This window comes from Hoeflea sp. (genome assembly GCF_984452065.1).
Map to the genome: position 1 here is coordinate 1 of NZ_CFHWAF010000004.1, position 56,953 is coordinate 56,953.

General features: G+C 62.1%; 53 protein-coding genes and 1 pseudogene (1 of these 54 cut by a window edge). 18 read left to right on the plus strand and 36 right to left on the minus strand.

The features are described from left to right. The 3 genes from AC5E6N_RS01555 to AC5E6N_RS01565 all read left to right on the plus strand — a co-directional run. A partial coding sequence (locus tag AC5E6N_RS01555; RefSeq protein WP_491746150.1) for an ABC transporter substrate-binding protein occupies positions 1-1,170 on the plus strand: 1,170 nt, incomplete at its 5' end. 57 nt (positions 1,171-1,227) lie between these two features. Continuing rightward, positions 1,228-2,700, plus strand: a complete 1,473-nt coding sequence (locus AC5E6N_RS01560; protein WP_491746151.1) for an aldo/keto reductase — start codon at positions 1,228-1,230, stop codon at positions 2,698-2,700. 189 nt (positions 2,701-2,889) lie between these two features. Next, on the plus strand, positions 2,890-3,177 hold the full coding sequence (locus AC5E6N_RS01565; RefSeq protein WP_491689230.1) for a hypothetical protein: 288 nt from the start codon (positions 2,890-2,892) through the stop codon (positions 3,175-3,177). Positions 3,178-3,238: 61 nt separating this feature from the next. Here AC5E6N_RS01565 and AC5E6N_RS01570 read toward each other — a convergent pair whose 3' ends face one another. Further along, on the minus strand, positions 3,239-4,069 hold the full coding sequence (locus AC5E6N_RS01570) for a 3-keto-5-aminohexanoate cleavage protein (RefSeq protein WP_491746152.1): 831 nt from the start codon (positions 4,067-4,069) through the stop codon (positions 3,239-3,241). Positions 4,070-4,239: 170 nt separating this feature from the next. On the opposite strand from AC5E6N_RS01570, the gene AC5E6N_RS01575 reads away from it, so the two are divergent. From AC5E6N_RS01575 to AC5E6N_RS01585, 3 genes are read left to right on the plus strand one after another with little or no spacing between them, the layout of a single operon-like run. Next, complete coding sequence (locus AC5E6N_RS01575) at positions 4,240-4,530, plus strand: PqqD family protein (protein ID WP_491746153.1); 291 nt, start codon at positions 4,240-4,242, stop codon at positions 4,528-4,530. A 31-nt stretch (positions 4,531-4,561) separates the two neighbouring features. Further along, positions 4,562-4,969, plus strand: coding sequence for a lasso peptide biosynthesis B2 protein (locus tag AC5E6N_RS01580; RefSeq protein ID WP_491746154.1), 408 nt, complete (start codon positions 4,562-4,564; stop codon positions 4,967-4,969). Beyond that, positions 4,966-5,955 (plus strand): hypothetical protein, encoded by a 990-nt coding sequence (locus AC5E6N_RS01585; protein ID WP_491746155.1) that lies wholly within the window; start codon positions 4,966-4,968, stop codon positions 5,953-5,955. The genes AC5E6N_RS01580 and AC5E6N_RS01585 overlap by 4 nt, the downstream gene beginning before the upstream one ends. A 3-nt stretch (positions 5,956-5,958) precedes the next feature. Here AC5E6N_RS01585 and AC5E6N_RS01590 read toward each other — a convergent pair whose 3' ends face one another. The 4 genes from AC5E6N_RS01590 to AC5E6N_RS01605 are packed head-to-tail and all read right to left on the minus strand — an operon-like array spanning position 5,959 to position 8,637. Further along, a complete protein-coding gene (locus AC5E6N_RS01590; protein WP_491746156.1) occupies positions 5,959-6,978 on the minus strand; it encodes a nucleotidyltransferase family protein in 1,020 nt (339 codons plus the stop codon). Next, a complete protein-coding gene (locus tag AC5E6N_RS01595; protein WP_491746157.1) occupies positions 6,975-7,214 on the minus strand; it encodes an acyl carrier protein in 240 nt (79 codons plus the stop codon). The genes AC5E6N_RS01590 and AC5E6N_RS01595 overlap by 4 nt, the downstream gene beginning before the upstream one ends. Then, the gene (locus AC5E6N_RS01600; protein ID WP_491746158.1) at positions 7,211-7,798 is read right to left on the minus strand and encodes a GNAT family N-acetyltransferase; all 588 of its coding nucleotides are present in this window, start codon (positions 7,796-7,798) and stop codon (positions 7,211-7,213) included. Before AC5E6N_RS01600 ends, AC5E6N_RS01595 begins: the two co-directional genes overlap by 4 nt. Beyond that, the gene (locus AC5E6N_RS01605; protein ID WP_491746217.1) at positions 7,795-8,637 is read right to left on the minus strand and encodes a class I adenylate-forming enzyme family protein; all 843 of its coding nucleotides are present in this window, start codon (positions 8,635-8,637) and stop codon (positions 7,795-7,797) included. The genes AC5E6N_RS01600 and AC5E6N_RS01605 overlap by 4 nt, the downstream gene beginning before the upstream one ends. On the opposite strand from AC5E6N_RS01605, the gene AC5E6N_RS01610 reads away from it, so the two are divergent. Together AC5E6N_RS01610 and AC5E6N_RS01615 are read left to right on the plus strand one after the other, a co-directional pair. Beyond that, complete coding sequence (locus AC5E6N_RS01610; protein ID WP_491746218.1) at positions 8,525-8,941, plus strand: hypothetical protein; 417 nt, start codon at positions 8,525-8,527, stop codon at positions 8,939-8,941. The two genes, AC5E6N_RS01605 and AC5E6N_RS01610, sit on opposite strands and share 113 nt — an antisense overlap. A 448-nt stretch (positions 8,942-9,389) precedes the next feature. Beyond that, positions 9,390-9,884 (plus strand): MurR/RpiR family transcriptional regulator, encoded by a 495-nt coding sequence (locus AC5E6N_RS01615; protein ID WP_491746159.1) that lies wholly within the window; start codon positions 9,390-9,392, stop codon positions 9,882-9,884. On the opposite strand, the gene AC5E6N_RS01620 is transcribed toward AC5E6N_RS01615, so the two are convergent. The 3 genes from AC5E6N_RS01620 to AC5E6N_RS01630 form a co-directional block, all read right to left on the minus strand. Next, the gene (locus AC5E6N_RS01620; protein ID WP_491746160.1) at positions 9,881-11,227 is read right to left on the minus strand and encodes a serine hydrolase domain-containing protein; all 1,347 of its coding nucleotides are present in this window, start codon (positions 11,225-11,227) and stop codon (positions 9,881-9,883) included. The genes AC5E6N_RS01615 and AC5E6N_RS01620 overlap by 4 nt on opposite strands. A gap of 59 nt (positions 11,228-11,286) precedes the next feature. After that, positions 11,287-12,687: an alginate export family protein gene (locus tag AC5E6N_RS01625; RefSeq protein WP_491746161.1), complete on the minus strand. Its 1,401-nt coding sequence runs from the start codon at positions 12,685-12,687 to the stop codon at positions 11,287-11,289. 221 nt (positions 12,688-12,908) lie between these two features. Continuing rightward, positions 12,909-14,477, minus strand: a complete 1,569-nt coding sequence (locus tag AC5E6N_RS01630; RefSeq protein WP_491746162.1) for a GMC family oxidoreductase — start codon at positions 14,475-14,477, stop codon at positions 12,909-12,911. A 478-nt stretch (positions 14,478-14,955) separates the two neighbouring features. Here AC5E6N_RS01630 and AC5E6N_RS01635 point away from each other — a divergent pair, with 478 nt between their 5' ends. After that, positions 14,956-15,585 (plus strand): LysE family translocator, encoded by a 630-nt coding sequence (locus AC5E6N_RS01635; protein WP_491746163.1) that lies wholly within the window; start codon positions 14,956-14,958, stop codon positions 15,583-15,585. Positions 15,586-15,594: 9 nt separating this feature from the next. Here AC5E6N_RS01635 and AC5E6N_RS01640 read toward each other — a convergent pair whose 3' ends face one another. Genes AC5E6N_RS01640 through AC5E6N_RS01660 form a run of 5 tightly spaced genes read right to left on the minus strand, consistent with a single transcriptional unit; the run spans position 15,595 to position 21,920 of the window. Then, positions 15,595-17,016: a carnitine 3-dehydrogenase gene (locus tag AC5E6N_RS01640; protein ID WP_491746164.1), complete on the minus strand. Its 1,422-nt coding sequence runs from the start codon at positions 17,014-17,016 to the stop codon at positions 15,595-15,597. Beyond that, positions 17,013-17,942 carry a 3-dehydrocarnitine:acetyl-CoA trimethylamine transferase BcoG gene (gene bcoG, locus AC5E6N_RS01645; protein ID WP_491746165.1) on the minus strand — a complete coding sequence of 310 codons (930 nt, stop codon included), beginning with the start codon at positions 17,940-17,942 and terminating at the stop codon, positions 17,013-17,015. The genes AC5E6N_RS01640 and bcoG overlap by 4 nt, the downstream gene beginning before the upstream one ends. 3 nt (positions 17,943-17,945) lie before the next feature. After that, entirely contained in the window at positions 17,946-18,731 is a 786-nt protein-coding gene (locus tag AC5E6N_RS01650; RefSeq protein ID WP_491746166.1) for a carnitinyl-CoA dehydratase, read from the minus strand. Position 18,732: 1 nt separating this feature from the next. Continuing rightward, the gene (locus AC5E6N_RS01655) at positions 18,733-20,760 is read right to left on the minus strand and encodes an acetate--CoA ligase family protein (protein WP_491746167.1); all 2,028 of its coding nucleotides are present in this window, start codon (positions 20,758-20,760) and stop codon (positions 18,733-18,735) included. Beyond that, positions 20,760-21,920: an acyl-CoA dehydrogenase family protein gene (locus tag AC5E6N_RS01660; protein ID WP_491746168.1), complete on the minus strand. Its 1,161-nt coding sequence runs from the start codon at positions 21,918-21,920 to the stop codon at positions 20,760-20,762. The genes AC5E6N_RS01655 and AC5E6N_RS01660 overlap by 1 nt, the downstream gene beginning before the upstream one ends. 77 nt (positions 21,921-21,997) lie before the next feature. On the opposite strand from AC5E6N_RS01660, the gene AC5E6N_RS01665 reads away from it, so the two are divergent. Then, entirely contained in the window at positions 21,998-22,939 is a 942-nt protein-coding gene (locus AC5E6N_RS01665) for a GlxA family transcriptional regulator (RefSeq protein WP_491746169.1), read from the plus strand. Positions 22,940-22,955: 16 nt separating this feature from the next. On the opposite strand, the gene AC5E6N_RS01670 is transcribed toward AC5E6N_RS01665, so the two are convergent. The 10 genes from AC5E6N_RS01670 to AC5E6N_RS01715 form a co-directional block, all read right to left on the minus strand. Then, entirely contained in the window at positions 22,956-23,453 is a 498-nt protein-coding gene (locus tag AC5E6N_RS01670) for an OsmC-related (seleno)protein (protein ID WP_491746170.1), read from the minus strand. 5 nt (positions 23,454-23,458) lie between these two features. Next, a complete protein-coding gene (locus tag AC5E6N_RS01675) occupies positions 23,459-24,481 on the minus strand; it encodes an SMP-30/gluconolactonase/LRE family protein (RefSeq protein WP_491746171.1) in 1,023 nt (340 codons plus the stop codon). Continuing rightward, positions 24,481-25,407, minus strand: a complete 927-nt coding sequence (kce, locus tag AC5E6N_RS01680) for a 3,5-dioxohexanoate:acetyl-CoA acetone transferase (protein WP_491746172.1) — start codon at positions 25,405-25,407, stop codon at positions 24,481-24,483. Before kce ends, AC5E6N_RS01675 begins: the two co-directional genes overlap by 1 nt. A 26-nt stretch (positions 25,408-25,433) precedes the next feature. After that, positions 25,434-26,210 carry a cyclase family protein gene (locus AC5E6N_RS01685; protein WP_491746173.1) on the minus strand — a complete coding sequence of 259 codons (777 nt, stop codon included), beginning with the start codon at positions 26,208-26,210 and terminating at the stop codon, positions 25,434-25,436. 29 nt (positions 26,211-26,239) lie between these two features. After that, positions 26,240-27,553 (minus strand): TRAP transporter large permease, encoded by a 1,314-nt coding sequence (locus AC5E6N_RS01690; protein WP_491746174.1) that lies wholly within the window; start codon positions 27,551-27,553, stop codon positions 26,240-26,242. After that, positions 27,540-28,103: a TRAP transporter small permease subunit gene (locus AC5E6N_RS01695; RefSeq protein ID WP_491746175.1), complete on the minus strand. Its 564-nt coding sequence runs from the start codon at positions 28,101-28,103 to the stop codon at positions 27,540-27,542. The genes AC5E6N_RS01690 and AC5E6N_RS01695 overlap by 14 nt, the downstream gene beginning before the upstream one ends. Before the next feature lie 55 nt (positions 28,104-28,158). Further along, entirely contained in the window at positions 28,159-29,220 is a 1,062-nt protein-coding gene (locus AC5E6N_RS01700; protein WP_491746176.1) for a C4-dicarboxylate TRAP transporter substrate-binding protein, read from the minus strand. A 67-nt stretch (positions 29,221-29,287) separates the two neighbouring features. Continuing rightward, complete coding sequence (locus AC5E6N_RS01705; protein WP_491746177.1) at positions 29,288-29,956, minus strand: TetR/AcrR family transcriptional regulator; 669 nt, start codon at positions 29,954-29,956, stop codon at positions 29,288-29,290. 131 nt (positions 29,957-30,087) lie between these two features. Next, the gene (locus tag AC5E6N_RS01710) at positions 30,088-31,551 is read right to left on the minus strand and encodes a di-heme oxidoreductase family protein (RefSeq protein WP_491746178.1); all 1,464 of its coding nucleotides are present in this window, start codon (positions 31,549-31,551) and stop codon (positions 30,088-30,090) included. A gap of 24 nt (positions 31,552-31,575) precedes the next feature. Further along, positions 31,576-32,853: an imelysin family protein gene (locus AC5E6N_RS01715; protein ID WP_491746179.1), complete on the minus strand. Its 1,278-nt coding sequence runs from the start codon at positions 32,851-32,853 to the stop codon at positions 31,576-31,578. A gap of 387 nt (positions 32,854-33,240) precedes the next feature. Between AC5E6N_RS01715 and AC5E6N_RS01720 the strand changes: the two genes are divergently transcribed. Both AC5E6N_RS01720 and pgi read left to right on the plus strand, forming a co-directional pair. Further along, a complete protein-coding gene (locus AC5E6N_RS01720; protein ID WP_491746180.1) occupies positions 33,241-34,959 on the plus strand; it encodes a long-chain-fatty-acid--CoA ligase in 1,719 nt (572 codons plus the stop codon). 170 nt (positions 34,960-35,129) lie between these two features. Then, on the plus strand, positions 35,130-36,755 hold the full coding sequence (gene pgi, locus AC5E6N_RS01725) for a glucose-6-phosphate isomerase (RefSeq protein ID WP_491746181.1): 1,626 nt from the start codon (positions 35,130-35,132) through the stop codon (positions 36,753-36,755). A gap of 67 nt (positions 36,756-36,822) precedes the next feature. Here pgi and AC5E6N_RS01730 read toward each other — a convergent pair whose 3' ends face one another. Next, on the minus strand, positions 36,823-38,319 hold the full coding sequence (locus AC5E6N_RS01730; RefSeq protein WP_491746182.1) for a CoA-acylating methylmalonate-semialdehyde dehydrogenase: 1,497 nt from the start codon (positions 38,317-38,319) through the stop codon (positions 36,823-36,825). 128 nt (positions 38,320-38,447) lie between these two features. Between AC5E6N_RS01730 and AC5E6N_RS01735 the strand changes: the two genes are divergently transcribed. Next, a complete protein-coding gene (locus AC5E6N_RS01735; protein ID WP_491746183.1) occupies positions 38,448-39,329 on the plus strand; it encodes a LysR family transcriptional regulator in 882 nt (293 codons plus the stop codon). Positions 39,330-39,423: 94 nt separating this feature from the next. Here the strand turns inward: AC5E6N_RS01735 and AC5E6N_RS01740 are convergent, their stop codons facing one another. The 4 genes and pseudogenes from AC5E6N_RS01740 to pyrC form a co-directional block, all read right to left on the minus strand. Beyond that, positions 39,424-40,602, minus strand: a complete 1,179-nt coding sequence (locus tag AC5E6N_RS01740) for a carboxynorspermidine decarboxylase (protein WP_491746184.1) — start codon at positions 40,600-40,602, stop codon at positions 39,424-39,426. A 1-nt stretch (position 40,603) separates the two neighbouring features. Continuing rightward, on the minus strand, positions 40,604-41,854 hold the full coding sequence (locus tag AC5E6N_RS01745) for a saccharopine dehydrogenase family protein (protein WP_491746185.1): 1,251 nt from the start codon (positions 41,852-41,854) through the stop codon (positions 40,604-40,606). Between the two features lie 36 nt (positions 41,855-41,890). Then, positions 41,891-42,579, minus strand: a pseudogene (locus AC5E6N_RS01750) (orotate phosphoribosyltransferase). Between the two features lie 31 nt (positions 42,580-42,610). Beyond that, on the minus strand, positions 42,611-43,648 hold the full coding sequence (pyrC, locus tag AC5E6N_RS01755) for a dihydroorotase (protein ID WP_491746186.1): 1,038 nt from the start codon (positions 43,646-43,648) through the stop codon (positions 42,611-42,613). 221 nt (positions 43,649-43,869) lie between these two features. Between pyrC and AC5E6N_RS01760 the strand changes: the two genes are divergently transcribed. Then, positions 43,870-44,907, plus strand: coding sequence for a M42 family metallopeptidase (locus AC5E6N_RS01760; RefSeq protein ID WP_491746187.1), 1,038 nt, complete (start codon positions 43,870-43,872; stop codon positions 44,905-44,907). 13 nt (positions 44,908-44,920) lie between these two features. Here AC5E6N_RS01760 and AC5E6N_RS01765 read toward each other — a convergent pair whose 3' ends face one another. From AC5E6N_RS01765 to AC5E6N_RS01780, 4 genes are all read right to left on the minus strand, one after another. Continuing rightward, a complete protein-coding gene (locus AC5E6N_RS01765; RefSeq protein WP_491746188.1) occupies positions 44,921-45,976 on the minus strand; it encodes a dipeptidase in 1,056 nt (351 codons plus the stop codon). A gap of 84 nt (positions 45,977-46,060) precedes the next feature. After that, positions 46,061-47,482, minus strand: coding sequence for a cryptochrome/photolyase family protein (locus tag AC5E6N_RS01770; RefSeq protein WP_491746189.1), 1,422 nt, complete (start codon positions 47,480-47,482; stop codon positions 46,061-46,063). A gap of 45 nt (positions 47,483-47,527) precedes the next feature. After that, positions 47,528-48,259 carry an SDR family NAD(P)-dependent oxidoreductase gene (locus tag AC5E6N_RS01775; protein ID WP_491746190.1) on the minus strand — a complete coding sequence of 244 codons (732 nt, stop codon included), beginning with the start codon at positions 48,257-48,259 and terminating at the stop codon, positions 47,528-47,530. A gap of 48 nt (positions 48,260-48,307) precedes the next feature. Beyond that, positions 48,308-49,066 carry a DUF3750 domain-containing protein gene (locus AC5E6N_RS01780; RefSeq protein WP_491746191.1) on the minus strand — a complete coding sequence of 253 codons (759 nt, stop codon included), beginning with the start codon at positions 49,064-49,066 and terminating at the stop codon, positions 48,308-48,310. A gap of 121 nt (positions 49,067-49,187) precedes the next feature. On the opposite strand from AC5E6N_RS01780, the gene AC5E6N_RS01785 reads away from it, so the two are divergent. Next, positions 49,188-49,955: a DeoR/GlpR family DNA-binding transcription regulator gene (locus AC5E6N_RS01785; RefSeq protein WP_491746192.1), complete on the plus strand. Its 768-nt coding sequence runs from the start codon at positions 49,188-49,190 to the stop codon at positions 49,953-49,955. A 14-nt stretch (positions 49,956-49,969) separates the two neighbouring features. On the opposite strand, the gene AC5E6N_RS01790 is transcribed toward AC5E6N_RS01785, so the two are convergent. Continuing rightward, on the minus strand, positions 49,970-51,139 hold the full coding sequence (locus AC5E6N_RS01790; RefSeq protein WP_491746193.1) for a zinc ABC transporter substrate-binding protein: 1,170 nt from the start codon (positions 51,137-51,139) through the stop codon (positions 49,970-49,972). 131 nt (positions 51,140-51,270) lie between these two features. On the opposite strand from AC5E6N_RS01790, the gene AC5E6N_RS01795 reads away from it, so the two are divergent. The 3 genes from AC5E6N_RS01795 to AC5E6N_RS01805 are packed head-to-tail and all read left to right on the plus strand — an operon-like array spanning position 51,271 to position 53,345. Next, positions 51,271-52,110 carry an ATP-binding cassette domain-containing protein gene (locus AC5E6N_RS01795; RefSeq protein ID WP_491746194.1) on the plus strand — a complete coding sequence of 280 codons (840 nt, stop codon included), beginning with the start codon at positions 51,271-51,273 and terminating at the stop codon, positions 52,108-52,110. Continuing rightward, on the plus strand, positions 52,100-52,930 hold the full coding sequence (locus tag AC5E6N_RS01800; RefSeq protein WP_491746195.1) for a metal ABC transporter permease: 831 nt from the start codon (positions 52,100-52,102) through the stop codon (positions 52,928-52,930). Before AC5E6N_RS01795 ends, AC5E6N_RS01800 begins: the two co-directional genes overlap by 11 nt. A 4-nt stretch (positions 52,931-52,934) precedes the next feature. Beyond that, a complete protein-coding gene (locus tag AC5E6N_RS01805; protein ID WP_491746196.1) occupies positions 52,935-53,345 on the plus strand; it encodes a transcriptional repressor in 411 nt (136 codons plus the stop codon). Here AC5E6N_RS01805 and cueR read toward each other — a convergent pair. The 3 genes from cueR to AC5E6N_RS01820 form a co-directional block, all read right to left on the minus strand. Next, positions 53,339-53,740, minus strand: a complete 402-nt coding sequence (gene cueR / locus AC5E6N_RS01810) for a Cu(I)-responsive transcriptional regulator (protein ID WP_491746197.1) — start codon at positions 53,738-53,740, stop codon at positions 53,339-53,341. The genes AC5E6N_RS01805 and cueR overlap by 7 nt on opposite strands. Before the next feature lie 21 nt (positions 53,741-53,761). Beyond that, positions 53,762-56,137: a heavy metal translocating P-type ATPase gene (locus tag AC5E6N_RS01815; protein ID WP_491746198.1), complete on the minus strand. Its 2,376-nt coding sequence runs from the start codon at positions 56,135-56,137 to the stop codon at positions 53,762-53,764. Between the two features lie 116 nt (positions 56,138-56,253). Then, a protein-coding gene (locus AC5E6N_RS01820; RefSeq protein WP_491746199.1) for a TRAP transporter large permease crosses the window boundary here: on the minus strand, positions 56,254-56,953 show its 3' portion. It continues 638 nt past the right edge of the window; only the last 700 of its 1,338 coding nucleotides appear in the window; its start codon lies off the right edge, out of view; its stop codon occupies positions 56,254-56,256.

A 56,953-nucleotide genomic window follows, 5' to 3' on the forward strand; every position in this document is an offset into this window, starting at 1 on the left:
ACCATCGGCGCGGTCCTGCCGACATCCGTCGACTGGGGCAGACCGATCGCCGCCACCGCGCAATTCGCGGTCGATCTCTTCAACGAGGCCGGCGGCGTCAAGGGCTGCAAGGTCGAAATGACCCTGCGCGACACGCAAACCGACCCGAAGGTCGGCGTGGACGCCGCCAAGGCGCTTGTCGATCTCGAACAGGTTCCGGTCCTGCTCGGCGCGGTGTCGTCCGGCGTCTCCATGCCGATCCTGACCTCGGTCACCGTGCCCTCCAAGGTGATGCAGATGTCCTGCTGCTCGTCGTCGACCGCCTTCACTGCGATCGCCGAGGAAGGCAAGACCGACGGGCTGTGGTTCCGCACCTTCGCGACGACACGCAACCAGTCAGCCGTCGCGGCGCTGCTCGTCAAGGAACGCGGCTACAAGAATGTCGCCATCTTCTACAAGAACGACGACTGGGGGCAGGATATCGGCCGGCTGGTGAAAGCGGACCTTGAAAGCATGGGCATCACCGTGCCTGCTGTCATCGCCATCACCGACGGCCAGTCGTCCTATCGCTCGGAGGTCACCGAAGCGCTGAAGACGCAGCCGGACGCGATCTATCTGGCACTCTATCCGACGGAGGGAACGCTGGTCGCGCGCGAGTGGATATCACTCGGCGGCGCGCAGAAGATGGTGGTCGCCAACTCCTTGAAATCCGATGATTTCCGCGCGGGCGTCGGCATCCAGTATCTCGGCGACACGGTCGGCCACGACAGCGCGCAGCCACGCACCGAAAGCGCCCGCGGCTTTGTCGAGCTCTACAAGGAAAAGTTCGATGCCGAGCCGAACGGCCCGGGCCTGCCCAACAGTTTCGACGCCGCCATGATTGCCATGCTCGCCATGGAAGCGGCGGAAGAAAACACCGGCACGGCCATTGCCGCGTCCGTGGGCAGGGTAACGGACCCCGAGGGCGAGCCGATCTTCCCCAACAAGGAAGGCCTGATGAAGGCCAAGGAACTGCTCGGTGCCGGCAAGTCGATCTCCTACCAGGGCGGAACCGGCCCGGTGAAATTCGACGCCAATGGCGACGTATCGGCTCCGGCGGTTGCCTGGAAGTTCACCGACAGCGGCACGGAGGAGGTGCAGTATTTCACCCTCGACGAAGTGGATGCATTCATCGCATCGCTGAGCAATTGAACCCCCGTGCCCGGCGGCAACGCCGGGCGCATCGCCGTTGTTTGTCGTGGAGGGCTCATGGTGGGCAGAACACCTCGTCGTATTGAACTGGCGCCCGGGCTCGGCGTCAGCCGTATCATCACGGGGCTCTGGCAGGTGGCCGATCTCGAGCGGGACGGCAAGCTGCTTGATCGCGAACAGGCGGCCGGCGTGCTTGTCGATTACGCCGCCGACGGTTTCGACACGTTCGATATGGCGGACCACTACGGCTCGGCCGAGCTGATCAGCGGCGAGGCGCGACGCATGCTGTTGTCGCCAAAGGGCAAAACAGACGCCCGCTTCTTGACCAAATGGTGCCCCGAACCGGACCAGACATCGCCGGAGGCGGTGCGCGCCGGGATTGCCGAGCGGTGCGAGCGGCTCGGTGTCGAGACCATCGACCTGTTGCAACTGCACTGGTGGTCGTTCGACTATCCGGGCTATCTCGATGTGATGGACGCGCTGATGCGGCTCAAGCAGGACGGTGTGATCGGGCAGATCGGCCTGACCAATTTCGACACGGACCACCTTTATCTGCTGCTGCAGCAGGGCTACGAGATCGCAAGCAATCAGGTCTCATGCTCATTGCTTGACCGCCGCGCCCTCGGGCCGCTCAGCGCGCTCTGCCTCGAACGGAACGTCAAGCTGCTCGCCTATGGAACGCTTGCGGGCGGGTTCATCTCGGAGCACTGGCTGGCCAAGCCGGAACCCGGTTCCGTGCCCGACTGGAGCAAGATGAAATACAAGCGTTTCATTGACACGGTCGGCGGCTGGCAGGCGTTCCAGCGCCTGCTTGTGTGCCTTGAAGCCATCGCCGGGAAACACGGGGTGACGATCTCCAATGTCGCCACGCGCTGGATGCTCGACCAGCCCGCGGTCGCGGCCGTCATTATCGGCGCGCGGCTGACGCAATCCGAGCACCGTGCCTCGAATGCCGCCGTTTTCGGTTTCGCGCTTGACGATGCGGACCGGACGGCAATCGAGGAGGTGACACAGGCGATGGACGCGGTGCCGGGCGATTGCGGCGACGAATACCGGCGTCCGCCCTATCTCACAGCGTCCGGAGACCTCAGCCATCACCTCGACCAGCTGCCGCCCGCCTTCGAAACTATGGAAAGCAACGGCCGCATGCAGGCGCTTTCAGGCAGCGAATGGGAGCCGGTGGCAGGATATTGCCGGGCCGTGCGGCATGGCGAGCGGATCCTCGTCAGCGGAACGACAGCGACGCACGGAGAAAACCGTGTCGTCTGTCCCGGCGATGTGCGTGGTCAGACCATCTATATCATCGACAAGATCCTCGGCGCGGTCCGCGCGCTCGGCGGCAGACCCGAAGACATCATCCGCACGCGGATTTATCTGCGCAACGCCGATGACTGGGACGCCGCGTCACGGGTTCACGGCCGCTATTTCGGCGCCATCAGACCCGCCAATACGCTTGTCGAAATCAGCCGGCTGGTGGGCGATTACGATGTCGAGATCGAAGCCGAAGCGGTGGTCACGGACACGCCCTGATGCCGCATGATGCCCCATTTTGTTGAATGTGGTTCTCGCCACAGTCGGCCGCGCGATGCAGCACTAAGATCACGCAGACTTTACTGGACAAGCCTTTCCTCCGCCTGCGTAGGTGATTAACAGGCGAGCCTTTAAGGTCATAGCAAGGGGTAAGGGGTCTTTGCGGGGACAGGTAAAGAGGATTGTGACATGTTGCCCAGGTCGACTCCGCAAATCGCGCTCTTGATGTTCCACAATGCCATCGGACATGCCTATGGCGAGGTGACCAGTCTCGGCTGGCACGGCTGGCTTACCGAAGGCGATATAAGACGCATCGAGGAAGACGCGATCACATTGATACGAAAAGGCGAGGCGCTTCCCGAAACGCTCCACAAATGCGATCCGGGACCGGCCATTGACGATGCCGAGGAACTCGCCCGTGCCTTCTTCCGACACATGCGCGCGCACCGCGCGCGCCAGCCGGTGGTCTGCCAGTAGTCCGGCACGGGCATGACGGGCGGATCGGCGCTCCGGCGGGTGTAGCGGCGAGGTCGGACCGTCAGCCGATTGCCGCCACCAGTTCCCTCACCCGCTCGGCATTGTCGGCGGCAACCAGGCCGTCCCGGTTCAGGAGATTGTTCTCAAAGCCGATGCGCGCCTTGCCACCTCTCCTGATCGCCCCGACCAGGCAGTCGGTCTCGTTTTTTCCGAAGGCGCACAGGCCCCAGTCCACCTCGTCAACGCGGTCGCGCAGGGCAAGCCCGTTCAGGAACGGATCCATATCCGCGACGGCGCTTTGCCGACCCTCGGAATAGCGTCCCAGCACGAACAGGACCTGAAGACTGTCTGCGGGCACGACACCCTCGCCGATCAGCGCAAAGAGCAGCGACAGTTCGTCCGGCTGGTAGAGGATATGCTGCAAATTGACCCCGGCATCGGCGGTCCAGTGATAGAAATCCCCTGAAGCCGCGCGCTCGCCGTCATCCGGCAGCATCTCGCGCAACGCCACCGACACCGTCGCCGGCATGACGTCGCGAACGAGTTTACGCTGATCGGCCGGACTGTACCGGCCGACGGCCTCGGTGGTAATCTGCACCGCCATCTCCGGCACAGTCGCGCCCATTTCCGCTATGAGCTCGCGATAAAGGCCCGCATCCAGAACATGCAGACCGTCGGCATCGCGCACATGAGCATGAACGGCACCGGCGCCGGCCTCGAAACAGGCGGCGGCAGCCTGCACGATTTCAGGAATTGTCACCGGCAAGACCCGGTGATCGGTCCTGGTCCGGCGGGCGCCGTTCGGCGCCACCATAATACGGGGAAGCTTCATCACACGGCGGCCTCTTGATGTGCGGACGACGGGTTCGGTCACAGGGGCATTCGCCGTCATGATGCAAATGTTTCCGGCAAACCGTGTCTTCCATTGGAATTAACGCCAGCTTCAACAATTCACCAAATAGAAATTCCAGTATTAATTTGTCAATTGACAGAAAAATCCAAACAAAATTGGTTTAAATGAATAATTGGTGATAAATACACTGCTGGCGCCAAGGAAATAAAATGGTACTTGATCCGCAATCCAAGTTCAAGCTGTCAGATAAAGCCACTTTCCGCTCTATCGGAGACAATGGCGTTATTCTGAAGACCGATACCGGACAGATTTATTCCTGCAACAGCACGGCGGAAGCTTTTCTTCGGCACATGGACGGCAAACGCGATCTCGGCGAAACCGCGGATGCGGTTTGCGGCGAGTTCGACATAGAGCGCGATGCGCTTTTGAGCGACCTGGAGGAGTTGCTCACATATCTTCAATCCGAAGGAGTGCTCGATCATATCGACGCAAAGCGCTAACGCACAGAACGGCGCACAAACCAGGCAGACGGTGAAACGGCGGCTGTTCCGTCTCGAACTCTGGACGACGGCAAGGCTTTTGCCGCTGCTTGTTGTCGGCCGCGATCTGGCCGGCGCCATGCGGCTCGCGGATGGCGACGGATGGATCCGCTATACCGGTTTCGATCCCGAATTCATTGCCCGTGCCGTCATGCGGGTCACCAGACGGCCCTGGCTGATGCGCGAACGGCGCTGTTTTCGTCAGGGGATTTTGGGCTACCGGTTCCTCAAGAAGGCAGGCCACCGGCCGGAGCTGCATTTCGGCATAAAGGAAAACAGCATCGAACGCGACAAGATCGGCGCCCATTGCTGGGTCGTTGTGGATGGCCGCTCCCTGGTCAACGACATCATGGACGACATGATCCCCATCCATGTTCACAAAGCGGATCAGGGCCCTTGAGCTCCAGATATTTCGACCTTGCCGGTGTGCGTCTCGCACTCGACTGCGCGGACGAGACCCTGATCGCCCCGCTGATGAGCCTCATCGGTCCCTGGGAGTTGCGGGAGACGATATCCGGCGCGCCCGATTTCCACCTTTGCCTCAAGCCCGTCGACAGCATCGATGAACCGGGCGGCGAAACGGTGTTCTACCGGGGTCCGGTCGCAGACGAAGGTCTGTTTCACTTCTCAAGCGGCGCTTCGTCCTGGAGCATTTTTGCGCCGGACGAACTCCTCGCCCGATTTACCGTCGAACAAGGCGCGGCCGTGTTTCTTGTCGCGCCGGGCTGCCGGGCCGCAACGCTCAGCGTCGCCCAGAGCTTCGCACTCGATCAGGTGCTGACAGCCAACGGGCACGCAATGGTTCATGCCGCCTGCGTCGAAACGCCCAACAAGGCGGGCCGGGTGATCCTGCACGCGTCCAGCGGCACCGGCAAGACAACCACATCGCTGGCGCTCGTCGGCGCGGGTTGGAGATTGTGCACGGATGATGCGACCGTTCTTTCGCCGAACCCGCCTGGAAGCGTGATTGTCCGGGGCGTTCCGCGCGCGATCAAGATCCATCGCAACAGCGCCGGCATGCTGCCGTGGCTTTCGCAGATGGTCGACGGCCGGTGCTGGGACGAGAAGGACGAGCAATGGATGGAGCGGTCCACACTGCGCGATCGCGGTTACCTTGCGCAGGACGCGCCGGCCCCCCTGTTGGCGGTGATTGCCCTTCGTCGCACAAGCGGTCCGATGCGCCTTGTCGAACAGGACTGCGTCGACGCGTTCACATCCATCATGGATGACAATATCAGCCTCGGTTCCGCCGGGCTCTTTCCCGGCCACGAGCAGCGAATGGACGTCTACTCCAAAGCCCTCGGTCAGGCCGGCTGTTATCTGCTGGAAATCAATGGACGCCCGCAGGATGCGGCGGCGCTGATAAATTCGCGACTGGGCCGCTGAACGTCACCGCCGGCGCGAGACCAGATGCTGCGCCCAGCGAAAGGCGTGCCTGCGTATCCGCGACCGGTGGCCCGTGTCGTCCCATGTGGCGATCACGCTCGCCGGCGTAACAAGGCTTCGGCTCCGGCGATAGGTTTTGCCGCTTGCAAGGCTGTCGCGAATATGACCGGCCGCGTCGTCCTCGAAGAGCGCATACACCAGGTCAAGACAGACAAGAACCTCGAGCCGGGCCGGAATCGCGTCGAGCACGGAGCGAAGATAGTCGATATCACCCTCATCAAGCCGGCGCGCCGCCTGCAGGACGTCGACGAGCAATTGCAGGCGATGAAATTTGTGGCCGGCAGCCGCGTGAACGACGGCGGTCAGGAGGTTGCCGACGGCGGGATGTTCGCCGTCGGCACAGGCCAGCACATAGTCGTCATACCCGAAGGACAGGCGCCGCCTCAGGCTCGCATAGTGAACCAGGTTGCCATGCAGCTCGATGAGAACATTGTGGTCGTCGGAGCGCACCCATTTCTGCTCCATATTGCGTGCCGACCGGTCAAACCGCTCCTTTTGGTGCAGGATAAAACCGCATTCCCTCAGGATGTCGCCAATGGCGGGTGCGGCGGAGGGATCGGCGAGGAGATCGACATCGGTGAACGGCCGGTCGGACGCCCGGTCGTAAAGCGCCTTGGCGAAAACCTGACCCTTGACGATCCGGGCAGGCAGACCGGCGGCCTCGATGGCATTCATCACCTGCAGCGCCTGCGCCTCCAGAACCATCGCGTGCGCATTGGCAAGAAGCTGTCCCTCGCGGACTTCATCCAGCAACTGGGTATAGGGCGGCTCTTTCGGCACCAGCGCCGCCAGTTTCGGCAATGCGACCGGCTCGATGCCGTGATGGCGGAGCGCCGTGAAAAGCCGCTGTGCATCGACAGATGCGATGTGCCCGGCAGCCGGGCCTTTCGCCTGAGGATCGGCCAGCGCGCACAGCACGGCCGCAAGGGAACGCTGACCGTCCGCGGCGTCCCGTGCGCTCATTTCGGTTCGCTTTCCGTGCCCAGGATGTCGGCGATGGTGCGCACCGATACGATACTGACAATCGCCTCCGGCGTCAGTTGCTTCCCCGAGACTTGCTCGACCGCGAGGATAATATTGACATGGGCGATGCTGTCCCAGCCTTGCAGCGTGTCGATGCCGGCCTCATCGGACAATTGTTCAAGCGGCGTGCGGGTCGCTTCCGCGACGATCCGGCGGGCGTTCTCCATCGCGCTCATCTGTCCGCTCCGGAAATATATGCGGGGAAATCCTCCTGCAACAACTCAAACTGAAGATAGTCGACCGCCGCATTGCGGGTCGTGTCGAAGCTGCAGCGATGCAGCGTCCCGTTGTGATTGAAACCCAGCTTCCTGTAGTTGAGGACCGAGGCGAAGTTGCGCGCCTCGACCGAACCGGTGAAGCGTTCCACATCGGCATGCCGGACAAAATGCGCCATAACCGCCTTGCGCACCTCCAGCGGCACGGACTTGCCCCACCAGTCGCGGTCGAGGATGACGACGCCGAGCGATGCGGATTTGTAGGGCGTAAGGTAGATTTCGTGATAGCCGATGCTCAGTGTGCCGCCTTTCGGCACGATCGCATGGATGAAGCGGGAGCGGCGGTTCGGCAATTTGTATTTGCGCAGGATGCGCAGCCACCCGGCCTTCTTGTCCGAATGGGAAAGCTGGCGAAGGATTTCCGCATCCTCGTTCATCCGCCTGTAGAGTTTGAGCGCCTGCCACTTGCCGGCGACCTCCAGGGAAAAGCGCTCGGTTTCCAGTGTCCGGCTGAGGACCGAAATACGGCGACGGTGCCATTTCACGATGATTTGTCCTGCATCTGCGCCGCCTCGCGGACCCGGTCGCGGACGATCTTTCCGCGTTCGTTCCTGGGAATCTCCTCCAGAATGTAAAGAGCCGCCGGGACAGCTTCGGCCCGTGCCCGCGCCCGGCACCAGTCGCGCACCTCCTGCGTATCGACGGTCGCCCCGTCGGACGGCACGAGCGCGGCGGCAACCGCTTCGCCGCTGACCGGATCGGGGATGGCAAAGGCACAGGCCTCATCGATCTGCGGATGCCGCTCCAGCAGCATGTCGATCTCCTCGGCCTGGATCTTGATACCCGCCCGGTTGATCTCCGACTTGATGCGCCCGACCAGCGTCAGGCATCCGACTTCATCCAGTTCGCCTATGTCGCCGGTGCGGAACCAGCCCGCGACAAACGCCTCCTGCGTCTTGTCGGGCGCATTGAGGTCGTTCTGCATGATGGTCGGGGACTGCACCAGCACCTCGCCCCTGCCGACCGTTGCAATGGTGCGATCGTCCTTCAGAACCGCATAGGTCCCGCCCCATATGCGGCCGACAAAACCATCGCGTCCCTCCGCGTCCGCGAGCATGCCGCCGCCGATCCAGTTTGCGGTCTCGGTCATGCCGAACATGTTGAACACATTTCGGGTACCGATCCATTCGGCGATCGCCGACCACTGATCGGCTGACAGGGGCGCCGATCCGATATGAACCCGCGCCGGGGCCTTGTCGGGCGGCCGGGACATGCGCATCGCCAGCTTCCAGAAGGAAGGAACCGAACTGAGGAAAGAGATGGCGTGGCGATCCATGACCGTGCCGAACGAAGCGATTTCGGAAACGCCCGGGCTGCACCACAAATGGAGCGTGCCGCCCGCCGCCAGCGGGGTGAGGCAGTTCGGGCCCGGCGGCGCCCGGCCCCAGCCAGGCGGACGCGGCGGTGTGCAACATGACATTGCGCCGCTCTTCATCGCTGAGATGCGGATTGACAAGGACGGCACACCGCCCCGCCGCCCAGGCGCCGAACAGGGACATGAGCATGTCGGGGGCATCCGGCTCCGCTACCACAACCGGGCCCGGCCGGCCGGCGGCGCGTTCGTCGATCTCGGCAGCCTTCGCGCCAGCGGCGGCAAAGAGTTCATCCAGATCAAAAGACCGCTGTGAGCGCACATCGACGACACGCGCCGATGCCGGAAGTCCGCTTAAAAAAGGAAGGCCATCAATAGATTTCATCTTTTTCCGCCGTCCCCGTCCGGCAACGATTCACGCATCTGTGAAGACCGGCCGCACGCGTTCCGGTCCGCTTGTGCGCAACCCGGCCTTTCGGTTTCGTCGCATATGAGCCGCTGCAAACTACCGAGAACTTCATTTCAGTAAATACGCTGAATTTCTGATCTTTATGCAATATTAAATCCGGAATTACCGCACCATTATTGTGCATTATCTAGGATATACGTTGCGATTACGGAAAAAGAGAGGTTGGAAAAGCACAATCTCAACCATGGTCTGGCCGAATTTCCCGCAAATCCGTTACAAATGTTTCATGAATTGACAAGGTTGGATTTGTTTTGAAACAGTCGGCTCCTGCCCTTTCGACCGGTGGAGATAGAGGTTGGAACGCCGCGTAACGATCAATGATCTGATCGCCCTTCACTATGAAAACCTCAGTCCGCAACTGAGGTTGGCAGCCGACTATATCGCCGATCATCACCATGATGTGGCAAGCCGTTCGCTGCGGGCCGTCGCGGCAAGCAGCAGTCTCAATCCGCCGACTTTCTCGCGCCTTGCCAAGGCATTGGGCCTGCAATCGCACCAAGACATACGCGAGCTTTGCCGCAAGGAAATCAAATACCGCAGTCTCAGCTTCTCCGAAAAAGCATCGGCGCTGAGGATGGAAGAGACAAATGGCGATGACGCGGAGCAGACGCCCTTCGCACAGCGTCAAACGGCGTCGGCGGTGCGCAATATCAACCAGTTCGCAAACGAACTCGATGTGCCGCGCCTCAGACTTGTCGCGGACCGGCTGGTCCGTTCAAAACGCGTCCTGATCGCGGGCTCAATGGCAGCGGAAAATCAAATGCTTTCATTTAAACCAGACACGCGCTAAGGCCGCGTCAACAGATATTCGGCAACCGCCTGGTAGGCTGGAAGCGACGTCGGATCGATAAGCCCGTTCTGAGCTTGAGGAAACGACGCGAAGCGAACCAGCACCATCTCGGCCTTCGGATCGACATAAATCGTCTGGCCGTGCACGCCGCGTGCGGCATAAGCGCCGTGCTCATTGTGGAACACCCACCATTGGCTCGTGTAACTTCCGCCGGCCAGTGTCGGAAAACCGTCACCGAACCTGCTCCGGTCACCGCCGTTGCGGATATTTTCGACAACCTGCGCCGGAAAGAGGCGCTCGCCGTTGATCACGCCTTCGTTGAGCATCAGGAGCCCGATCCGGCCGAGATCCCTCAATCCCGCCGTCAGCCCGCCGCCGGCAAATGGAACGCCCAGGCCATCGACCGTCTGATAGGCATCCTGCTCGGCGCCCATTCGGCGCCACAGCCGTTCGGACGCCAACTGTGTCACCGGCTTGCCGTAAATCCGTGAAATGACCCAGCCGAGCATATCGGAATTGATCGTCTTGTAATGGAACTCCGAGCCGTGCTCGCCCTCGGGTTCGACTTGTTGAAGATATTCCCAGTAGCCGTTGGGGCCTTGATAATCTTCCGGTTTCGGGAGCGGACTTGCGGCGGCGGAATAGATCCAGATGTCGGCGTTGGGATCGGAATAATCCTCCGAATACCGTACTCCCGTCGTCATATCCATGACCTGCCGAATGGTCGCATTGCCGAAGGCGCTGTCGCCGGTTTCCGGGATCACGTCTGAAACAAGACGTGTTTCGTCGAGATCGCCTTCAACGACCATGATCTCGGCCAAGAGACCGGTAATCGACTTGGTCATCGACATGGCGGCGTGTTTGCCGTCCTCTTCAAGGCAGCCGAAATAGCGCTCATAGACGACGCGACCCCTGTGGATGATCAGGATGCCGTCGGTGTAGTTGGCATAAAGCGACTCCTCCCAGGTCATCGGTTCGCCGGTGTTCATCGGCGTGAATGTCAGGGCGTCGATCTTCTGGCGCTCCGTGGCAAAGTCATGCGGCCGGAGATAGTCCAGCGGCACCGGCGCACCGAGCCCGCGGCTGATTTGTTCGGTCGGAAGGAACTCGCGAAGATGGCACACCGACCAGCGCAGCTTGGGGAAGCTGAAATAGTTGGAATCCGGTTGTGTAATCAGCTTGTCGGGCGGCGGCGGAAAACCCTGCATCCATTCCATTTTATTCGGATCGGACGCCAGGGCATCCAATCGGTCGGACGATTGGGCCAGCGCTGGCCCGCACGTCGCCAGCATGATGGCGGCAAATCCAAACAGGTGCATCGGAACGGCTGCGTATCCAAGCATTTTCGGCTCCCTTGCATTCAGATGTCTATTCGCGAAGTTCCCTGGTTTTCGCGGCCGGTTCAATAATTGATCACGAGGTTCAAAAAGCCCCCATACCAGACCGGGAGGTCCTGGCCGGCTGCCTGGCTGAGTCCGTTGCCAGGCACCGAGGCGCTGACGCCCGCGGTCAGGAAGGTGTTCGGGTTGATGATCCGGCTGTACTCGACAAAAAAATCGTCGGCGAGATAAGGATCGGTGACACCGGTGACGACATTGTCGACACCGGCAATATCGAGGCGCGTCGCCTGGCCGAACTGCACCGGGCTGCGCAATTCATTGGCGCGGATATGCGCATAGCGGAAGGTTACTTTATCCTGTGGCGTCGGATTGACGCTCAATGCCAGCTCATGTGCCTGCACATTCGAATTGATGAAGGTCATGGAGGACTTTGAGCCCGTCGCCCATGTACTCGGATTGCCATCGTAGAAAAGCGGATCGAACCTTTCCTGGCGAGCCGTGTTGGGATCGTCTCCGGAGAATGTCTTGTACGTGTAGGTCAGCGATGGCGACCAGGGTGCGTCAGTCCAGACCTGGCCCGCCTGAAAACGGCCGCCCCAGGCGAGCATGTCGGTTCGGTCGTTCCATTCGACCGCGGCGTCCACGCCGATAAATGAAGACCCGAACCTGTTTTCAAGAGGATTTGTCCGGGCATAGAAGCCGAGCAAATTCAGATTTTCCCGCGCATTCTCAACGATCGTCGGAGCACCGCCTCCGCCCGGAACAACCTGCGGATAGGGGTTGTTTGACTCCAGGATATGGACATAGGTTCCGCCGATATAACCGCCGGCTGACCCGTCAAAGCGCAAATCGAAGCCTGCAAGTTGGTTTTTGTTGTCCGTCGACGGCATTTCGTTCGGGTCCAGGTAAAAAGCCGTTGCCTCGGCGCGGCCATGGGTCAGCCGGCCGATGGCCGCCATCTCCCAGGCTTTTCTCGGTCCAAACTTAAGCGCTCCGCGCTCAAAGCCGCTCGATCCCCCATTGGCGATGAGCATCCCTGTTCCAAGACGCAGTTCCCGGGGACCGACGGAAACATCAAGTTCGACGGAATCATCGAACGTCTTGCGCGCGCCGATATAGGCTTCTTCAACCGTAATCCGCCCGGTATTGCTGAAGTCATAGGCATCGGTTCCCTGGGTGTAGGAGGCGACGAAAGACGCCTTGCCATAGCCGGTAACGCCATCGGGGAAGGTCCTTGAAAAACTGACTCCGGGTTTCACATAGTATTCGATCCACTCCTTGTCCGGGTCGTATTCGAAGACCGGGGCGAATATGTCCGACAGGATCCAGAACAGATTGCCCTCCGCCACGGCGTTGACGCCTGCCTGAAAATGCATCCGCACCTTCAGATTGTCCTCGTCGACGATGAGCATCGGGTCCGCGCTTGCCGCTCGGGCGGCGCCGGCCAAAACCAATGGGGCCACGATGAAGAGGCCTGTCCGCCCAATAAAAGCGGTGTGGAGCAACCCAAAAACCATGCGTCATCCCGGACAATACACCTACGACGAGAGGTATCGCGGACTTGGGGCAATTCAAGGGCCGGGCATCCGGACCGAGGCCTATGGTTCCGGATGCCCGTGTGTATGAACCCGATCCCCCTGAAGCAGCCGCCGGTGTCGTCACAGCCGCCTCGCCCCGGATCAGGTCAGTGTCCGCGCATCATCGCCGCGCATTTCTCGCCGATCATGATCGACGGCGCGTTGGTGTTGGCGTTGATGATGGTCGGCATGATGGATGCATCGGCGACCCTCAGGCCGGATACGCCATGCACGCGCAGCGCGGCATCGACGACGGCCATCTCGTCCGATCCCATTTTGCAGGTGCCGACGGGGTGATAGATGGTCTGCGAATAGTTGCGCACGAACTCGGCCAGATCCTCGTCGCTCTCAACATCCGCGCCGGGCAGGTATTCATCGCCGCGGAATTCATCGAAGGCCTGCGAATTCAGGATCTTGCGCGCGATCTTCACGCCCTCGACCACCACATCGAGATCGCGGCTGTCGCTGTAGGTGCCGGGGTCGACGTTCAGATTGTCCGCCACATCCGAAGACGCCAGCGTCACCCGGCCCTTGCTGCGGGTGCCGACGATGCCGGGCAAAGCGGTCAGCCCGTGGCCCTCAGGGTTGCCCGCGCCGTCAAGAATGAACCAGCCCGGAGCAAAATGGAACTGCAGGTCCGGTGCCTCGGCGTCCTCATGAACGGTGAGAAAGCCGCCCGCTTCGCCGATATTGGACGTCAGCAGCCCCATGCCCTCGGCCAGTTTCTCGGCTTCGGCCGGATCGGTCGCGCCGGCGAGGCTGATCTCCTGCGTGCAATGATACGCCACCGGCGCCATGAAATGGTCCTGCAGGTTCTCGCCGACGCCCGGCAGATCCTTGACCACGGCGATGCCATGCTCCTGCAGTTGCGCCTTCGGGCCGATGCCCGACACCATCAGCAATTGCGGCGAACCGTAGGCGCCGGCGCTGACAACGACCTCCCTGTTGCAATGGGCGATCTGTGTTCCGTCGGGGGTTTCGAACTCGACCCCGATGCAGGTCTGCCCGTCCATCACCAACCGTTTGGTCATGGCCGAGGTGATCACCGTCAGATTGTCGCGTTCCAGCGCCGGATGCACATAGGATACGGCGGCCGATCCGCGCATGCCCTTGCGCTGGGTCACCTGATAAAGGCCGAACCCTTCCTGTTCGCCGTCATTGAAATCATCGTTGAGCGGATATCCCTGCTCTTCAGCCGCTTTCACGAATGCCACAGACAACGGGTTCGGGTCGCGAGGATCGGCCACGGTCAACGGGCCGCCCGAAGCGTGCAGCGGCATGTCCCCGCGCTCCTGATTTTGCCCTTTCAGGAAAAACGGCAGGATATCCTTCCAGCCCCAGCCGGTGATGTTTCCCCTGTTCCAGCTATCGTAATTGGCGGGCGCGCCGCGCTGATAGATCATCGCGTTGATCGATGAACATCCCCCAAGAACCTTGCCGCGCGGCGAATAGAGCTGACGTCCGTTCAGCCCCTCCTGCTCGCTTGACGAATAGTCCCAGTCGAGATCGGTCTTGAACAGGGTCGGAAACGCAACGGGCACGTGAACCGCCTCCTGATCGGCGTCGGTCGGTCCGGCTTCCAGCAGCAACACGCTGGTCTTGGGGTTTTCGGAAAGCCGGGCAGCCACTGCGCATCCCGCCGATCCCGCGCCCACGACAATATAGTCAAATTTCATGAATACCTCCCAGTTACTCATTGGCCGCCTGAACGCGACCTACCCAAAGAGGTATCCTCCGCGCCGGGCATAGCAACCCTTGGACAGTCATAATTGTGTCAGGGCGCGGGCCGGCGACACGCCTTGTAACGTGCACCCCCATCGGTCAGGGGTATCGTGCGCTTCGAGCCCGGAACACTGCCGGGCTTCAGATATCCTCGTCGAAATAGGGCAGGTCGGCGAGCGGGACATTCATGATAACGGCCATTGCGGGCGCTGACAGGTTGCCCGGCACCGCTTGTCCGCGTTCTCACGTCCTCATTCTCGCCCTGGCCGGTTTCGCCGTAGAATGGCGTCGCTTGAAGCACATGGCAAGTAATGCGGCCTTTGTCGATTGCCCCGCAGCATGACACTCAAAATGGACCTTTTGGAGTCAGCCGGCTACCGCAACGCCTTCACATGGTTTAAAAACACCCGCTGCCGCCGGGAGTAAAAAGCGATGAACTATGAAATCTGGCTTGTCTTCCTGATGACGGTTCTGGCGTTTATGGTGACGCCCGGGCCAAGCCATCTGCTGATGCTTTCCAACAGCATGACCCACGGGTTCCGGCCCTCACTGGCAACAGCGGTGGGAGACCTGACGGCAAATGCTCTTCAGATGCTTGCGGCCGGGCTTGGGCTGGCGGCGCTGCTGATCGCGTCTCAAGGCGCGCTGGCATTCGTTAAATGGGCAGGTGTTTGCTATCTCGTCTGGATGGGTATCCGGATGTGGCGCAATGCCGGAGCGGTCTCATCCGCGGTGGGCACAGCGCCGAATGCGGCCCTCAAAACACTATGGATGCAGGGTTTCATAACCTCGGCCGCCAATCCCAAGGCCGTGGTGTTTTTTGCCGCGCTGTTTCCGCAATTCATCGATCCCTCGCAACCGTTTCTTCAGCAGTTCCTCATTCTCTCGGTGACCTACATCGCCATTGACGGCACCTTTCTGGCAAGCTACGGCGCCGGAGCCGGCTGGCTCGCCTCCCGTCTCAAGGGCAGGGCAACCGCGGCAATCCATCGCGTCGGGGCAACGTTCCTGATCGGCGCCGCCCTGCTGCTCGGCCTGAAAACGCTGCGGGAAGCGCGCTGAGCCGCTCGTTTACGTGCCGCTGCCCGTATGACCGGCTCCTTCCGGCCACGGCAGGGTGCTGTGCTCCGAGGCGATCGCCGCCAGGCTCGCCGCGACATCAGGCTGCGGAAGCGTTGATTTGCGCAGTTCCAGATCCACATGGACCAGCAGCGTTTCCATGGTTGCGGCGAGCGCGCCGTCGGCGCGGAACAGACGGTGGAAGAGCCGCATCTTCTTGCCGGCGCCTGACAGCACCTGGGTCGTCACGACAACCATCTCGCCCGCCCGGATTTCCGCCAGATACCGGATACGGTTTTCGACGGTGAAGTAGCTGTTCCCGGCCGCGATGTAGGACGGTCCGCAGCCGATCATTTCCATGAAGCGGTCCGTCGCCTGGGACGCGATTTCGACGTAATGCATCTCGTTCATATGGCCGTTGTAATCGGTCCAGTCCTTCGGCACGACGCGGCGGGCGGTGACCGGAAGATCGCCGTCTTCGGCATGCGGCAGGCTGACCTCATGGTCGTTGATCAAACGGCCGGCGCCGCTGCCGGTCTTCTTCAGCGCCCGCATCATCGCGACCAGATTGTCGTCACGCAGCCGCTCCAGGGCACGAATGGACATGTGGCCCGACTGGGCATCGGACTGCCCGGCAATCAGGTCGACCAGTTCGTCGTCGAACGCCGGCACGTCCACCAGCTTTGTCCAGGGCCATTGCAGCGCGGGACCGAATTGCGCCATGAAGTGCTTCATGCCCGCCTCGCCGCCGGCGATACGATAGGTCTCGAACAGCCCCATCTGCGCCCAGCGCAGCCCGAAACCCATGCGGATGGCCTCATCGATTTCCTCCGTGGTGGCGATACCGTCCTTGACCAGCCACAGGCTCTCGCGCCAGACCGCCTCCAGCAGGCGATCCGCGACATGCGCGTCGATTTCCTTGCGGATCACGAGAGGGTACATGCCGATCGAGCGCAGGATCCCGGCGCCGCGCTCGCACTGCGTCGCATCGCCGACCAGTTCGACCAGCGGCAGAAGATAGACGGGGTTGAACGGATGGGCGACGATCACGCGCGCGCCTTCGGCGGTCAACTGCGACGGTTTGAAACCCGAGGTGGAGGAACCGATGATCGCATCGGCCTTCGCCAGCCCCGTCAAACGCGCATGCACCGCATGTTTGACGTCGAGCCGTTCCGGCACGCTCTCCTGAACCCAGTCGGCGTCGCTCAAGGCTTCGGCGAGGTCGCCGCAGAAGGAAAGCGTGCCCTCCTCCGGCAGGGCCCTGTCATAAAGGGCCGGTAGAGAGCGGCGCGCATTGGCAAGCACGTCGCCGATCTTGCGCTCGGCCTGCGGCTCCGGATCGAACACACAGACATCCCAGCCGTTGAGCAGAAAGCGCGCGGCCCAGCCGCCGCCGATGACGCCGCCGCCGACAATGCAGGCCTTGCGCGTCATGCCGCGCTTCCCCGGGCTGCAGGCGGCCGCTTGACCAGACCGAGCGTTTCGCGCACCGCGGCAGGTCCGATGACATTTGCCCCCATGTTCTCGATGATATTCACCGCGCGCTCGACAAGCTGCGCATTGGTGGCCAGCACGCCTTTTTCAAGAAAGAGATTGTCCTCAAGGCCGACGCGGACATTTCCACCCGCCAGGACGGCAGCCGCCGCGAAGGGCATCTGATCGCGCCCCAGGGAAAAGGCGGACCAATGCCAGTCCGCAGGCACGTTGTTGACCATCGCCATGAAGGTGTTGAGGTCGTTGGGCGCGCCCCAGGGAACCCCCATGCAAAGCTGAACCAGCGCCGGGCCGGAGAGGACGCCTTCTTCGACCAGCTGTTTTGCAAACCACAACTGGCCGGTATCAAAGGCTTCGATCTCGGGCTTCACGTCCAGCTCGGTCATCATCCGGCCCATGGCGCGCAGCATGCCGGGCGTGTTGGTCATGACGTAGTCGGCTTCGGCAAAATTCATCGTGCCGCAATCGAGGGTGCAGATTTCAGGCCGGCAGTCAGCCACATGCGCCACACGTTCAGCGGCGCCGGCCATATCCGTGTCCCGATCGTTGAGCGGCAGCGGCGCTTCGGCCGGGCCGAAAACCATGTCGCCGCCCATGCCGGCCGTCAGGTTCAAAACCACATCGACGTCCGCAGCGCGAATGCGCTCCGTGACGTCGCGATAAAGGTCGGGCCGGCGGCTTGGCGCGCCGGTTTCGGGGTCGCGCACGTGGCAATGGACCACGGCGGCGCCGGCTCTGGCGGCGTCGATGGCAGCGTTGGCAATCTGCTCGGGGCTGCGCGGCACATGCGGGCTGCGATCCTGCGTGCCGCCCGAGCCCGTCACCGCGCAGGTGATGAAAACGTTCCGGTTCATGGTCAGCGGCATGATCTATTTCCCTTTCCAGACGGGATCGCGTTTTTCCGCGAATGCGCGGGCGCCTTCCTGCTGATCTTCAGAGCGGTAGAGCCTTTCGACGGTGGCAAACTGGCTGCCGGTGATGCGGTTCATGGCGTCCTGGAACTTCATGTCCTCCGCCTCGCGCACGATTTCCTTGATTGCGGCGTAGACAAGCGGCGGACCGGAGGCGAGCAGGTCCGCCAGCTTACGCGCCTGCGCCAGAAGGTCGGCGGCGGGATGGACCTGATTGATCAGCCCCCAGCGGGCGGCCTCCTGCGTGTCGATCCAGCGTCCGGTCAGCAGCATTTCCATGGCGATGTGATAGGGGATGCGCCTGGGCAGTTTGATGGACGCGGCATCGGCCACGGTTCCGGAGTTTATCTCCGGGAGCGCAAAGGTGGCGTGTTCCGCGGCCAGAATGATGTCGGCGGAAAGGGCAAGCTCCAGCCCGCCGCCGCAGCAGATGCCGTTCACCGCCGCGACGACCGGCTTGTTGAGACCGCGCAATTCCTGAAGCCCGCCAAAGCCGCCGACGCCGTAATCGCCGTCGACGGCATCCCCGCCCGCGGCCGCCTTCAAATCCCAGCCGGCGCAGAAGAACCGTTCGCCGGCCGCCGTCAGCAGCGCAACGCGCAGGTCCGGATCGTCGCGAAATTCAGTGAAGACGTCACCCATGATGCGGCTCGTCTCAAGGTCAATGGCGTTTGCCTTGGGCCGGTCCAGCGTCACCTCGAGCACGTGCCCCCGGCGTTCGGTCCTGATTGGGTCATCGGTCATTTCAGTCTCCGATCCTTATGAGCGCGTCCGCGACCACGGCCCCTCCGGCGCCGCATATCAGCGGGTTGATTTCAATCTCCAGCGGACGCGCGTTTTCCACATAGGTCTGCACCGCCATCACGGCATCGAGGATGCTGTCAATGTCGGCGGGCGGCGCGCCCCGGTATCCGGCCAGAAGCCGCGCGACCTTCAATTTGCCCAGCGCCTCTTCCACCTCGTTTCGCGCGCTCGGCACCAGCATTGAGACGCTGTCCTCCAGGAGCTCGGTCAAAACGCCTCCGGCAGCCAGGGTGAGGACGTAGCCATGGGCCGGATCGGCAACCACGCCGATCAGCAATTCGGCGACGGCGTCCGTGATCATTTGCTCGATCAGGAATTCCCGCGCCTGCATCCCTGCCGCCGCCGCCTCGACGGCCTCGGCGTCTTGCAGGTTCAGCGCCACGGCGCCGGCTTCGCTTTTGTGCGCAAGGCCCTGCCCCTTCAACGCAACCGGAAAGCCAAGGCCGTTTGCCGCCCGCGCCGCCGAGACCGGGTCGTCCGCACGCGCCGCTTTCGGAATACGCAGCCCTTGAGCCGCGAGCACCGCCTTGGCGTCGGCCTCAAGGAGCGTGCGGCTTCCCGCCGGTCCCGCCGGCGGCATCAGCGGCGCGGCGACATCGGTGCGCCGACCGAGTTGAGCGGCGATTTCCATCGCCGCGATTGCCTCGGCCATGCCGCAGAAGGCCATGATTCCCATCCCCACGAGGCGCGCGGCAACGGCTTCAGGCATGGTTTCGGGGAGCGAGCTCAAGATGGCCATTGGTCGACCGACATCGGCCTGCACGCGGGCGACCGCGTTGATGACCGGCTCCCAGTCCGAAGCCTTGCAGCGGTCGTCGCGCGGAAAATCCAGAACCACGCAACCGATGGCCAGATCGCCCTGCATCATGGCTGAAAACGTCGCCGCGAGCGCGTCCTCGTCGCCCCAGATATAGGTGTGGTAGTCCAACGGGTTCGCGAGCGCGACTTTGGGGCCCAGTGCGGCGCCGAGACCCGACCGCTGATCCTCATTCAGGGCCGGAAATTCCACCGCGCCGCCATGTGCACCGTCCGCCATCAAGCATGCCTCACCTCCCGAACAGGACATCGACGCGATCCGGTTGGAGGTCAGCGGACCGACGACATGCAGCAGTTTCAGCGTCTCGAGAAAGACCGGCAGCGTGGCGGCCCGGCCGATCCCGAAGCGTTGAAACAGCGCCTGCGCCCCGGCATCGCTGCCGGCCAGGGACGCCGTGTGCGATACCGTCGCGGAGCGGGCCTGATCGGACTTGCCGGCCTTGAGCACGACAACGGGTTTGTCGAGGGCGCGCGCCGCCCGGGCCATTATCTCAAAGCTGCGCAGATCGCCGATGCCTTCAATATGCAGGCCGAGGGCCGTCACGCGTTTATCGTGCAGAAGTTCCAGCGCAATCTCCGAGAGGCCCGTCTGCGCCTGATTTCCGGCGGTGACCATATAGGCAATCGGCAGGCCGCGGGTCTGCATGGTCAGATTGATGGCGATGTTCGAGGACTGCGTGACGATCGCCACACCTTGCCCGACACGCGCGCCGCCGTGCTGGTCCGGCCACAGCGCCACGCCGTCCAGATAGTTCAAAAGACCGTAGCAATTGGGGCCGAGGACGGTCATCCCGTTGGCCGCCTCGAGCAGCGCGGCCTGCTTTTTCGCACCGTCGCCCGTCTCGGCCTGCGCTTCGGAAAAACCGGAGGCGAAGCAGACGGCGCCGCCCGCACCCCGCCTGGAGAGGCTGCCTACGGCCTCGATCGCCAGATCCCTGCTTATACCGATAAAGGCAGCGTCCGGCGGCGACGGAAGGCTTTCGATATTCGCGTGCGCCGGCACTCCGCCGACCGTATCGCGCCTTGGATGCACCGGCCATATATCGCCCTCAAAACCGATCCTGCGGCATTGGTCGATCACATTCGCGCACCAGACGCCGCCGCCGACGACGGCGATACTGCGCGGCCGCAGAAGGCGGTCGATCCCGGACATCAGGCCCCCAGCGGCCGCAGAAGATCGCGGCTGATGATATGGCGCTGGATTTCCGACGTGCCGTCCCAGATCCGCTCAACCCGGGCATCGCGCCAGAACCGCTCGATCGGAAAGTCGTCCATCAGGCCCATGCCGCCATGGATCTGCAATGCGGCATCCGTCACGCGAGCGAGCATTTCGGAGGCATAGAGCTTGGCGCTGGCGATTTCGCGGTTCGACGGCAGGCCCTCGTCCAGACGCCAGGCGGCCGACAGCATGAGCCAGTCGGCCGCGTCGATCTCAGTGATCATGTCGGCGATCTGAAAACCGACGCCCTGGAACCTTCCGATGGGCTGGCCGAATTGCTCGCGTTCGGCGGCAAATTTCAGTGCGTAGTCGAAACAACGCCGCGCCCGGCCGACGCAAAAGGCCGCAACGGTCAGGCGCGTCGCATAGAGCCATTCATTCATCACCGCAAAGCCGCCATCGACCGCACCGAGAACCTGGCTGTCCGGCAGGCGGCAATTGTCGAAATAGAGGATATAGTTCCTGTAACCCTTGTGGCTGACCGAATTGTAGCCGTCCTTCACCTCAAAACCCGGCATGCCCCGATCCACCAGGAAAGCGGTGAGGCGCTTCTTCGGGCCCTTGGGGGTTTCATCGACGCCCGTGGCAACAAACACGATGAAGAAGTCGGCGTGCTCGGCACCTGAAATGAAATGCTTGGTTCCGTTGACCAGCCAGTCTGCACCGTCGCGCGTCGCGGTGCATTTCATGCTTCTGACGTCCGATCCGGCATCGGGCTCGGTCATGGCCAGTGCATCCATGCGCTCGCCGCGCACGGCGGGCAGCAGGTAACGCTCGCGCTGCTCGCCCTCACAGGCCATCAGGATATTCTGCGGACGGCCGAAGAAATGCGTCAAAGCCATGGAACCGCGGCCGAGTTCACGCTCGACCAGCGAAAAATCGAGGTGGCTCAATCCGGCGCCGCCGACCTCCGGCGGAAAATTGCAGGCATAGAAGCCGAGATCGATGCATTTGCGCTTGATCTCCTGCGCCAGCTCCGGCGGAACCCGGCCGGTCCTTTCGACCTCGGCCTCATGCGGATAGATCTCGCTTTCCACAAAACTGCGGACGGTCGAGACGATCATCTCCTGTTCATTGGTGAGGCCGAATTGCATGGCTTTCCTCCCGGCACGGCATCTCATTCCTCATAGCGCATTTGACACCTGCCATGATGCGGAGTTAGACAGAAATCATGCGAAATTGGCACCTGCAGGCAATGGAAGCCCAGGACGTCGCGGTCCTGCTTTTTCCGCGATTTTCCAATCACTGTCTGGCGAACGCCATCGAGCCGCTGCGCGCGGCCAACGCGTTTCTCATGCGGGACTTTTACCGTTGGCGTTTTGCCACGCTGGACGGCAAGGCGGTCGAATCGTCCAGCGGTCTGCCGGTGCTGCCCAATTGCAGGCTTCGCGATCATCCGGGCGGAACGTTCCTGTTTGTCGTCTCAAGCTACGATGTGCAGGCCTACGCGGTCGGCGCCACGTCCCGGGCACTCAACGCGGCGGCGGCGCGCTTCCGGAACGTTGTCGGCATGGACACCGGTGCCTGGCTCATGGCCCGGGCGGGACTGCTCGAGGGCCGCCGCGCCACCATCCACTGGGACGAGATCACCGCGTTCTCGGAGGCGTTCGACGATGTGGATGCCGTGACGGAGCGTTTTGTGATCGACGGCGATCGCATGACCTGCGGCGGCGCGATGACGGCGTTCGATCTGGTTCTCGAACTGATCAGCCGCACCCATGGCGAGGCCGTGCGGCTGGAGATTTCCTCGTTCTTCCTGCACCAGTCCACGCAGCGGCCGGCGGATCAGACATACCGGCGCGGCACATCGCAACTGGTTGAGGAGTGCATTGCCTTGATGTCGTCGCGGCTTGAACGGCCCATGAGGATCGGCGACATCGCGGATCAGTTGCAAATCACGCAGCGCGCCCTCACCCGCGCGTTCCGGGCGGAACTCGCGGCCGCGCCGATCACCGTTTACAAGCATCTCAGACTGAATGCCGCGCGCCGCTACGCGGAGCAGTCATCCTATTCGATCTCGGAGATCGCCGTGCGATGCGGCTATCGCAATGCCGCGGCCATGACGCGCGCCTTTGTCGAACAGCACGGCAAGCCGCCCAGCGCCTTCCGCTGAAGCGGCGCATAGCGACTCAGACCGTACGCCATCCCCCGGCGGTTTTCATACGGTGGTTGATGGTGTTGGCGACACCCAGCGTCTGCTCGACAAAACAGCCCTTCTTGGCGGTTTCGATCAGTTCGACCACACGGTCTTCCGGGTCGGGACTGTCGATCAGCACGTCGATTTCAAACGCCTTGGGCGCGGTCTCGTAAACACGTCCGACGGCGTGCCAGTTCCACTGGACACGGGTTTCCACCTTGAGGTCGTCGAGCGATACGCCGAGCCGTTTCGCAAAGGCCCGTATCTGGGTCATGATGCAGCCGGTGAGCGCACCGACGAACATCGCAAGGGGCGGCGGCGCGCTTGCATCGCCTCCGTGAAAGGCGCCCTCGTCGGTCGCCAGTTCGAAGCGTTCCTCGAACGGCTTGACCATGCGCACATCCATTTCGTTGCGCATCTTGCCGACGGCCTGGCCGTGACAGTCGAATTGTACAACAGCCTTTTCAGGCATCGTGCCGGTTTCGCTCATGATCTTTATCCTTCGTTCCAGTGAACCATCGGTAAGCCGGCAACCGGCGAGCGGAACCAGGGGATCGTGGTTCCGCGCAGGCTGCCGATGTAAACATTCTTCAGATCCGGTCCGCCGAAGGTGACGCTCGCCATCCACGGCGCGATGGATCCGCCGCAGGCAACGGCCAGATCAGGTGTCACCCGGTCCTCGTCAAACGCCTTCAACAGAGCCTTGCCGGGCTGCGAGCCGTGGTCGTCGTCAAGGATGATCTGCAGGTCGCCCTCCGGCGTGATAGCAAAGATGCGGTCGGTCATCACATGGGTGCCCCACAAATTGCCGAATGCGTCAAAGGCGATGCCGTCTATGAAGGCCTTATGGTCGGAGGGGCCGAATGTCTGGCGTTCGCTGAGCGCGCCGCCGTCGCCGACACGCATGCGGGTTATTCTGCGCGCCGTGGTCTCGGCGATGTAGAGCCATTCCTCATTGGCATCGAGGCGGATCTCGTTGGTGAAGGCGAAACCGTCCGCAACGATCCTGAGGCCGCGTTCGTCGGCAAGCGCGATGAAACCGTCGCGAATATCGGGGCTGATCGCATCCATCCAGTTGGGTATTTTTGTCGACACCGTGAGCCAGATCCGGTCCTTCGAATCGCGCAGCACGAAGTTGACCTTGCCGATCGCCGCCCCGTCGATCGTATCGTGAAGCACCCGGGTCTCGCCGGTGCGCTTCATGATTTCCAGCCGGTCGGTGCCGAAATTGGAGATCAGGATGTCGCCATTGCGGGCAAAGGCGAGGCCGTTCGGCAGGGTTCCGGCGGTAAAGCGGGTCGCCTCATCGGTTGCGTCGGCGAAATCGGTCTTTTCGGACTGGGTAATGATCTCCTGGCTGCCGTCGGGCCTGATATGGACAACGCCGCCGCGGGCATCGGCCGACCAGAGCGAGCCGTCCGGCTCCGCCAGGATGCATTCGGGCCTTTGCAGATCGTGACCGATGGACCGGATGTCCGCCGGATCGACCTCAAAACCGATGATGGGGTTGCCGGCCATCAGAACCTGACCTGATCGCCGCCCTTGAGATCGAGAATGGCGCGCGCGTCATCCGGCGTTGCGATCTCCATGCCCAGCTCCTCGAGGATTGTCCTGATCTTTGCGACCTGCTCGGCATTCGATCGGGCAAGCTGACCCTTGGCGATGAAGAGCGAATCCTCCAGCCCGACGCGCACATTGCCGCCGAGCATCGCGGCCTGGGTGATGAACGGCATCTGGAAACGGCCGGCGGCAAGCACCGACCAGACATAGTCGTCGCCGAAGAGCCGGTCGGCCGTCTGTTTCATGAAGAGGACATTTTCCATGTCCGCGCCGATGCCGCCGAGAATGCCGAAGATGGACTGGACCAGGAAGGGCGGCTTGATCAGGCCCGCATCGACAAAGTGGGCGAGATTGTAGAGATGGCCGATATCGTAGCATTCGTGCTCGAAACGGGTGCCGCATCCCTCGCCGAGATGCTGCAGGATCATGCGGATATCCTTGAAGGTGTTACGGAAGATGAAATCTTCACTGCCCAGAAGGAACTCCTTTTCCCACGGATGTTTCCATCTTTCATATTTATCGGCGAGCGGATGCAGGGAGAAGTTCATCGAGCCCATATTGAGCGAACACATTTCCGGCTCGGCGCGCAGCGGCGCGGCCAGCCGCTCCTCAACCGTCATGCCGAGCCCGCCGCCGGTGGTGATGTTGATGACGGCATTGGTCGATTGTTTGATGCGCGGCAGGAACTGCATAAAGACATCCGGGTCCGGCGTCGGCCGGCCGTCGTCCGGATTGCGGGCATGCAGATGGATGATCGACGCGCCGGCTTCGGCCGCCGCCACCGACTCGCTCGCGATCTGATCCGGTGTGACCGGCAAGGCATCCGACATGGTCGGCGTGTGAATGCCCCCGGTGACCGCGCAGGTCACAATCACTTTTTTCATTTTTTTCGCCATGATGTCCTCCGCTGTCAGTCGTCGAATATGGCGACGGCGCGCGTGAAGCCGGCCGAGCCGCCTTTGATCTTGTAGGGGAAGCAGGCAATCTCGTAGCCCGTCGGCGGCAGGCTCTCCAGATTGGTCAGCTTTTCGATGTGGCAATAGCCGATGTCCATGCCGGCCCGGTGGCCTTCCCAGATAATCCCGGCGTCCCGCGTGCGTTCGTACTCCTTCGCCGTATGGATGAAGGGCGCGTCCCAGCTCCAGGCGTCCGTTCCGGTGACACGGACGCCGCGTTCGAGCAGGTAGAGCGTTGCCTCGCGCCCCATGCCGCAGCCGCTGGAGACGTAATCTGGCTTGCCGTAACGGGCTCCGGCCGCCGTGTTGACGACGACGATATCGAGCGGCTGCAGATCGTGCCCGATGCGCGAAAGCTCCGCTTCCACATCGGCGGCTGTCGCCACGTAGCCGTCTTCAAAGCGGCGGAAATCGAGTTTTACGCCGGGCTGGAAGCACCATTCCAGCGGCACTTCGTCGATGGTGATCGCACGCTCGCCATTGTTCATGGTGGAATGGTAGTGATAGGGCGCGTCGAGATGGGTTCCGTTATGGGTGGTGATGCGCAGTTGCTCTATTGCCCATCCCTCGCCGCCCGGCAGATCGGCCTTTTCAAGACCCGGAAAGAACGCCGTCACCTGATCGGCCGTCATCTGATGATCGAGATAGTCGATCTCCGGCAGCATGACCGGCGGGTCGGAGGCGATATCGGCTTCCAGCGGCACGGACAGGTCGACAATTCTTCGCGGCATCTTACTCTTCCTCAAGCAACAGGGGCGGCCTAACGTCCAAGCGGCAGGGTGGCCAGCGACGGAAACACCAGGATCAGGACGAGGACCAGAAGCATCATCAGCGCAAAGGGCGCGGCGCCGGCAAAGATGTCGCCAAGCGATATGGTGTCGTCGTTGAGCGCGGATTTGATCACGAACACGGATATGCCGAACGGCGGCGTGAGCAGACCGATCTCCACAGCCAGGACCGTGACGATGCCGAACCAGATCAGGTCGATATTCATGGGCTGGATCACCGGCAGCATGAGCGGCACCAGAATCAGCATGATGGACGAGGAATCCAGTATGGTTCCCATCACGATGACCAGGATGATATAGGCGATCACGACGCCCCAAAAGCCGATATCGGCCTCGGCGACAAAGCTCCCGAACTCACCCGGCGCGCCGGAAAGCGCGAGCATGCGCGAATACATCTGAGCGGCAATGATCAGGAAACAGACAGCGGCGGTGACAAGACCGGTATCGGTCAGCACGCTCCAGAAATCCTTCCAGGTCAGCGAACGGCGGATCAGGCCGATGAGTATGGAGCCAAGGCAGCCGACCGCGCCGGCCTCGATCGGCGTGAACAAGCCGGCATAGATACCGCCGAGCACGAGCATGATGAGGGCGACGATGGGGAACCCCTTGTTGAAGAGCTCACGGCCGGAAAGCAGGTCCTCGTCGCCATCGGAGAGATTATGCCCGATGAAGCCGGGCCAGAAGCGCGCCATCGCATAGACGCCGAGGCCGAAGATCAGCGCCAGGAGCAAGCCGGGGATCACACCGGCAATGAAGAGATCGCCGACGGACTGCTCGGTCAAAAGTGCATAGAGGATCAAGAGCAGGCTGGGCGGTATCAGCATGCCGAGCACAGATGAGCCGGCGACAACGCCGACGGAGAAGCGTTTGGTATAGCCATGACGGACCATTTCCGGCACCGCTATGCGGGTAAAGACGGCGGCCGAGGCAATGGAAATGCCCGTGATCGCCGCGAATATGGCGTTCGCGCCGACCGTGCCGATGCCGAGACCGCCGCGAAAGCGGCGGAACATCTGGTTCGCCACCTCGAAGGCGTCCCGGCCCATGCCTGTGACGGACACGACGTAGCCCATCAGCACAAAGAGCGGCACGACGCCGAAAAAGTAGCTGGATATCGTTTCCGATGCGGCGAGCGCCAGCAGCTTACCGGCGAGGATGGGCGAGCCCTTCATCATCCAGACCGCCGCATAGGAGACCACCATCAGCGCCAGCGGCACATACATGCCGACATAGACGAGGAAGACCATGACCGCGAGCGCGGCAATACCGATCTCAAACGGGGTCATGACCGGCCTCCATATCGCCCGTATCGCTGCTGCCGCCGGTGTAAACAAGGATCGCCGCACGGATGGCGGACATGGCGAGTTGCAGCAGCAGCGCCGTACAGCCGATCAGGACAATCAGCTTGACCGGCCAGATCGGCGCTATGAAATCGCCTACCGTGCCAACGAACGTGTCGCGGTCCCAGGCCTTGACGAAGAGCGGATAGCTTGCCTGAAGCAGAACCGCGATGATGAAAAAGCCGGCCGAACAATAAATGAGTTCCAGAACGGCACGCACGCGCGGAAGCCTTCTCCGCAGCGCATCGATCAACGCGTCGGTGCGGGTGAACCGGCCCATGCGAAAGGCCTGGCCGACCTGCAGGAATACGATGGCGACAATCGACATACTGACGAGTTCCGGTACACCCGATATCGGTGCCAGGAACACGCTGCGGCCGATCACATCGGCATTGATGAGGATCATCAGCGCCACGATCAGCACGGTTCCAAGCACGTTCAAAGCCGCAGTCGCGCGGTCAATGACGGCCTGCAGGCGGTGAAGCAGTGTCATCATGGATCATATTCGACCGAAAGGAGCACCGGCGAGAACGCCGGTGCATAAGAGGTGGCTATTCCTTGTCCCAGTTGCGAACCGGCGTCGCACCGGCATGGCGCATTGCGTCCATATAGGCGGAGAGAACCGACGTGCCCGGCTTGCCCTCGCCGTCGAGCTGAGCGGCCCAGTTCTTGGCGACGTTTTCCATACCCCTGGCCCAATTCATACGGAATTCCGGCGACACCTCCGTGATGGTCGCACCGTTGGCCCGCATGGTCTCAAGCGCCGCGGAGATCGCCGCATCAAGCTCTTCATGATAGGCCTTGCGTTGTGCGACGCCGCCACGCCTCAATGCGGTTTGCAAAGCCTCAGGCTGGGCATCGAACCAGTCCTTGTTGGCGGCGATGCCGCCGGCATATTGCGCGCCGAAGCCGACCTTGGTGACAAAGGGGGCGACCTCGTACAGCTTGCCAGGCACGGCGGCGGTGGCGAAGACGATAACGCCGTCGTACACGCCTGTCTGGAGTTCATTGTAGTAGGTGGTCAGGTTGCCTGACACGCCGACCGCACCGGTACCCTTCAACCAGTTCACCGCCGGTCCGGGCGCACCGATTTTCTTGCCTTTCAAGTCGTCAAGCGATTTGACCGGAAAGTTGGTCATCAGCAGGTAGTCGTCAATGCCGATGGCGGCGCCGAGATATTCGAGATTATTGTCTTCCCAGGAACGCCGCAGTTCCGCGTTCTCCTCATGCAGCTTGTCCATCAGGTCGGAGATGGCAGTCGCGTTGCTGGAGACGAACGGGGTGAAATAGGTCACGTTCTGGGGCGACAGCTTGGCCGCCTCGAAGAGGCTCGAGACTAGGCCGATTTCGGCCAGCCCCGCTTCCACCGCTTCAAGCACACCACCGACCTTGGCCAGTGAGCCGCCGTAATGTTCGGACCAGTTGACGGTAATATCGCTGCCTTCCAATGCCTTGTTCACGGTCGGGATGAAGGTCTGGTTGACGTGTTTGACCCACCGGAACACGGGCGGGTGCCCGGCCGCGACGGTAATGTTGACGGTCTCGGCCTTTGCGGCGAGCGTTGCGCCCGCCAGGACGGCCGTAGCCAGCAGTGTCGACATGAGACGTTTCATTTGTTTCCTCCTGATCATGCCTCTTCCCAAATACAGGCCGGCAAACGCGGCCCGAATAAAGCCTCGTCTATTTCTCCCGCACCGAAACCAGCGCCCTGATCCCCGCGCACGCAAAGGCCACCACCATGGACACCGTTTCCTCGGTATTGCCGTCATCGCACAGCCCGTCGGACAAACGCGCGGCGCGGCCCGTACGCGCCATGACGGAGAGCGCAACGCTGATTGCAAAAAGATAGCCGCGCACCGCTCCGGCGTGCCCGATATCGGGCAACACCTTCATGATCGCGTCAATGGAGCGACGGGCAACCGGGTTGTAATATTCTTCCACAAGCCCCTGCGAGAGACGGTCGGCCGAGTTGTTCAAATAGACGATCAGCCGCGCATAGTCGGCACCGCCGCGCTTTTGATCATGGCCGAGCTCGATCGTCGGCCGCAGGATCGCCTCGACCAGTTCCTCAAGGGTCGGCGTTTTGCCGTCGAAGAGCGTATCGAGCGCCGCATGACGCCTGCCGTTGATGTCACCGGACCGGCGTTCCATCACGGCGGAAAAGAGCTGTTCCTTGTTCTGGTAGTAATAGTGGATCATCGCCTGGTTGACCCCGGCGTTCCGGGCGATGGCGCGAATGGATGCGCCACCGAACCCGAAATCGGCAAACGCATGCTCGGCAGCATCAAGGATTGCCTTGCGGCTGTTTTTCTGCCTTGGCCGCTGCTGCGTCTGCATGTCAGACAGCATCCGTCCTCCCGATCGCGTCCACACCACTTCCAATATTGTTTATTAAACGTTTGATTAAATCGGAAATCCTGTCAAGCAACCCAAAGTTGTCCGGGCCGCCACTTCGGTGCAGCCATGCAACGCGGCAGCGGTTAAAGCGATTTCAGGAATTTCAGCAGAGCGGCACGTTCCTGCTTCGGCATCGCAGCAAACGCATTGCGTGCACCGCCGGCTTCACCACCATGCCATAAAACGGCTTCGGTCAGGTTGCGCGCACGCCCGTCATGCAGATAGGCGCCCTCGCCGAGAACGGCCTCGGTCAGGCCGATGCCCCAGAGCGGTGCGGTTCGCCATTCGCGCGCAAGCGGATCGGGACCGGGATCGGCAAGCCCCTCGCCCATATCGTGCAGCAGGAAGTCCGAATAGGGCCAGATAAGCTGAAAGGAACCGGGGCCGCCGGCCGGATCGCGCAGCGTGACAAATTTCGGCCGGTGACAGGACGCACAGCCTGCGCCGTAAAACAGTTCCTTGCCCTTCAGGACCTGCGGATCGCCGACATCGCGCCGCGCCGGGACGGCGATGTTCGCACCGTAGAAGGCGACAAGATCGAGCGCCGCATCGGACACTTCCACATCATCGGACCGGGATTGCGCGCCATGGGGCGCGGACAGGCAAAGCGGCTGCGCCTTTGTGCAGTCGCCTGTATGATCCGGAAACAATGTCGTGGACAGGCCGATATCGGCATGGAATGCCGCTGCGGCCTGCGCACGCACCGAGGGCTGCGACGCCTTAAGACCGAAACGTCCGGCGACCACCGGACCGTCATACGGTTCATTGAGACGGTTCAAACGCCCCGAAATGCCGTCGCCGTCGCGGTCGTCCGGGTCTTCAAGGGCTTTCAGGTCACTCAGCGCGATCCGTTCGATCAGACCAAGGCCGAGAAGCGGCGGGGCCAGCCGCGGCAGCAGATTCGTGTCCGGACCCAACGGGCCATAGGCAAGCCCGGACACCTCGTAAACCGGCTTTCGCAGCGTAACCCGCGTTCCGTCGTCCAGGCGGACCGGAACGTCCTCGTAGGAAACGACCACCCTTGCCTCGGCGGCGTGCCCCTGGACGGCCCGGTGCTGCAATTGTGCGCCATAGGTCTCGTGCGGCCGCTGACCGGACCGAAGCCCCAGAACGAGCGAGCCCGGCCCTCCGGACGCATCGGGGCCGAGGCCGCGGCCGTTGCCGATGTGGCAGCTTGAACAGGCGCGGGCATTGAAAAGCGGGCCGAGCCCGTCCGACGCCTTGGTGGAGGCAGGCGAGGACACCCAGAGCTTGGCGAACAGCGCCTCGCCAAGGTTGAAGTCTCCCCGCTCCTCGAAGGAAAGGTTCGCCGAAGGGGCCGCGAATGCTGTCTTTGCCGGGGCGTTGCGGACCGTCGCCGCGCCGGCCGGCATCGCCTCAAAGCGCTCGGGCTTTGAAAAGTCCCGCGCAGGCCGGGTGACCGTTTTTACGCGTGCGCGATCCGAGACACTCAGGTCGTCGCGCTGCGCCAGCGAATGTGCCGCGGCAAAGCCGATCGCGGGCGCAGCGAGAACGGCCGATGCGAGCAGGTACCGAAGGACCGGCAATCCGTTCTCCCGCACCGGTTGATCCTATTCGAAGACAGCGCCCGGATTGTCCAGGCTGTCGGAGCCTTCAAATTCGAGCTTGTCGATGTCGAGCGCCGCAACGGCGCGTTCGATCGATTTCGTCTGCTTGACCAGCGCGTCAATTGCGGCCTGCACGCGCGCATTTCCTTCTTCGTTGCCCTCGGCAATCTGCTGGTCATAGGCTTCGCCGCCCTCGGCTGCAGCGGCAATCGCCTGCATGGCCTTCACCGTTGCCTCGATATCGGCGCGAAGCTCCTTGTCGGTATCGGGCTGTGCCGCCCTGACCATGTCGGAGACCGAAGGGCCGCTGACAACCTTGCCGTCCGTGCGGGTATAGGAGCCTTCATAGACGTTGCGGATGCCGATGACGTCATAAAGGTGCGAAATGTGCGTGTTGTCTGAGAAGCAATCGTGCTCTTCTTCCGGATCGTGCAGCAGAAGACCGAGCTTCATGCGCTCGCCGGCAAGTTCGCCGTAGGACAGGGAGCCCATGCCGGTCAGGATGCGCACAATGCCCTGCTGCACGCCGCCATCCATGACGGCCGCGCGGGCTTCGCCGTCGGTGCGCCAGTTGGCGACCATTTCCTCAAGGTCATCGACGAGCAGATTCGCCGCCGCTGCCAGATACTCGGCGCGGCGGGCGCAGTTTCCGCCGGTGCAATTGTCGGCATCGAAATCCGTGTAGGGCCGGTTGCCCGCACCGGGTCCGGTGCCGTTGAGGTCCTGACCCCAAAGCAGGAATTCGATCGCGTGATAGCCGGTGGCGACATTGGCCTCGACTTCACCGACCTCATGCAATTCACCGGACAGCAATTGCGGCGTGATGGTGCTGGCATCGATGGGATTGCCGTCCAGCGTCAGGGACGGATTGGCGATGACATTGGCGGTGTAGAGCGGGTTGAGATCGGACTCGCCGCCATAGCTCGCATCGACATAGTCGATCAGCCCTTCATCCAGCGGCCAGGCGTTGACCCGGCCTTCCCAATCGTCAACGATCGGATTGCCGAAACGGTAGGCTTCCGTCTGCTGGTAGGGAATGCGCGCAGCCAGCCAGGCGTCACGCGCCTTGTTCATCGTCGCCTCGGACGGATCGGCGACAAGCGCACCGATGGCGACTTCCAGTGCCTTCGCCGCGATCAGCGAGTCCTCATAATTGGCCTCGGCGATATCGGCATAGGTCTTGAGAACGGCCTTGCCGTCGGCATCCGCATAGGCGGGATTGACGGCCATGGCCAGCGCGAAGGGCGCCGCAGCGGCGAATTTCCTCAATTCATCAAACATCGGGTGCTCCGGATTATCGAACTGTGTGCCAAACTGTCTGTTTCGGCCGCAAGAACGGCGCGCGTGCTGTCGCGATGCCTTGCCCACACGGCTGAAAGCTGTAAATCCCCATTATACATGATTGTCAAACTCTAATTTCAATAAAGCTTATTAATTCAATAATTTATATCAATTCTAAACTGCATGGGAGGTTCCGTGCCCGCTGCTGAGGGCGGGGAAAACCGGCAGCGGGCGAACTAAATACTTACTCTTACGTAAAATGGCACTTGCACAGCAAACCGGCTGACAATAAATCAGAAAGTCAGGGAGGCATGCCGAATTCGTGGCCGCGATATCGGCCGGGCATGCAGCAACATCAAAGCGCGCAAGCGCCGCCGGGAGGAGTTCATGACAAAAGCAGCTGAAAATACCGCAACCGCGGACAAGATCTGGCTGAAATCCTATCCGGAAGGCACGCCCGCCGAGATCGGCCCTCTGGAACACGCGTCCGTGGGCGCACTGATCAAGACAGCCTGCACGGACAATGCGGCGCGCCCCGCCTATACCTGCATGGGCAAGACCATCACCTATGGCGAGCTCGACATCTATGCCGCTCGGATCGGTGCATGGCTGCAGTCGCTTGGCCTCGAAAAGGGCGACCGTGTCGCCATCATGATGCCGAACATTCTGCAATATCCGATCGCGGCGGCGGCCGTGCTCCAGGCCGGCTATGTGGTGGTCAATGTCAATCCGCTCTATACGCCGCGCGAACTTGAACACCAGCTCAAGGATTCCGGCGCCAAGGCGATCTTCATCCTCGAAAATTTCGCCATGACGCTGCAGCAGGTCGTCGGCAATACCGAAGTCAAGCATGTGTGCGTCGCCACGATGGGCGACATGATGGGGCTGAAGGGCCTGCTGGTCAATTTCGTCGTAAGGCGGGTCAAGAAGATGGTTCCCGGCTGGTCCCTGCCCGGTCACGTGCCGTTCAAGGCTGCGCTTGCCGCCGGATCGGGCATGCGTTTCGAGCCGGCCGATTGCGGGCTCGATGACGTCGCCTTCCTGCAATATACCGGCGGCACCACCGGCGTTTCAAAGGGCGCCGCCTTGAGCAACCGGAACATCCTGTCGAACGCGGCGCAGAACCATGTCTGGCTTGACGCGTTGAAACGCAAGAAAAAGCTGCCGGACCAGATGGTCTATATCTGCTGTCTGCCGCTCTATCACATCTTCGCACTGACGGTGAACGCGATCATGGGGATGGACCAGGGCGCCCATAACATCCTGATCCCCAATCCGCGCGATATTCCAGGATTCGTGAAAGAGCTCGGCAGATACGAGTATCATGTCCTGCCGGGTCTCAATACGCTGTTCAACGCGCTGCTTGCCAATGAGGATTTCCGCAAGCTCGACTTCTCCCAGCTGGAGCTGACGATCGGCGGCGGCATGGCGGTCCAGCGACCCGTCGCGGAGCGGTGGAAGGAGCTGACCGGCTGCCCGATTTCAGAAGGCTACGGCCTTTCCGAGACGTCTCCCGTGGCGACCGCCAACCGGTTCGACGGCGACGGGGAGTTTTCCGGCTCCATCGGCGTGCCGCTTCCGTCCACCGATATCGACATTCGTGACGACGACGGAAAGTCGTTGCCGCTCGGCGAGGTCGGCGAGATCTGCATCCGCGGACCGCAGGTCATGGTCGGCTACTGGAACCGGCCGGACGAAACGGCGAAAGTCATGACCGAGGACAACTTCTTCCGGTCCGGCGACATGGGCCATATGGACGAGGACGGCTATGTGCGTATTGTCGACCGCAAGAAGGACATGGTGCTGGTCTCGGGCTTCAACGTCTATCCGAACGAGGTCGAGGAAGTCGCCGTCAGCCATGACGGCATCCTTGAGGCTGCCGCTGTCGGCGTTCCGGACGAGCACTCCGGCGAGGTGGTGAAGCTGTTCGTGGTCAAATCCGATCCGGCCCTTTCGGAAGACGATGTGAAAGACTGGTGCAAGGACAAGCTGACCAACTACAAGCGCCCGAAATATATCGAGTTCCGCGACGCGTTGCCGAAGACCAATGTCGGCAAGATTCTGCGCCGGGAACTGCGCGACGCGGACATCGCCAAATCGGCCTGAGCGACAGGCCCATGCGAAACCGAATGCACCGGCGGAAACGCCGGTGTTTTTTGTTGAGATGTTCCGATGTCATCGCATCAGCAGGAAAGCCGGTTCGCAAGGGTGATCTCTTGAACCAAAACCGGCGCGGTGGCATGTATGCGCGGCCTTGCAACGCTACAGGACATCCCATGATCCCCGACATCGCGCGATCCTTCCTTGAACTGCAGAGCCGGTATGCCGGTTCCGCACCGATGAACATGCGCGCGGCGTTCGACGAGGATCCGGACCGCTTCGAACGATTTTCGGCGCGGCTCGACGACCTGTTGCTCGACTATTCAAAATGCGCCGTGGATGCGCAGACAATGGCGCTGCTTGAGCGTATCGCGGCGGCGGCGAATCTCGAAGACAAGCGTGACGCGATGTTTGCCGGCGAGCATATCAACGCGACGGAAGACCGGGCCGTTCTGCATACGGCCCTGCGCAACCGCTCGGGCGAAGCGGTCCTTGATAACGGGCACGACGTCATGCCGGGCATCCGTGCGGTGCTCGATGCCATGGGCACGTTTTGCGACGGCATTCGCGACGGGACGATCACCGGCGCAACCGGACAGCCGATTTCAGATGTCGTCAATATCGGTATCGGCGGATCGGACCTCGGCCCGGCCATGACGTGCCTGGCGCTCGCTCCCTATTGCGACGGCCCCCACACCCATTTCGTCTCGAACATCGACGGCGCGCATATCGCCGACACGCTGGCCGGGCTGACGCCGCAGACGACGCTGGTCATCGTTGCATCCAAGACCTTCACGACCATCGAGACCATGACCAACGCGGCAACGGCCCGCAAATGGATCGCCGATGCGCTTGGCGAGGACGCGGTCGGTGCGCATTTTGCCGCTGTCTCGACCGCGCTCGACAAGGTCGCCGCCTTCGGCATAGCGCAAGACCGGATCTTCGGCTTCTGGGATTTTGTCGGCGGGCGCTATTCCATCTGGTCTGCCATCGGCCTGCCGCTGATGCTGGCGATCGGCCCGCAGCGCTTCGGCGAATTCCTCAATGGTGCACATGATCTCGACCGGCATTTCCGGGCTGCGCCGGCACTGGAAAATCTGCCGATGCTGCTCGGTCTCATCGGCTTTTTCCACCGGGCCGTCTTCGGGCTCGGGTCGCGCGCCGTCATCCCCTACGATCAGCGCCTGTCGCGCCTGCCCGCCTATCTGCAGCAGCTCGATATGGAATCGAACGGCAAGGGCGTGACGATGGACGGATCGGTGCTTGAGGGCCCTTCCGGTCCACTGGTCTGGGGCGAGCCGGGCACCAACAGCCAGCACGCCTTCTTCCAGCTCCTGCATCAGGGAACCGATGTTATCCCGGTCGAATTCATCATTGCCGCCAGGGGTCATGAGACGGAGCTCAAACACCAGCACGATCTGCTCGTCGCCAACTGCCTGGCGCAGTCGGAAGCACTGATGCGCGGCTGCACGCTGGAGGAAGCGCGTGCGCAGATGGAAGCGAAGGGAGCGGATACGGCGCTGGCGGCTCACCGCGTCTTTACCGGCAACCGCCCGTCGCTCACCCTCGTTTACCGGACACTCGATCCTTACACGCTCGGCCGCCTGATCGCGCTCTACGAACACCGGGTCTTTGTCGAGGCCCAGCTTTTCGGCATCAACGCCTTCGACCAGTGGGGCGTCGAACTCGGCAAGGAACTCGCTACGGCGCTGCTGCCGGTCGTCGAGGGCAAGGAGAGCGCTGAGGCCCATGACAGCTCAACCGCCGGGCTGGTTGCTTTTATCCGATCCGAAGCGACGTGATCGGCATATTTGCGTCAAAACGCCCGCCGGAAGGCGGGCGTTTTGTCGTCAGGTCTCGAAACTGCAATCAGTTCATCGTCGGGATGACAAATTCCGCGCCGTCCTTGACGCCGGACGGCCAGCGGGACGTCACCGTCTTGGTCTTGGTGTAGAAACGGAAGGCGTCGGGGCCGTGCTGGTTGAGGTCGCCGAAGGCCGAACCCTTCCAGCCGCCAAAGGTGTAATAGGCGATCGGCACCGGGATCGGAACGTTGACGCCGACCATGCCGACCTGAACGCGGGCCGAGAAGTCGCGGGCGGCATCGCCGTCGCGGGTGAAGATCGCAACACCATTGCCATATTCATGCTCGCTCGGCAGGCGCAGCGCTTCCTCGTAATTGTCCGCACGCACGACCGACAGGACCGGGCCGAAAATCTCCTCCTTGTAGATGCGCATATCGGGTGTGACATGGTCGAACAGGCAGCCGCCCATATAGTAGCCGTTCTCGTAGCCCTGCATCCTGAAATCGCGGCCGTCGACGACGAGCTTCGCGCCCTCCTCGACGCCCAGATCGACATAGCCCTTGACCCGCTCGAGCGCCTCACCTGTCACCAGCGGACCGAAATCGGCGGACGGATCGGTCGACGGGCCGACTTTCAGAGCTTCGACACGCGGCGCCAGCGCTTCGACGAGCCTGTCGGCTGTCTGCTGGCCGACGGGCACGGCGACGGAAATCGCCATGCAGCGCTCGCCGGCGGAGCCGTAGCCGGCGCCGACAAGAGCATCGACAGCCTGATCCATATCGGCATCCGGCATGATGACCATGTGGTTCTTCGCCCCGCCGAAACACTGCACGCGTTTGCCGTTGGCGCAGCCGCGGCTGTAGATGTACTGGGCGATCGGGGTGGAGCCGACAAAGCCGATGGCCTTGACGTCCGGATCGTCGAGGATCGCGTCGACGGCTTCCTTGTCGCCGTTGACGACATTCAGCACGCCTTCGGGCAGGCCAGCCTCGATGAAGAGTTCGGCAATGCGCATCGGAACGCCGGGATCGCGCTCGGACGGCTTCAGAATAAAGGCGTTGCCGACGGCAAGCGCCGGCGCGATCTTCCAGAGCGGGATCATCGCCGGGAAATTGAACGGGGTGATGCCGGCGACGACGCCGAGCGGCTGACGCATGGAATAGACATCGATGCCCGGCCCGGCGCCATCGGTGAATTCGCCCTTCATGAGATGCGGCGCGCCGATGCAGAATTCGACAACCTCGAGACCGCGCTGAATGTCGCCCTTGGCGTCGGGGATTGTCTTGCCGTGTTCGCGGGCGAGCAGTTCGGCAAGGGAATCGTATTCGGCATGCACCAGGTCCAGAAACTTCATCAGCACACGCGCCCGCCGCTGCGGGTTCATGGCCGCCCACTCAGGCTGTGCCGCCTTTGCATTCTCCACCGCGGCGCGCACCTCGGCAGCGCTTGCCAGGGCGACCTGGCCCTGAACCGTTCCGTCCATGGGCTGCAGCACGTCGGCCGAGCGCCCGCTTGTTCCGGCGACCGTCTTGCCGCCGATAAAATGTCCGATCTCACGCATTGAACACCTCCACAATTGATTGCCGGCATTGTGCGCCTTGGCTCCTGAAAATCAATGCGCAGACTATCGCATCCGTTGTGCGTATTTTATAGTTCGACCGTGTCGGATGTGCGGCAAGGTGAATTGAGATGAACTGGGACGATGTGCGTATTTTCCTGGCGGTGGCGCGGGCTGGACAGATTCTCGCCGCCTCGCGCCGGCTGGACCTCAATCACGCAACGGTCGGTCGCCGTGTCAGCGCGCTGGAGGCGTCACTCGGTTCGAAGCTTCTGATCCGCCGCACCAATGGCTGCGATCTGACGCCCGAGGGCGAAGCGTTTCTCGTTGCAGCCGAACGCATGGAAGCGGAGATGCTGTCGGCCCGGGCCGCGATCGGCATGACCGATATGGATGTATCGGGCACGGTGCGCATCGGGGCGACGGACGGCTACGGCGTTTCCTTCCTGTCGCCGCGCCTCGGCAAACTGGCGGAGCGCCATCCAGGTCTGAAGATACAGCTCGTGCCGGTGCCGCAGAGCTTTTCGCTGTCGCGCCGCGAAGCCGACATCCTGATCACGGTGGAGCGGCCCGACACCGGGCGGCTGATTACCCGCAAGCTCGTCGACTACACGCTGGCGCTTTTCGCCTCGAAATCCTATGCCGCCAAACACGGCCTGCCGGATGACGAGGAGGAACTGAAGCAGCATCGCCTTATCGGTTATGTGGAAGACCTGATCATCTCCCCGCAACTGCACTACCGGTCCGAATTCGCGCGCGACTGGGACTCCGATTTCGAGATATCCGCCGTGCTCGGCCAGATCGAGGCTGTCAGGGCCGGCGCGGGGATCGGCATTCTGCATACATTCCTCGCCCGGCCGCACAAGGAGCTCGTTCCGGTGTTGCCGCAAAGACATGTCGAGCGAAGTTACTGGATCGTCTATCACGAGAACCTGCGCGACGTGCGACGGGTCAAGGCCGTTGTCGATTTCATTGCACAGGAAACGGAACAGTTCAGGGAAAATTTCTTTTAGAAACAATTAGCTATTGCAATTTATGCTGCATCGCAGCAATTTATTGTGCGCAAAAATGCTGCGCAGCATTTCTGCAGCATAAGTGCAGCATTTTTCACGAGAGGCGGCCCTCGAAATCGTCATAGGAGAAGGTGCGGACGACATCCAGCGTGTCTTTTTTGCTGTCCCACAGGGCAAGCGCCGGCAGGGGCGTGCCGTTGAAGGTCGTCGCCTTGACCATGGTGTAGTAGCCGAGGTCCAGGAACACCAGCCGGTCGCCGATCTGCGGCGGGTTCTTAAAGCGGTACGTGCCGATGATGTCGCCGGCCAGACAGGTGGGGCCGCCGAGGCGGATAATGTCCGACGCATCCGCGCGCGGCTTCGTATCGCGCGGCAGGGTTTCGGCGCCAAGGACGTCGGGTGTAAAAGGCGCCTCGATCACATCCGGCATATGACAGGTGGCCGATGTATCCATGACGGCCAGTTCGCCGACATTGGCGACGCGGTCCAAAACCTGCGACACCAGCGCACCGGCATGCAGCGCCACGGCGGTGCCCGGCTCGAGAATGACCTTTAACCCGGTGTGGACGGCAAAATCTTTAAGCCGGCTTATGAGTTTATTAGCCGGAAAATTATCTTCGGTGATAAGAAGCCCGCCGCCCAGGTTGATCCATTCAAGGGCGCCAAAAAGATGCGCACAGTTGCGCTCGACCGCATCAAGGGTCCGGTCAAAGGCATCATAGGGATGATCGCACAGCATGTGGATGTGAATGCCGGACAAACCATCAAGGTCCGCGGCGGCAAGGTCGTCCGCCGGAACACCCAACCGGGACCAGGGCGCGCACGGATCGTAGAGCGGGTTTTCCACCTCGTTGTGTCCGGGATTGACCCGCAGCCCGAAGGACGTTCCGGGCACCGCCTCAAGGCGATCGCGAAAGCGACGCCACTGACCGGGCGAATTGAGGATCAGATGGTCCGCACAGGTCAGCAGTTCATCGACATCCTCGTCCTTCAGGCCGGGCACATAGGCATGCATCCGGCCGCCGAACCGGGTCTTGCCGAGGCGCGCCTCATAAAGCCCGCTTGCAGCGGTTCCGGAAAGATACTCCGATACGAGGCCCGCGACCGCAAAACAGGAAAAGGCCTTGAGCGCCAGCAGGATCTCGGCACCGCTTTCGTCGCCGACACGCTTGAGCAGCTTGAGATTGTCTTCAAGCCGCACCAGATCGATCACATGGCACGGACTCGGCAGGCGGGCGGTGTCGAGGCGTTCGAAATTGTGGTTGCCGCCCACATCACACCTCGGACGGGTATGGCCAGCTGCCGTCGAGCGGGAGCTCTTCGACCTGCCAGTCAATCCCCACGTCCGGCATCAGCGCCATGAAGGGATCGGGATCGAGTTCCTCGACATGCACCATGGTCTGCGGGTTCCAGGTGCCGTTTGCGACGAGCCGCGCCGCGGTGATCACCGGAATGCCGGTGGAGTAGGAAATCGACTGGCTGCCGACCTCGCGGAAATTTTTCTCGTGATCGCAGTTCGACCATAGGAAGACGCGCTCGTCCCTGCCGTCCTTGCGGCCGCGCAATTCAACGCCGATGCAGATCTTGCCGGTATAGCCCGCCGCCAGCGATGCAGGATCGGGCAGCAACGCCTTGACCAGGCGGTTGGGCGCAACCTTCACACCGTCCACCTCGACGGGCACGGACGATGTCAGGCCGAGATTGTCCAGAACGTTGAAGACGTTGAGATAATGCTCGCCGAAGCCCATCCAGAACGTGATGCGGTGCGTGTCGGGAAAGTTGACCGCCAGCGACTGTATCTCGTCATGGCCCATGGAATAGACCCGGTGCGTGCCGACCTGCGGCAGGGAAACATCCATCCAGTGCGAGTGCCGCGGGATGGTTTTCCAGGCCTTGTCTTCCCATGTGATCACGTCTTCACGGATCTCACGCAGATTGATGTCGGCATCGAAATTGGTGGCGAAATAGCGGCCATGGCTGCCGGCATTCACGTCGATGATGTCGATCGTGTCGATCTCGTCCAGAAGGTGCTTACGGCCATAGGCGCAGAAGATGTTGACCACACCCGGATCGAACCCCATGCCGAGAAGCGCACTGATCTTCCTTTCGGCAAATTTCGGGCGGCGCGGCCATTCGACATAGGAATACCAGGGCGGCTCGATGTTCTCGACGAATTCGTCCTCGGCGAGCGCCGTATCGAGATAGTTCGCGCCGGTGTCGAGGCAGGCGTCCAGGATCGTTTCATTGCAGTAGGAGGAGGCGACGTTGAGGACGAGACCGGCATCAAGGTCGCGGATGAGACCGGTCATCGCATCGAGATTGCGGGCGTCGACCGTGCGCACCTCAAGAACGGGCTCGCCGCCGGCCCAGCGCTCGCAGATCTCCGCAGCGATGCGGTTCAGCTTGTCCGCGCTGCGGGCGGCGAGCGTGATCGTCCCGAAGTCTTTACGGAACTGAACGGCTTTGTTGGCCGTGACCTGACCGACACCGCCGGCCCCGACAATCAACAGGTTGGGCTTTGCCATCGCCGTCTCCCATGGAAAATGAAAACCGAAGCGCCGTCAGGGTTTTTCGGGCAGTTCCGAAATGCCACCGTTGCTGCGTGACCATTCCAGCGGCGCGTTGAGGAACGCCTCGACCTGCGAATGGGTCTTTTCGTCGAAATAACGGTTTTTGCGCGACAGCGCCAGCACGTCCCACCAGGTTGCGAGATAATGCAGTTCAAGGCCGTTTTGCCGCAACCGGTCCGGCGCCTCCTTGAAGAGGTCGTAGTAGAAGACCGCGAAGGTGTGGTCGATGGTGGCGCCGGCCTTGCGGATCGCCTCGGCGAACTTGATCTTGCTGCCGCCGTCCGTCGTCAGATCCTCGACCAGGATGATCCTGCTGCCTTCGGGCATTTCCCCTTCGATCTGCGCGTCACGTCCGAAGCCTTTCGGCTGTTTGCGGGCAGGCCCATGCGCTCCGAAATCCAGGCGGCGAAGGGAATGCCGGCCGTCTCGCCGCCGGCAACGCCGTCAAAACGCTCGAAACCGGCGTCGCGCATGATCGTTCCGACGGCGAAATCCATGATCGCCGAACGGATACGCGGAAAGGAGATCAGCTTGCGGCAGTCGATATAGACCGGGCTCGCAAGGCCCGAGGTGAAGGTGTAGGGCTCGTCGGCGCGGAAATGGACGGCCTTGATTTCAATCAGCATCTTGGCGACCAGTTCGGCGGTCAGCGCCCTGTCGGGATAGGTATTGGTGAACATGACAGTTTCCTTCGTTTTCGCCCTGCTCGGCTCAAGCAACATCCCAATAGAGAGGGAACATCGGATCGAAAACGGTCACCGGTCCTGACCCCGTCTCAATCCGTTCGGGATAGCCGACCGGCTGCGGTCGCCTGACCAGCCTGATCGTGTCCTCATTGACCGGCAGCCGGTAAAAGCCCGGCCCGTTCAGCGATACGAAGGCCTCGAGCCGGTCAAGCGCGCCCTCCTCCTCAAAGACATGCGCCAGACAGGACAGGGTGTTGATTGCGGTAAACACGCCGGCGCACCCGCAGGGGCTCTCCTTGTCCGTCTCAAGATGCGGCGCGGAATCGGTTCCCAGGAAGAACCGCCTGTTTCCGGACGTCGCGGCCCGGCGCAGCGCCAGCCGATGGCTCTCCCGCTTGGCGACCGGCAGACAGTAATAATGCGGCTTGATCCCGCCGGTGAGAATAGCATTGCGATTGATGATCAGATGGTGGGCCGTGATCGTTCCCGCGATGCCCTCCGAAGCGTTTTCCACATAATCGATCCCGTCGCTTGTCGTGATGTGCTCCATGATGACGCGAAGCTCCGGTATGCGCTCGCGCATCGGATCCAGAACACGCTCGATAAAGACCGCCTCACGGTCGAAGATGTCGATCTCGCTGTCCGTCACCTCGCCATGGACGCAAAGCGGGACACCGGCCTCGGCCATGCGCTCGAGCACGGGATAAACCGCCTCGACGTTGCGAACGCCATTGTGCGAATTGGTCGTCGCCCCGGCCGGGTAGAGTTTGACCGCGGTGACCGAGCCGCTTTGAAAACCGGAGACGACGTCTTCGGCTTGCGTATCCTCGGTCAGGTAAAGCGTCATCAGCGGCGTGAAACTGTCGCCCTCCGGGAGGGCCTTTTCGATACGCTCCCGATAGGCGTCGGCATCCGCCGTGGTGGCGACGTGCGGCACCAGATTGGGCATGACGATCGCCCGGGCGAAATAGCGGCTGGTGTGCGGGAGTACCGCTTCAAGCATGTCTCCGTCGCGGAGATGAAGGTGCCAGTCGTCAGGGCGGCGGATCGTGAGTTCCTGCATAAATAACCCGTTTTGTCGTGAAGCGTTTGGCGGCTTTTCAAGCCAGGCCGTTTCAGTGACCTTCTTTACAAACAAATCACGCCGAGAGCCAGAACGGAACGGGGCTTTGTGCTGTTTTTCCGTCGTTTTTGCGCGCGGGCGATTTTGCTGTCATCGCCAATCCATTGCTTCTATGATCCGCCCGCGTGCAATCAAAGCCAATCCCAGGAGATCTTGCCGACATGAATGTGGACCTTCTTCGCCGTCTTTGCGAGACGCCGGGCGTTCCGGGACATGAGTATCGCGTGCGGGCACTGATCGAAGCCGAAGTCGGACCGCTGTTCGACGAGACGGTCGTCGATCCGATGGGATCGCTGCTGTGCAAGCGCAATGCGCGCAAGAAGGTGAAGGACCCGAAAAAGGTCATGCTGCTGTGCCATATGGACGAGATCGGCTTCCTGGTCTCCCACATCACGGAAAAGGGCTTCATCTATGTTCATCCGGTCGGCGGCTTCGACCCGCGCAATCTCTTTTCGCGGCGCGTGCTCGTCTCGACGGATGACGGCGACCTGAAGGGGGTGATGAACCCCGGCGGACGTCCGATCCACATCTCCTCGCCGGAGGAGCGCAAGAAGGTGCCGGAAGTGTCGGAATTCGTCATCGATCTCGGGCTGGGCGAAAAGACGCACGAGCGGGTCAAGGTCGGCGATATGGTGACGATGGACGAACCGCTTATCGAGATGGGCGACAAGATCGTCTCCAAGGCGCTCGACAACCGTGTCGCCTGCTGGCTCGGCATCGAGGCGATCCGCGCGCTCGGCAAGGCCAAGCACGGCTGCGAGATCCACGTCGCCTTCACCTGCCAGGAGGAGGTGGGGCTGCGCGGCGCGCGCACCGCGTCCTTCGCCGTCATGCCCGATATCGGCATCGGCATCGACACGACGCTCGCCTGCGACACGCCCGGTGTTCCCGAACAGGACCGGACCACGCAGCAGGGCAAGGGTTTCGGGCTGCATGTCAAGGACTCCAGCTTCATCGCGGACCGCGATCTCGTCGCCGATATGGAAGCGATCGCCGTCAAGCGGAACATTCCCTATCAGCGCACCATGCTGCGCGCCGGCGGGCAGGACGGCGCGGCGGCCCAGCAGGCCGCGGCCGGGGCTCGCGCCGTCGGCATCGTTGTGGGCACACGCTATATCCACACGGTGACCGAGATGATCGACCGCGGCGACCTGGAAGCCGCGCGCAATGTTCTGGCCGCCTATCTGAAACAGGCATAGGGCGGATCCGGTTTCAGGCCCCCCAGGTTTTCTCCAGCACACGCAGCCAGTTTTCATGGCAGAGCTTGGCGAGCAGCGCATCGTCATAGCCGTGCGCCCGCATGGCCTCGATCAACTTCGGCAGGCCCGACACGTCGCCGATCTCCCTCGGCACGACGGCCCCGTCGAAATCCGATCCGAAACCGACCCGATCCTCGCCAGCCACGAAAATGAGATGATCGAAATGGCGCAGCACCTGTGACAGCGGAACGTCCGGGAGCATGCGGCCGTCCTCGCGCAGGAACGATGCCGCGAAATTGACGCCGACCATCCCGTCGCTCTCGGCGATGGCCTTGAGCTGATCGTCGGTGAGATTGCGCACATGCGGGCAAAGCGCATGGGCATTGGAATGGGTGGCGACCAGCGGCGCGTCACTGAGACGCGCGACATCCCAGAAGCCCTTTTCGGTGATGTGGGACAGATCGATCATGATGCCGAGGTCGTTGCAGCGGCGCACAAGACGGACACCCGCCTCTGTCAGGCCGCCTCCGGTGTCGGGAGAGCCCGGAAACCGGAACGGCACACCCTCGCCGAAAATGGTCGGACGGCTCCAGACAGGCCCGAGCGAGCGCAGTCCGGCGTGGTACAACACCTCCAGCGCATGCAGGTCCGCATCAATCGCCTCCGCGCCTTCCATATGCATGATCGCGGCCATGGTGCCTTTCTCAAGGCATTGGCGCAGTTCGCCGACCGTGCGGCAGATCTTCAGCGCACCGAGGTCCTCAAGCCTGAAGAGGATCGCCGCCTCTTCCATGCACACCTGGAGCGCATTCTTCGGATTTTCCGGCGGCGGCAATGCGATATCGTATTGCGGCGCCTCCATGAGCGTCAGGTCTTCGTCCAGATCCTCGATCGTCGGGATCCAGATGGCGAAGAAACCGCCGCCAAGGTTGCCTGCCTTTGCCTTCGGTGCATCGATGTGACCCTTGACGCCGGTAAGGAATTCGGCGGCCGCGTCAACGCTTCCGGCCTTGAGGGTTCGTGTCAGAACGTCGTTGTGCCCGTCGAATATGCGTGTCGTCGGTATCATTCAAAGCGCCTTTCGCCAGAGGCCGGACCTTGTCCTGCTTCCATCAGCGCCGTGTCAAAATCAAGAGCGTTTTTGAATGTGCGGTCAGGAGGCGGCGGCTTTCATCTGCTGATAGGCCTCCAGCGCGCGCTCGCGCGAAGCCTTCAGGTCGACGAGCGGCAGCGGATAGTCCTGCCCGAGCCGGATACCCGCCTCGTCGAGGACCGGCTGCGGCGCATCCCAGGGGTTGAAGAGCCACCGGTCCGGCAGCTTGGCGAGTTCCGGGACGAAATGCCTTGTATAGGCGCCCTCGGGATCGAACCGCTGGCCCTGCGTCACCGGATTGAAAATACGGAAATAGGGTGCGGCATCGGCGCCACAGCCGGCAATCCACTGCCAGCCGGCGCTGTTGTTGGCAAGATCGGCATCGACAAGGCAATCATAGAACCAGCACTCGCCAGAGCGCCAGTCGAGCATCAGGTTCTTGACGAGGAACGAGCCGACGATCATGCGCACGCGGTTATGCACATACCCCGTCTGCCAGAGTTCGCGCATTCCGGCATCGACAATCGGAATCCCGGTCATGCCGCGCTGCCATGCGTGGAGAGCCGCGTCGTCGGCCTGCCAGGGAAAGGCGGAAAAGGCGGGTTGGAGATTTGTGTCCGGGAGACCGGGAAAATGATAAAGCAGGGAATGGGAAAACTCCCGCCAGCCCAGCTCGGAGCGGAAGTGGTCGAGATCGACACCGCCGCCGGCCCGTTCGGCCGCATACCAGACCGTGTTCGGCGAGATTTCCCCGAAATGCAGATGCGGCGAAAGACGTGAGACATTGCGGCGGGCGGGGAAATCCCGGCCCTCCTTGTAGCCGTCGAGACCCTCGCTCAAAAAGCCCTCAAGGCGCATATGCGCGCCCTTTTCGCCTATGTCCCAATGTTCGGCGAGCTTGTCGTGCCAGGCGATGGAAGGCAGCAGCTCCAACGCCTCCAGCGGCAGCGCCGGGGGATCTGCGAGCCTCTCAAACGGTTTCGGCGCATCGAGAGGACGACGCGGAGCCGGCGCCTGGAGGCAGCCCTTGCGGTAGAAGGGCGTAAAGACACGATAGGGCGTTCCGTCGCTTTTGAGCACCTCCCAAGGCTCCCACAACAGGGATGCGTTGTCGCTGTGCGCGTCAATCCCTCGCGCGGCGAGGGCCGATTTGATCGCCGTGTCCCTTTCCACCCGCCAGGGCTCGTAGCAGCGGTTCCAGTAGACGCCGGACGCGCCATGACGTTCGACAAGTTCGGCAAGCACGTCGCCCGCCCGGCCGCGATAAAGGTTGAGCCGCCCGTCCAGGGCTTCGTTCAGCCGCGCGAGGGATTCGTGAAGCCACCAGCGCGACGCGCCGCCCGGCCTGTGGTCTTTCGCCGTCTCGTCGTCAAGGATGAAGACGCACAGTACCCGGCCGGCCTCGACGGCGCGCAGCAATCCGGGATTGTCGGACAGCCTGAGGTCCTGGCGAAACCAGAATATGACGTTTTGGTCAGGCATTGCCGGCAAACTCCGATTGGCCGCCGCGTTTTGGATCGCGCGGCATCATGTCGGCACTCTCTCGCCGTCCCAGGCAAAACAGCCGCCGCTGTCGCCCGGCTGAAGACCGTCCAGCACATCGAGCAGCTTTTCCGCGGCAAAATCGGGCGTGAAGAGCTTACCCGGTTTGACGCCCGACTGGAACGGCCTGGAGAGCGGGCTGTCAACGGTGCCGGGGTGCAGTCCGACGACGACTATCTGCGCGTTCCTGCGCGCCAGCTCGATGCTTGCGGTTTTCAGCAGCATGTTGAGCGCCGCCTTGGACGCGCGGTAGCCATACCAGCCGCCGAGCCGGTTTTCGGAGATGCTGCCGACCCTCGCCGACAGGGCGGCAAAGACGGCGCGCCTGTCCCGCCTCAGGAGAGGACCGACATGTTTGAGGAGCAGGGCGGGGATGACGGCATTCTCGAAATAGAGCTGTTCGAGTGCTGAAGCGGATATGTCGCGGAGCGCCTTTTCAGGCCGGATCGCGGCGGCGTGAAGCCGCCCGGTGGCCACGATCGCCATATCCAGACTTCCGCGCCGCGCGATTGCAGCCGCAACATCGTCAAGCGAACGCTCGTCGCGATAATCGGTGCTATGAGCTATAAGCCGGCGGTCTTCATGCGCCGGGGCGGAGCGCGCGACGGCATGCAGACAAATCTGCGGATGGCGGGCAAGCAATGCGCGCACAAATGCCGATCCGATTGCACCGGAAGCTCCAAAAACGGCAATATGCGGCCCGCTGTTCTCCGGCATCCAATCTCCCGGCTTCGGCGACGTCAAATAGGCCAGGCGGCCGGACGATCAAGAGCTGAGCCCGAGCCGGTGCGGCCGCGCAACGCCCAGCCGGCCGATACCGGGCAGTTTCACGGCAGGCCGCAGGAGATCGATGCCGAGCGTCTGGCCGAGCACATGCAGCTCGATCCCCTCGACGCGCCCGAACCCGATGCCGCCATATCCGGCAATGGAAATCTGCCAGCCGGTGTTGGACGGCATTTCCATCACCGTCAGCCAGCCGGGCGCATAGTCCTTGCCGATCGCCAGCGACGGCAGGGAAATGGCCAGTTCCGGCACCTGCCGCGCGATCGCCGCGATGAAACTGTTGGAATTGGGACCCGGCCACAGCGTGTAGGCACCGTTGCCGCCATAGGGATAGTCGGCAATGGCCGCTTCAATTTGCGGGATCATACGCGCGGCCGCTTCGCCGCGTGCCTCGAACAGAAGCTGCGGCGTGTTTCCGACCCAACGCCCGTCCGGCGGCCCCATGCTCCTGCGCAGTGCCCTGCCCCAGCCGATAACGTCGTAGCGGCTGTAGTCGGAGGCGCCCTCCTCCTTTGTGGCCAGCCATGTGTGCACGCCGAAAATACCGCGCCAACGATAGGCGCGGGCAGCGTAGACCTGAACCACGGCCGCCTTTTCCTGCGCGGGTTCGGGCGCAAGTCCGGACCCTGACCAGTCCGCGCTGCGCCAGTGCGGCTGCGGTCCGCTGAAAGCATAGATCGCCATCTGCGCGCATAGCGGCGCGACGAAGAGAAGCACGAGCACAAGAAAAGCGTATTTCATGCTCAGAAGGTTAGAAAACGCGATTGCGGCATGCAACCCGCGCGTTGATGTGGAGCATCAATCGGCGGGGTTTGATCTTTTGCGGGAATCCGACTTAATAGTGGCGACAGGGAGGGAGGTTATGGTGCAGGTTTTGCTGCCGAGGCAGATCGACATTCTCGAGATCGCGCGACGCGACGGTCGCGTCGAGGTCGACAGTCTCGCGGCGCATTTCAAGGTAACGCCGCAAACCATCCGCAAGGACCTGAACGAGCTGTGCGATCTGGAAAAGCTGCAGCGCGTTCATGGCGGCGCCGTCTTTCCGTCGAATACGGTCAACCTTGCCTATCAGGCCCGAAGGGACATGGCATCGGACGGCAAGGCGCGCATCGCTGCCGCCGTGGCCGACATCGTTCCCAACAATTCGTCGGTTATCCTCAATATCGGCACGACAACGGAACAGGTGGCGCACGCGCTTCGGCGCCATACCGGCCTCATGGCGATCACCAACAATCTCAACGTCGCCCTCATTCTTTCAGAAGCCGAGGATGTTGAAGTCGTCATAACCGGCGGCATGGTCCGAAAGAGCGACCGCGGCATTATCGGCGCGGCCGCGGTCGACCTGATCAGGCAGTTCAAGGTGGATTTTGCCATCATCGGCGCTTCCGCCATCGATTCCGGCGGCGAGCTTCTCGACTTCGACTATCGCGAGGTGCGCGTTGCCCAGGCGATCATCGAGCAATCGCGCCGCAAGATCCTCGTCGCCGACCACATGAAATTCCAGCGCCGGGCGCCGGTGCAGATCGGACAGCTGGCCGATATCGACTATTTCATCACCGATGCGGCGCCGCCGAAATCCATCATGCAGATATGCCGGGAGGCGAATGTCGAACTGATCGTGGCAAGCTGACCGGCAGCGACCGCTCAGCTGCCTTCCGAAAGACAGTCGCGCATGGATGTCGCGATATTGCGCAGCAGCGTTCCGTAGAGCTCCGGACCGTCGTCCAGAGTAGCTCCGAGCGGGTCCAGCACGCCCGAAGCCGCGCCCGTTCCCTCGGTCACCGTTGTAACCAGCCTGGGCTCGAATTGCGGCTCGGAAAAGACGCAGGTCGTTCCAAGCTCACCAATTTTTGCCTGGATTTCGCGAATCCGTTCGGCTCCCGGCATGACCTCCGGCGAAACCGTTATGGAACCGGTGGCGCCAACGCCGAAGCGGTTCTCGAAGTAGCGGTAGGCGTCGTGGAAAACGATATAGCCCTTGCCCTGGACCGGCTCCAGTATACCGGCGATTTCGACGGTGAGGTCATCCAGCTTTGCCTTCAGCATGTCGGCATTGTCGCTGTATTTTGCCGCGTTGCCGGGATCGGCCTCGGCCAGCGCCGCCTCGATTTCGCCCACGAGAATTTTCGCATTGGACGGATCAAGCCAGATATGCATATCGAATGAACCGTGCGCGTGATCGTGATGTCCGGCCTCCTCGCCATGTTCGGCATGGGCATGGTCATCACCGTGATCATCGTGATGGTCTTCCGCCTTCGCGTGATCATGGTCGTGATCGTGATGATCGCCTGCTTTCGCATGATCGTGGTCGTGATCATGATCGTCATGCGCCTTTTCGGCATGGGCGTGCTTGTCATGGTCATGATCGTGATGGCCGTCGGCCTCGGCATGATCGTGGTCATGGTCGCCATGCGCCTCTTCGGCATGGCCGTGATCGCCATGGTCATGCCCCTCGAAAGCCCCGCCTTCGCGGAAACCCAGCTTCAGCAGGCCGGGCGTGTCGGCGAGCTTCACCGACTTCGCGCCGGCGGCTATGGTTTCAACGGGTTTTTCGAGAAACGCCTCGATTCCCGGCCCGACCCAGAAAACAAGGTCCGCCTGCTCAAGACTGGCCGCCTGCGACGGTTTGAGCGCATAGGTGTGCGGAGAGGCCGCGCCTTCCACGATAAGTTCCGGCGTGGCGACACCCTGCATGACGGCCGCAACCAGTGAATGGACCGGCTTGATCGAAACAACCACGTTGGGCTCGGCCTGAGCAGCCGCAACGACACCACCAAGCATCGAGGCGGAAAGCAAAATCGTCTTCAAACGCATGTCGGAAAGGTCCCTTTGAACAGCCATGCCCCGCGGGCATGTTACATGATTACACAATTGCGTAATGATATAACGTGTGCGATAAGCGACCGCAATACCCGAACAGACATTTCGCGGAGCGCAAACCCGCTGTGCTTGAAAACGCCACCCCTTTGATTTCCCTTGATTCCGCCGGGCTTTTCCGCGATGGCCGGTGGCTGGTGCGCGGCGTGGATCTTGAGTTGCGGCCAGGCGAGATCGTCACGCTGATCGGGCCCAACGGATCGGGCAAATCGACAACGGCAAAGATGGCGCTCGGGATCCTGACACCGTCTGAGGGAACGGCCCGCCGCCGGGACAGGCTTGTGGTCGGTTATGTTCCGCAACGGGTGTCCATTGACTGGACCCTGCCGCTTTCGGTCGAACGCTTCATGCGCCTCACAGGCAGGCTCGCACGACGGGAGGCGGACGATGCGATGGCTGCGACGGGTGTTGAACACCTGAGGCATGCCGAGGTGCGGACATTGTCGGGCGGCGAGTTTCAGCGCGTCATGCTGGCGCGCGCCATCGCGCGCAAACCGGACCTTCTGGTTCTCGACGAGCCGGTGCAGGGCGTCGATTTCACCGGAGAGATCGCGCTCTATGAACTCATCGGGCAAATCCGCGACAAGATCGGCTGCGGTGTTCTTTTGATATCCCATGACCTTCACGTGGTGATGGCGGCGACGGACCGGGTGATCTGCCTCAACGGGCATGTCTGCTGTTCGGGAACACCGACGGTCGTCGCCTCGAGCGAAGCCTACCGGACCCTGTTCGGCGGGCGGGCGGCACCGGCGCTGGCCGTCTACGAACACAGCCACGACCACACGCATCTGCCGGACGGACGGGTGCAGCACGCGGACGGTACGATCACAGACCACTGCTATCCGGACGACGGTCATCACCATGACGGCGCGGCGAAGCGCGAAAAGGAACACGGCAGTGCTGGATGATTTCTTCTCCCGCGCCCTGATTGCCGGCGTCGGCGTGGCGCTGGTCGCAGGCCCGCTCGGCTGTTTCATCGTGTGGCGGCGGCTCGCCTATTTCGGCGATACGCTGTCGCATGCCGCACTGCTCGGCGTCGCCCTAGCGTTCCTGCTGGAAGTCAACATTACGCTCACCGTGTTCGCGGTTTCCGCTCTCATATCCGTGGCGCTGCTGTTTTTGCAGAAACGCGCCACCCTTTCGGCCGACTCCCTGCTTGGGCTGCTCGCTCACTCGGCGCTGGCGCTTGGCCTTGTGGCCCTCGCCTTCATGAGTTGGGTACGCATGGACCTGATGGGGTTCCTGTTCGGCGATATCCTCGCGGTCTCGCGCGGCGACATCGCCGTCATCTACATCGGCGGCGCCGCGGTGCTCGGCGTGCTCGCGTTGATCTGGCGACCGCTGTTCGCGGCAACGGTCAACCAGGAGATCGCCGATGCGGAGGGCACGCGGCCGGAGCGCGCGAATTTCGTTTTCATGCTGCTGATGGCCGCCGTCATCGCCATCTCGATGAAGATCGTCGGGGTGCTGCTGATCACGGCGATGCTGATTATCCCGGCCGCCGCGGCCAGGCGCTTTTCAACCGGTCCCGAGCAGATGGCGGTGCTTGCCGCGGCCATCGGCGCGGCCTGCGTCATCGCGGGCCTCTTCGGCTCGCTTGAGTGGGACACGCCGTCCGGCCCGAGCATCGTGGTGGCGGCACTTGTTTTCTTCGTGGTCAGCGTTTCGCCGATCGCAGGGTTATGCCTGCGGCTGATACGCAACACGCCCGTTTCCAATAGGGGTTGAAGCCATGGACCGTCATCGACATGACCATCCGGACCTGACCAAGAACCAGTCGCTCGTCATGGGCGCACTCTCCGGGTCGAAAGTGCCGATGAGCGCCTATACGATCCTCGACGAATTGCGCGACAGCGGCTTCAAGGCCCCGCTCCAGGTCTACCGCGCCCTCGACAAGCTGGTGGAATTCGGAATGGTGCACCGGCTGGAGAGCCTCAACGCCTTTGTCGCCTGCAGCCATCCCGATTGCGAAAGCCACGAGACCATCGCCTTTACGATCTGCGAGTCCTGCGGCCGGGTCGGAGAGCTTTCCGACACCAGCCTCGCGAACCGGCTCGACAAAATCGCCGGCAAGGCGAAGTTCGTCCTGAAACGGTCGGTCATCGAATTAAGCGGTTTTTGCAGCGCCTGCGCCGATCACTGAACCGGATCGTGCATGCCGGCCAGATCGTCGATGATCGGGCAGTCCGGCTTGTCATCGCCATGGCACTTGTCGGCAAGCGCAGCCAGTGTCCGGCGCAGGGAACCCAATTCGGTCATTTTACGGTCGATCTCCTCGATTTTCGACATTGCCAGGGCCTTCACATCGGCGCTTGCCCGGTTGCTGTCCCGATAGAGCGAAAGCAGCGAACGGCACTCATCGATGGAAAATCCGAGGCTTCTGGCGCGCTGAACGAAACGCAGCCGATGCACATCGTTTTCCGAGTAATTGCGATAACCGTTAGCGCTGCGCTCCGGCGTGACCAACTCGATATCCTCGTAATAGCGGATGGTCTTGGCCGGCAGATTGGATTGCAGCGCCGCCTCACCGATATTCATGGTCTTCTCCTGTTCGGGCGCTTAGAGCGCGTCGTGACCCAGCCGGACGCGGCGCAGCCTGAGCGCATTGCCGATCACCGATACCGATGACAGGCTCATCGCGGCGGCGGCAATCATGGGCGACAGCAGCATACCGGTCAGCGGATAAAGGATCCCGGCTGCGATCGGCACTCCGGCCGTATTATACACGAATGCGAAGAACAGGTTCTGCCGGATATTGCGCATCGTCGCGAGCGCGAGCCGGCGGGCCCGGACGATGCCGGTCAGATCCCCCTTGAGCAGCGTGATGCCGGCGCTCTCCATCGCAACATCGGCGCCGGTGCCCATGGCGATGCCGACATCGGCCGCCGCGAGCGCGGGGGCGTCGTTGACCCCATCACCGGCCATGGCGACCCGGTGACCTTCCGCTTTCAGCGCCTCGACAAGCGCTCCCTTGTCCTGCGGCAGCACGCCCGCCCTTATCTCATCAATGCCGAGCCGGTCGGCCACGGCCTTTGCCGTGCGTTCATTGTCTCCGGTGGCCATGATGATCTTGAGACCCGCGCGGTGCAGCTCTTCGATGGCGCCGGCCGTCGTCTCCTTGATCGGGTCGGCAACGGCGATCAGCCCGGCCAGCGCACCGTCAACCGCGACATACATTGCGGTTTTCGCCTCAGTGCCGAACCGGTCCGCCCGTTCATTCGCGGCGGCTGTGTCGATGCCTTCGGCGGCCATCATGGCCTGATTGCCGAGCGCAACGGTCTTTCCGGAAACAACGCCCCTGACGCCCTTGCCGGTGACGGCCTCGAAACCCGCCGCATCCGGAAGGTCGGCGCCGCGCGCACGGGCACCGTCGACAATCGCTTCGGCGAGCGGGTGTTCGGAGCCTCTTTCAAGCGCCGCCGCCAAGGACAGAACCCGCGCCGCCTCGTGATCGCCGAATGCAACGACATCGGAAAGGGCCGGACGCCCCTCGGTCAGCGTTCCGGTCTTGTCCACGACCAGCACATCGACGGCCGCCATGCGCTCGAGCGCTTCAGCCTGCCTGATAAGCACCCCGGTCTGTGCTCCGCGCCCCGTCGCCGTCATGATCGACATCGGCGTCGCAAGTCCAAGGGCGCACGGGCAGGCAATGATCAGAACCGAAACCGCGGCGACAATCGCATAGGTGAAGGCCGGACTTGGACCGAAGAGCAGCCAGGCGAAGAACGCGATCACCGCCACCGCCACGACGGTCGGCACAAAATAGGAGGCAACCGTGTCGGCCAGTCCCTGGATCGGCGCGCGCGAACGCTGCGCGGATGCGACCATCGCAACAATCTGCGACAGGACCGTTTCGTCTCCGACGCGGCTCGCCTCGATGATCAGGGTGCCGTTGCGGTTGATGGTCCCGCCGGTGAGGGCATCGCCCGCCACTTTTCCGACCGGCAGCGGCTCGCCGGTCAACATGCTTTCATCGACCGCGCTCTGACCGTCCACCACCACGGCATCGACCGGAACCGCCTCGCCGGGACGAACGCGCAGGCGGTCGCCCTCGATGATGTTTTCGAGCGGCGCGTCATATTCGTCGCCATCGGGCGTTATGCGCCGGGCGGTTTTCGGCGCGAGATCGAGCAGCGCCCTGATCGCGTCCCCGGTGCGCTCGCGGGCGCGCAGCTCGAGCACCTGGCCGACAAAGATGAGCGCAACAATGACGACCGCTGCCTCGAAATAGACCGGCACATGCCCCGCCTCCGTCCTGATCCCGGCGGGAAACAGGCCGGGCAGGACGGTTGCGATCACGCTGTAGAGATAGGCGGCGCCAACGCCGATCATGATCAGCGTCCACATGTTCAGGTTCCTGGTTTTTACCGATGTCCAGCCGCGATGGAAAAAGGGCGCGGCCGCCCACAGCACCACGGGCGTTGCCAGCGCAAATTCCAGCCAGAGCGCGACGCTCTCACCCAGCCAGTTGCGCACCGGCAAGCCGACCATCGGCCCCATGGTCAGGACCAGCAGCGGTATTGCTGCCGCAACGGCAACCCAGAGCCGCCGGGAGAAATCGATCAATTCGTGATTGGGCTCATCCGAAACACCGTCCATCGGCTCCAGGGCCATGCCGCAGATCGGGCAGGTTCCGGGACCGTCCTGAACGATCTCAGGGTCCATCGGACAGGTGTAACGCGTGTCGGCGGCGGCCGGCTGCTTTTTCCTGCCGTTGTTGCCGGACAGGTAGAAATAGGGATCGGCCTCGAAGCGGTCATGGCATTTCCGGTTGCAGAAATGATAGTCCTTTCCGCGATAGGAAAGCGCCGGTTTGCCGGCCGCCGGATCGACGGACATGCCGCAGACCGGGTCCTTCCCGGCTCCGCCGTGCGCTTCGGCCTTGTGGCCGCCGCAGGATTTGTCAGTCATGGACTGCGGATTATGCTGTTCCATTGAAATATTCCGCCCGATTCCTAGTCAGCAGCGGATATAAGCCTTCCAGTTACTGGAAGGTCAATGGTATTTACGGGCCATATTGCCGCGTCACCGATGCGCGGCAGGATGCCGGTTTACATCGACATCGGGACAATCAGCGAGATGATCGGGAACAGGACCAGCAGGATCAGGACAACGATATCGCTGATCAAGAACCGCCAGATTCCGGCAAAAATCCTGCCGATCTGAACCTTGCCTTCAATGGCCGCCGCCAGAACGAAGACGTTCAGGCCGACCGGCGGAGTGATCAGGCCGATCTCAAGCAGCTTGACGATGATCACACCGAACCAGATCAGGTTGTAGCCGTAGCTTTCCACCATGGGGATCATCAGCGGCAGCGTCAGTATCATGATACCGACCGGGTCGAGGAACATGCCGAGCACAAGGTAGATCACGCAGACCATCAGGATGAACTGCCATCCCTCGATATTGGCAGCCTCCAGACCGGTCAGCATGCTGTTGGACAACCCGGTCAGCGCGATGAGAGTGACAAAAATCTTCGCGCATGCCGCAATGAAGAAAATAGCGGCGGTTGTCACAGTCACGTCACGGATGAGGGGAACGATCTGGTTGAATTTGATACTGCCGCGCCAGAGGCCCAGTACCACAGCAAAGAACAGCGAGATCGCCGCCGCTTCGGTTGCCGTGAAAATTCCCCCGTAAATGCCGCCAATGACGATGAGGAACAGAACAAATGCCGGCCACACACCCCACATGACGTTCAGCCGGTCCTGACGCGTGAAACTGTCCGTTGAAGCCGGAGCGATTTCCGGT

Coding starts and splice junctions, on each gene's coding strand:
- AC5E6N_RS01635 (WP_491746163.1), top strand. CDS start 14,956: ATGAACTATGAAATCTGGCTTGTCTTCCTGATGACGGTTCTGGCGTTT.
- AC5E6N_RS01665 (WP_491746169.1), top strand. CDS start 21,998: ATGCGAAATTGGCACCTGCAGGCAATGGAAGCCCAGGACGTCGCGGTC.
- pyrC (WP_491746186.1), bottom strand. CDS start 43,648: ATGCAGGAACTCACGATCCGCCGCCCTGACGACTGGCACCTTCATCTC.
- AC5E6N_RS01770 (WP_491746189.1), bottom strand. CDS start 47,482: ATGCCTGACCAAAACGTCATATTCTGGTTTCGCCAGGACCTCAGGCTG.
- AC5E6N_RS01575 (WP_491746153.1), top strand. CDS start 4,240: ATGGTACTTGATCCGCAATCCAAGTTCAAGCTGTCAGATAAAGCCACT.
- AC5E6N_RS01695 (WP_491746175.1), bottom strand. CDS start 28,103: ATGATGACACTGCTTCACCGCCTGCAGGCCGTCATTGACCGCGCGACT.
- AC5E6N_RS01565 (WP_491689230.1), top strand. CDS start 2,890: ATGTTGCCCAGGTCGACTCCGCAAATCGCGCTCTTGATGTTCCACAAT.
- AC5E6N_RS01570 (WP_491746152.1), bottom strand. CDS start 4,069: ATGACGGCGAATGCCCCTGTGACCGAACCCGTCGTCCGCACATCAAGA.
- AC5E6N_RS01730 (WP_491746182.1), bottom strand. CDS start 38,319: ATGCGTGAGATCGGACATTTTATCGGCGGCAAGACGGTCGCCGGAACA.
- AC5E6N_RS01805 (WP_491746196.1), top strand. CDS start 52,935: ATGGACCGTCATCGACATGACCATCCGGACCTGACCAAGAACCAGTCG.
- AC5E6N_RS01630 (WP_491746162.1), bottom strand. CDS start 14,477: ATGAAATTTGACTATATTGTCGTGGGCGCGGGATCGGCGGGATGCGCA.
- AC5E6N_RS01670 (WP_491746170.1), bottom strand. CDS start 23,453: ATGAGCGAAACCGGCACGATGCCTGAAAAGGCTGTTGTACAATTCGAC.
- AC5E6N_RS01595 (WP_491746157.1), bottom strand. CDS start 7,214: ATGAGCGCGATGGAGAACGCCCGCCGGATCGTCGCGGAAGCGACCCGC.
- AC5E6N_RS01700 (WP_491746176.1), bottom strand. CDS start 29,220: ATGAAACGTCTCATGTCGACACTGCTGGCTACGGCCGTCCTGGCGGGC.
- AC5E6N_RS01655 (WP_491746167.1), bottom strand. CDS start 20,760: ATGTCCGGGATCGACCGCCTTCTGCGGCCGCGCAGTATCGCCGTCGTC.
- AC5E6N_RS01590 (WP_491746156.1), bottom strand. CDS start 6,978: ATGAGCGCACGGGACGCCGCGGACGGTCAGCGTTCCCTTGCGGCCGTG.
- AC5E6N_RS01675 (WP_491746171.1), bottom strand. CDS start 24,481: ATGGCCGGCAACCCCATCATCGGTTTTGAGGTCGATCCGGCGGACATC.
- cueR (WP_491746197.1), bottom strand. CDS start 53,740: ATGAATATCGGTGAGGCGGCGCTGCAATCCAATCTGCCGGCCAAGACC.
- AC5E6N_RS01705 (WP_491746177.1), bottom strand. CDS start 29,956: ATGCTGTCTGACATGCAGACGCAGCAGCGGCCAAGGCAGAAAAACAGC.
- AC5E6N_RS01660 (WP_491746168.1), bottom strand. CDS start 21,920: ATGCAATTCGGCCTCACCAATGAACAGGAGATGATCGTCTCGACCGTC.
- AC5E6N_RS01620 (WP_491746160.1), bottom strand. CDS start 11,227: ATGCTTGGATACGCAGCCGTTCCGATGCACCTGTTTGGATTTGCCGCC.
- AC5E6N_RS01650 (WP_491746166.1), bottom strand. CDS start 18,731: ATGACCGATGACCCAATCAGGACCGAACGCCGGGGGCACGTGCTCGAG.
- bcoG (WP_491746165.1), bottom strand. CDS start 17,942: ATGCCGCTGACCATGAACCGGAACGTTTTCATCACCTGCGCGGTGACG.
- AC5E6N_RS01745 (WP_491746185.1), bottom strand. CDS start 41,854: ATGGCAAAGCCCAACCTGTTGATTGTCGGGGCCGGCGGTGTCGGTCAG.
- AC5E6N_RS01760 (WP_491746187.1), top strand. CDS start 43,870: ATGAATGTGGACCTTCTTCGCCGTCTTTGCGAGACGCCGGGCGTTCCG.
- AC5E6N_RS01785 (WP_491746192.1), top strand. CDS start 49,188: ATGGTGCAGGTTTTGCTGCCGAGGCAGATCGACATTCTCGAGATCGCG.
- kce (WP_491746172.1), bottom strand. CDS start 25,407: ATGAAAAAAGTGATTGTGACCTGCGCGGTCACCGGGGGCATTCACACG.
- AC5E6N_RS01765 (WP_491746188.1), bottom strand. CDS start 45,976: ATGATACCGACGACACGCATATTCGACGGGCACAACGACGTTCTGACA.
- AC5E6N_RS01780 (WP_491746191.1), bottom strand. CDS start 49,066: ATGAAATACGCTTTTCTTGTGCTCGTGCTTCTCTTCGTCGCGCCGCTA.
- AC5E6N_RS01790 (WP_491746193.1), bottom strand. CDS start 51,139: ATGCGTTTGAAGACGATTTTGCTTTCCGCCTCGATGCTTGGTGGTGTC.
- AC5E6N_RS01640 (WP_491746164.1), bottom strand. CDS start 17,016: ATGACGCGCAAGGCCTGCATTGTCGGCGGCGGCGTCATCGGCGGCGGC.
- AC5E6N_RS01715 (WP_491746179.1), bottom strand. CDS start 32,853: ATGTTTGATGAATTGAGGAAATTCGCCGCTGCGGCGCCCTTCGCGCTG.
- AC5E6N_RS01735 (WP_491746183.1), top strand. CDS start 38,448: ATGAACTGGGACGATGTGCGTATTTTCCTGGCGGTGGCGCGGGCTGGA.
- AC5E6N_RS01815 (WP_491746198.1), bottom strand. CDS start 56,137: ATGGAACAGCATAATCCGCAGTCCATGACTGACAAATCCTGCGGCGGC.
- AC5E6N_RS01720 (WP_491746180.1), top strand. CDS start 33,241: ATGACAAAAGCAGCTGAAAATACCGCAACCGCGGACAAGATCTGGCTG.
- AC5E6N_RS01610 (WP_491746218.1), top strand. CDS start 8,525: ATGCGCATCGCCAGCTTCCAGAAGGAAGGAACCGAACTGAGGAAAGAG.
- AC5E6N_RS01775 (WP_491746190.1), bottom strand. CDS start 48,259: ATGCCGGAGAACAGCGGGCCGCATATTGCCGTTTTTGGAGCTTCCGGT.
- AC5E6N_RS01685 (WP_491746173.1), bottom strand. CDS start 26,210: ATGCCGCGAAGAATTGTCGACCTGTCCGTGCCGCTGGAAGCCGATATC.
- pgi (WP_491746181.1), top strand. CDS start 35,130: ATGATCCCCGACATCGCGCGATCCTTCCTTGAACTGCAGAGCCGGTAT.
- AC5E6N_RS01690 (WP_491746174.1), bottom strand. CDS start 27,553: ATGACCCCGTTTGAGATCGGTATTGCCGCGCTCGCGGTCATGGTCTTC.
- AC5E6N_RS01560 (WP_491746151.1), top strand. CDS start 1,228: ATGGTGGGCAGAACACCTCGTCGTATTGAACTGGCGCCCGGGCTCGGC.